This is a genomic window from Nonomuraea sp. NPDC003201 (assembly GCF_053590415.1).
The window spans coordinates 1-56219 of record NZ_JBSFTC010000033.1 but is presented as its reverse complement, the minus strand read 5'-3'; the positions used below and the strand labels follow the sequence as shown (position 1 = coordinate 56219).

The window sequence follows — 56219 nt, the reverse complement described above, 5'->3', positions numbered from 1 at the left end:
GGTTGGCCAGGTCCACCTCAGCGAACGGCTCGTCCAGCAGCTTGGAGGAGACCTCGGCCCCCGACGCGTCGGCGGCGAGGCCGTCGGCCAGCTCGTACGCCGACACCTTGAGGGTGGCGGGGCACGTGGCGGCACATGTGGGGGTTCCGAGATCGAGGGTTGCCGAGGCGATCTCCGCACCCGCCGGGATCGCGGTGAGGTCCGCCTTGAACGTGGAGATCAGGCCGCCTCCCACGTGGAACACGGCGGCCTTCTCGAGCGGGCAGGCGTGCCCGTCACAGGCGTCGGAAGCCGTCTTGGCACCCCGTATGGCGAGTACGCCGGCGCCGAGGGTGGTGGATCGAGTGGGTTTGTCCGCCGTCGGTCGCGGAGCTGTGAAGGTGACGGGGGCGGTACGGGCGCTGCAGGCGGAGCCGACACACGCTTCCATCTGCCACTTGTAGACGGCGCCGGGCGTGATGAGGTCGGAGGAGACCTTCAGGGCGGCGCGCTGCCCGCCCTGAACGGTGCTGGACCCCGCCGGGCTCGGCCCCACGACGGCGCCGGCACTGTCGTAGAGGTAGAACCTGGCGGTGAGCGGCTCTCCCGAGGGCCGCAGGAGCACGCCCGACAGCACGACGGCTGACGGGTCGCTCACGCCGGTGGCAAGGCCGGTGGGCACCTTGGGCACGTCCGTCGCGAACGGTGTCCACGACGACCAGCCGCTCGCTCCGGTCGGGCTCGTCACCCTGACGCGGAACCGGTACGACCCGGGGTTCAGCAGGGCGCCCGCAGGCGGCGTCCAGGTCGCGGTGGCACCGGAGGCCACCGCCTTGGGGCCTCCCGTGGCGACCACGTCACTGCTGCCGGCCTTGGTGACTTCGAACGTGTAGTTCAGCGGCGCTCCGGCGGGATCGGTCGCCTTGGCCGACAGCGTGGGCGTGAGGCTCGCGACGGTGTTGACCGCCGGGTCGGAGGAGGCTCTGGGCGCGATGTCGAGCCCTGAAGGGGTGCCGATCTTGTAGGTGAAGGTGACGCTGAGCGCGGGTTCCTTCTCCCCCTGGGCGCCGGAGACGTAGTTCGAGGAGTAGTACCGGCGCCAGGTCGAGGCGTCCTTCTCGTCCGCGCCGCGCAACTGGATGCCGTAGTCCGGCTGGCCGTCGGCCCATGCCTGCACGATGGCGTCGGTGTCCCAATGCATGAAGTCCTGGGGGCAGCTCGCCGCCCCGTGCGCGGTCTTCGTGATCACCGCGCCGCTGGTCGTCGTGGCCGGCTCCGAGCCGTACTTGATGGTGTCCGGATCCCAGGCCGCCGTGATCCGGCGTGCCTGCACCCCCGCGCTGGGGTCCACGCACACCGATGACCAGAACGTCCACAGCCGCAGGTCCGTGTCCACGATCTGGGTGCCGCGCAGGTCCTCGATGTGCCGGAACTTCAGGTACGAGCGGGCGATGTGGGAGCCGTCGTACGTGCCCGCCTTCAGCTCGGTCGAGCCGCGCTGCGAATCGGGGATGTCGCTCTGCACCCAGGTGTCGGTCTCCACGGTGAGCGTGCTCGTGGGGTCCACGGTGACGGGGTACTTCACCGCCGGGTCCGAAAGAAACCTCGGGTCCGGCTTCAGCACCAGCACCGCACCGTCGCCGCTCTGCCGCACCGTCGTCTCGATGGCGGCCTGATGAACGGGCTCGCCGGAGCGCTCGTCGGTCGTGGAGTCCCACATCCGCGGGGCCGGCGCCGACGCCAGCACCTTGCCGGCACCATCCCGCAGGTTCAGGCCGTGATCGGCGGCCTTGGCAAGCCTCAGGCCCTTCGTGACCACCGGCAGCGTGAACTCCAGCGGTCCCGTCGGACGCCGGTGCAAGACGATCGAATGGCTGAACCCGTTCGGCAACGCCCTCACGGTGAGGTCACCGCCGGGCACCACGTTCTCGTAGGTCGCCGTGTCCCCCTTGATCTGCGGCGACGGCAGAGCCTTGCCCCACGAGACCGCGAACGAGCGATCCGCGCCCCGCACCTCGGCAAAGGGCTCCAGGCCGCCGTCGGACAGGCGGACGTCCGATGCCACGGCCTTCGGCCGCAGTCCCGCCTGGCCGTCATGCACCAGGGACGTGTCGATGGGGCGCCACTCGCCGCCGTCCTTCACCCGTACCGGGCCGGGGAAGGTTTCCAGCGTGAACGTGCCGTCAGGGTTGGCCCAGAGCGAGGAGCTGTCGCTCTTCTCGCTCTCCACCTCCACCCGCGTGCCCTGTGTCTTCGCCGATCGCGCGGCGGCCACCCGGTCGGCCGGAGGGCTCCCGTCGTCGGCCACCGCGGCCGAGCCCCCGGAAACCGGTCCGGCCAAGGACGCGGCGACCATCAGGGCCACCAGGCCGCCGAGCGCGCCCCCGCGCCGCTCACCCACCGCGCGGCGACCGGCTAAGAGACCGCCTGTCCCCCGTGATCGTTTCACCGTGTTACCTCCTCGTCGCAGCCGTCACAGGCTGTCGTCGCCGGCCGCCGCCCCGTCCGTCACCGGCACGCCTCTGGGCCGGAAAGCCGGACACTCGCGCCCCGGAGAAGGGCGGCGGTCACAGACCAGCCATCATTTTCAGCGCGGCTCCGGCCGAGGCGAAGATCGTTCCATCACAGCGCAAATGTCCTGGAAGAGACCCCTGCGAGAGGGACCGGACACCGCGCGGCCCGGGCGCCGGCGAACTTGACCGCGCTGATCGCCGTCGAAGTAGGTGCTTCCGTCGGAGTGCACATGCCGAACGGGGCACGTCGATCGGAGGATCCATGGCGCTGAGAATCCATTTCACGGGCGAGGATCTCGCGCGAACGCGCATCGCCCCCGGGTGCGACGCCATGTGGGAGGTGATGCTCAGCCTCTACAGGTTGCGCCGCCGGGAGCGGACGATCGTCTTCAGTCAGTGGAAGAGGGAGGCGCTGGCGAGGGTGCCCGCGGCGACCCGGATACTGACGACCCTCGCGCCCGCGCGAGGCTATACCGTCGACTTCCTCACCCCGCGCACCGAGCCGGGCTCGATGGTGGCGGGAACCGAGGCCCTGCGCCGAACCACACGTGAGCGGCTACATCTCGACCTGACCGAGTTGTCCTGGCGCCATCCCGGCACGCGCTTGCCCGGGTGGGTCGGCCACCTCGCCGAGGGCGGCTCGCAGACGCTGGGCGCCGTCGCCGACGCGGCCGAGGCCTACTTCGAAGCATGCTTGTCGCCGTACTGGCCACGGATCCGCGCGCAGGTCGCCCAGGAACGCGCCCGCCGCGCACGAGTGCTCTTCGAAGGCGGCTGGGAGGCGGTGTTCGCCACGCTCCACCCGTCGGCACGGTGGAGCTTCCCGACGCTGGAGCTCGCCTATCCGGCCGACCACGACATCCATCTCAACGGCCGGGGCCTGGTGCTGCAGCCCTCGTTCTTCTGCAGGCAGACACCGATCACCCTGCGCGATCCCGAGCTGCCCCCGGTGCTGGTCTATCCGATCGAACACGACCCCACCTGGGCGCACGGCGACGCCCCCGACCGGCGTCCGACGCTGACGAGCCTGCTCGGCCCCACCCGGGCCCAGGTGCTCGAAACCATAGCCCACGGTGACTGCACCACCGGCGAGCTCGCGCGTCAGCTGGACATTCCCGGCTCGACCGCCAGCCGCCAGGCCACCACACTTCGCCAGGCCGGCCTGGTGACCAGCCACCGCCTGGGCCAAGCAGTCATCCACACCGTCACCGACCTGGGCACCGCCCTCCTCAACAATCACCACCCCGGCCTGATCGCCTGAGGGGTGTGCCATGTGGGCAGCGCCGGGCTCACACGGCGATGGGCAGGTCCGCGCGCTGGTGCAGGGATTCGGCGGCGTTGATGAGCATGCTCGTCGCGTGACCGAGCAGGGGGTTGGGGTCGGTGGCGCGGCACACGGTGAAGACCCTGCGGACCTGCGAGGGGTCGCCGAGCCGGAACACGCACACCTCGCCCGACTCGATCATCGCCAGCTCCGGCACGATCGCCACCCCCAGCCCCTTGCGTACGAGCTCGAAGGGCAGGTTGTAGTCGTTGGTGCGGAACAGCACGTCGGGGTCGAAGCCGCTGGCCGCGCAGATGTGCGACAGGTTGAGCGAGGCGTCCATCCCCTCGGTGTAGGAGATCCACCGTTCGGCTGACAGCTCGCCGAACTGGATGCGCTTGCGGGCGGCCAGCCGGTGACCGGTCGGCACGAGCACGTAGAGCGGCTCCTCCATGATCAACGTCATGGTCAGGTCCTTCGGCCAGTTGTGCGGCACCATGCCGTACTCGAAGACCACGGCCAGGTCGAGCCGCCCCTCGTTGACGGCGGGAATGGTCCGGTGCGGATCGCCTTCCTCGTAGCGGATGTCCACGTTGGGCCGGTCGCGCAGGAACTCGGCCAGCACGGCGGGCACCAGCCGGAACCCGGCGGACCAGAAGCTGCCGAGCCGCAGTCTGCCCCGGTGGGTGGTGGCGAAGGAACGCATCTCCTCCTCCGCCGCCTCGAGGTCGGCCAGCAGCCGGGCGGCCTTGCGGGCCAGCTCGGCCCCCGCCGCGGTGGGCCGGATGCTGCGCGGCAGGCGCTCGAACAGCTGGACGCCCAGGGTCCGCTCCAGCGAGGAGACCTGCTGCGAGATGGCCGACGGGGTGAACCCGAGGCGCTTGGCGGCGGTCCGGAGCGAACCGGTGGCGACCACCTCACGGATCGCCTGAAGCTGGGCGGGAGTAAGCATCGGCTCAACTTAACAGTCGAGCGATAAGCATCACCAGACCGCGAACCAACTTGAGGCGAGGCGATCGATCACCTGGGCGACTACCTGGGGCGGGTGAGAAAGAGGATAAGGAGGAGTGAACAGGATGTGCATCAATGCGCATGCTCGCTTACCTTGTCGTATCCAAACGGACCCCCAATATTGGTGTTTACGGAACGTAGTAGTACCAAGCGCGAGAGGTGGTGTCCTGCGCGATGCGGTTCACCCAAGCAGCCGCCGCATTCGGCCTGGCGGGACTCCTGTCCCTGACAGCTTGTTCCGGAGGCGGCGCCTCCCAGGCGGCCGCCCCGGCACAGCAGAAGAATCAGGAACTGCACGACCTGCTGCCCGACAAGATCAAGAAGAGCGGCACGCTCAACGTGGCCGCGGGTCACAACTACCCGCCGCTGGTCTTCCTCGACACCGACAACAAGTCGGTCATCGGCCTCGAACCCGAGCTGATGAAGGCCATCGGCCAGGTGCTCGGCGTCGAGGTGACGTTCAGCCAGGCCAGCTTCGACAGTCTCATCGCCGGTGTGCAGGCACGCCGCTACGACCTGGCCATCCAGGCGATGCTCGACAAGCCGGAACGCCGCGAGAAGGTCACCTTCGTCGACTACTTCAAGACCAGCAGCTCGCTCCTGGTCCAGGAGAAGGACGCCCAGACGATCAAGTCGCTCGACGATCTCTGCGGGAAGACGGCGGCCGTCGAGCAGGGCACCGCCCAGGCCGACGACGCCGAGCAGCAGAAGAAGAAGTGCACGGACGCGGGCAAGCCGGCGGTCCAGGTGCTGGTGTTCCCCGACACGGTCGGCTGTCTGCAGGCCGTCTCCACCGGCCGGGCCAACGCCTTCATCGGCGGCACGCCCACCATCACCTACCAGGCCGAGCAGTCCGGTGGCCGGATGAAGCAGGTGGGCGAGCCCTACCGCTTCCTGCCGTACGGGATCCTCGTCAACAAGGAGGACCAGAACCTCTCCAAGGCCGTGCAGCAGGCGCTGCAGAAGCTGATGGAGAACGGCTCCTACGCCAAGATCCTCGACAAGTGGAAGATGTCGTCGGGCGCCCTCGACAAGGCCGTGCTCAACGGCGGCGAGTCGTGACCACGACCGGGCAGACCGCTCCCCCGGCTCCACGGGAGCGGATCCAGGCAGTCCCGCTCCGCCATCCGGGGCGCTGGGTGAGCGCGGCCGTCCTCGGCTTCCTGGTGATCTTCCTGCTGCAGGGCTGGGTGGCCAACCCGCGCATGGAGTGGAAGGTGGTCGGCGAGTACCTCTTCTCCCCCGCGGTCCTGAGCGGGCTCGGCACCACGCTGCTGCTCACGCTCCTCGCCATGCTCGTCGGCGTCGCGGGCGGCATCGTGCTGGCCGTGCTGCGCATGTCGCCCAACCCGTTGCTGGCGGCGCTGAGCGCGTTCTACATCTGGGTCTTCCGCGGCGTGCCGCTGCTGGTGCAGCTGCTGTTCTGGTACTTCCTGTCCGCGGTGGTGCCGAAGATCGGGCTCGGCGTGCCCTGGGGGCCGACGTTCTTCGAGGTCGACACCAACCTGATCATCACCCAGCTCACCGCGGCGGTGCTGGGCCTCGGCCTGCACGAGGCGGCCTACATGGCCGAGATCGTGCGGGCCGGCATGACCTCCGTCGACCACGGTCAGACGGAGGCGGCCCACGCCCTGGGCCTGACCCGCTTCCAGACCCTGCGCAAGATCATTCTTCCGCAGGCCATGCGGGTCATCATCCCGCCGACGGGCAACCAGGTGGTCTCCATGCTCAAGACCACCTCTCTTGTCTTCGCCATCGCCGTACCGGAGCTCCTGACCTCGATCCAGGGCATCTACTCCAGGAACTTCCAGCAGGTCGCCCTGCTCACGGTCGCGTGCTTCTGGTATCTGGTGGCCACGACCGTCCTGAACGCCGGGCAGCACTACATCGAACGCAGGTTCAGCCGATGACGACCCTCATCCGCGCGGAAGGCGTGCACAAGCGGTTTGGAGCGCTCGACGTACTCAGAGGCATCGATCTGGAGGTCGCGGAGGGAGAGGTGCTGGCCGTGATCGGCCCGTCGGGCTCCGGCAAGTCCACCTTCCTGCGCTGCATCAACCACCTCGAACGCATCGACGCCGGCCGCCTCTACTTCCGCGACCACCTGATCGGCTACGAGGAGCGCGACGGGAAGGTCTACGAGCTGCCGGACAAGGCGATCGCCGCCCAGCGGGTGGACATCGGGATGGTCTTCCAGCGCTTCAACCTCTTCCCGCACATGACCGCGCTCGAGAACATCATGATGGCGCCGATCATGGTCAAGAAGGAGCCGAAGGCCGAGGTACGCGAGCGCGCCCACGCCCTGCTGACCAGGGTCGGGCTGGCCGACAAGGCGAACAGCCGCCCCGACCAGCTGTCCGGCGGCCAGCAGCAGCGCGTCGCCATCGCCCGCGCCCTGGCGATGCGCCCCGACCTCATGCTGTTCGACGAGCCGACCTCGGCTCTCGACCCGGAGCTCGTGGGCGAGGTCCTGGACGTCATGCGCGACCTCGTCCGCGAGGACGGCATGACGATGATCATCGTCACCCACGAGATGGGATTCGCCCGCGAGGTGTGCGACACCATCGTCTTCATGGACGACGGGGTCGTCGTGGAGTCCGGGCCGCCCGGCGCCGTGCTCGGCGAGCCCCGGCACGAGCGCACCCGGGCATTCCTCAGCAAGGTCCTCTGACTCCCGAAGGAAAGATATCCACGTGTCCCGCGTCATCGTTCTCGGCGCCGGAGTGCTCGGTGCCTCCGTCGCCTACCACCTGGCCGTCGCAGGGGCTCAGGTCGTCGTCATCGAGGCCGGCGGCCCCGCCGCGGGCACCTCCAGCGCGACCTTTTCCATGGACGTCACCCACCTGAAGACCCCGCGCGCCTACTACGAGCTCAACCGCGCCAGCGCAGCCCTGCACGCCACTCTGGCCGAGGAGCTCGAAGGCCCGTCGTGGCGGCACCCCATGCCCGCCATCCAGTGGGGCGACAGCGAGGAGAGCCGGCGGGGGCTCAGGGAGCGGGCCGTCCGCCTCAAGTCGTGGGGGCATCCCTGCCGCATCGCCGACCCGTCCGAGCTGCGCGAACTCGCCCCCGCCGTCGACCCGGCGGCGTGCACGGCGAGCGAGCTCGTGGTCCACGACCAGAGCGCGTGGTACGACGCCCCGCTCTTCGTGCAGCGCCTGCTCGATCGCGCCGCCACGCTCGGCGCCGACATCAGGTACGGCCTGCGGGCGCAGGCGCTGATCCGCGACGGCGACGCCGTCACCGGTGTCGAGACCGGCACGCGACGCTGGGAGGCCGACTGGGTGGTCAACTGCACCGGCCCGGACGCCGACCGCATCGCGGCCCTGGCCGGCACCGACCTGCCCATGACCCGGATCCCCGGGCTGGTGGGAGAGAGCACCCCGGTCCCCGGCCTGCGGCTCGACGCCATCCTGGCCACGCCCGAGGTCGACCTGCGCCCCGCCCCCGGAGACCGGATCTGCTCCATCTCCTGGCCCGTGGACGCGCTGCTGCCCGGCCAGAGCGACGACGCCCTGGCCGAGCGGTTGCACGCCGGCGGTCAGCGGGTCCTTCCCGCGCTGCGCGCCGCCCGGCTGGCCGGCGTACGCCTCGGCGTCCGGCCCGTGCCGGCGGACGGCCTGCCGCTGGCCGGCACGCACCCCGAGGTCCCCGGCCTCTACCACCTCGTCACCCACAGCGGCGTCAACCTGGCGCCCGAGCTCGGCCGGCTCGCGGCTCAGGAGATCATCGACGGTGACGGTCCCGGCCTCGCCGGATACCGCATCACCCGCGGCGTCACGGCCTCCGTACAGGACGAGAGCCTGACTCTCATGACCACCCGCTGACCCCGCCCGAGGCCGCATGCGCAGTGTGCGGCCTCGGGCGGGTCCGTCACCGGGATTATCCCAGCACGGCCTCGTCGTCGCAGCGGACCGTGACCAACGCGAAGAACACGTGCGTCCGCGCATCCTGGGAGACCACCGACTCGAACACGTCGCACGCCGTGAACCCGTGGTCGAGCGCGTTCTGCCTGGCGGCGCTCTCCGCGTCGGCGAGCGCCGTGTCCTCCACGACTCCTTTGCCGAAGCCGTCGAACAGCGCGCCGCTCTGGGCGGTGGCCGCGGTGGTGGTCGCAGTGACGGTCGCGGTGACCAGCGCCGCCGCGATCAGCAGCTTTTTCATCAGGTACGACATGGGAGCTCCTCACGGCTCGTCGGTGGGTCTACACCCGATGGGCGTTCCATCCCGTTCCACGCGCCGATGAGGACCGCGTTCACCCTCCTTCGGCGCGCCCCCGGTCGTACGATCACTGGGCATGAAGATCCCCGACTCGCCCGAGACCGGACCTGAGGCTTTCGAGGCGGAGCTGCGGGCCGCGGACTGGACCGCGTTCGTCCCGGAACGGGACCTCGTCCCGCTGCGCGCCGCACTCGTCGAGCTGGAGCGACACCACGGTGTCGTCGACGCGCACCGGTACGCGACCGAGCGGATCCGGGAGCACGGCGCGCTGCTGCGCCATCCGGACGTCCACCAGGTCGAGATCACCGCGCAGGCGCTCAGCCCGTCCGGCCGGTATCTGGCGGTGGGCGACTTCGGCGGCGACGACTACGACCGCGGAGCCACCCTGCAGATCTGGGAGGTGACCACCGGGCGGTGCGTCAACGTCATCGACTGGATCGAGGGCGGGATCGGCTGGCCCGGCTACGGCGAGGTCATCCAGTGGTCGGCGGACGATTCGCGCCTCGCCATGGCCTACCGGTCGAACAACGTGGGCGTCTGGGACCCGTTCGGCGAGAAGAACGAACCCGTCGGGACCGCTCGCCTCACCTACTCAGGACGCCCGGATCCGTTCGCGCTGGCGCCCGACGGCGTGCGCGCCTACGTGCTTCAGGAGGCCGACGCGCGCGCTCACGGCGCCGTCGTCCCGCTGGACGGCGGGGAGGTCTGGCCGGACGACCCCAGGATCGAGCCGCTGTCGGACCGCGCCCGGTTCGTCCTGGACCGGGTCGTCTGGTCGCGGGACGGCCGGCGGCTCTACGGGAACCTGCACGACGGGCGGATCTGCTCGATCGACGCCGCGTCGGGCCGCGTCACGTGGATGACCGAGGGCGACCGCAACTACAGGTGGCCGTCCGGCGAATGGAGCCCCGACGAAAGCCTCCTCGCCTTTCACCACGACGGCCGCCTGGTGATCGCCAACGCGCTCACCGGCCGGCGGGTGTCCGAGGGGCCCGGGTACGCCGAGGTGACGTTCATGTCGTGGGGGACGCGCCTGGCGATCGTCGAATGCGGTTCGCGCGTCGGCATCGTGGACAGAACCGGGCAGCACCGCTACAACCTCGACCTCGCGCTGCGGTCGCCGAGTTACGACCTGGACGTACGCCCCTGGGCCTGGGAGCCGGACGGCGAGCGGGCCGCGTGCCTGACCGCCGAGGGCGGCGTCGAGATCTGGTCGCTCGGTGACGAGGGAGGCGAACTGCTGCGCTCCTTCGACGCGCCCGCCGAGGCCACGGGGGTGCACTGGGGCGCCGACGACGTGCTCGTGGTGCTGGGCACGACGGTGCTGCGGTTCCTGCGCGCGGACTCCGGCGAGGTGATCGGCGACTTCAGGTTGCTGCGGCAGCCGTCCGCGCCACGTCCGCTGATGCTCGACGACGAGGACTTCGGGGAGGACATGTACCCCGAGCCGAACCCCACGTTCGCGCTGGACGACGAGACCTGGGCCGTCGCCCTGCTGCCCGGAGTCGTGATCGCCCCTCCCGGACGTGACGACGACCTGGCCGCGGCCCTCGCGTGGGCGCCCTCCCGGCGGTTCGCCTGGCCCGTGCACTGGGGTGAGCTGGAGGTCGTCCCCGACGCGCCCGCCGCGGCCGAACGCGTGCCCGAACCGCTGTACGAGTACCTCGAACCCTTCCGGGGCCGGACGACGGCGGACCCGGGTCCCCAGGAGTGGCCGCCGCCCGACACCGCCACCGTCGACGACCTTTTCCGCGCCTTCCGGGAGGCGGTCGTGGAGTACGGGGTCAACCGCCGCAACACCTGGGCCGGCGAGGCGCTCCACTCCGCGGCCGTGCTCAGGGCGCTGCGCGGGGAGACGGCCGGGGCGCTGGAGCTGATCGGGACGTGCTCCGAACCTCACCGGTCACGCGCCGCCGCCGAGGTGGCGATGCTCCTCGCGGCCTCGGGGCTGGAGGACGACGCGCGTTCCGTCTTCAGTCCGTACGACGGCAGGTGGGACGAGTCCGCCTCGATGGCGGGCTCCGTGGGCGCCGTCCATGCGCTGCTGGGCGACGGCGTACAGGCCGGCACGTGGTTCGACCGGGCACGGGAGAAGGTCCGCGAGAACGGCGGCGGCTGGGATCACCGCCTCCCGGTCGTCCGGGCGCTGATGGAATGCGGCCGCGAGGACGAGGCGCGCGCCCTGCTCGCCGGGGGCACCGGCGCGGCCGGCGACGACGTCGGCATCCCCTTCCTGGGTTACCTGCTGCGCAAGGGCAAGGTGGAGCTCGCCGAGGAGTTGCTCCGGTCCGGTGACGGCTGGTTCCGGGGCTGGGGCGCGCAGCGGCTCTTCGTCGAGCACGGGCTGCCGCGCATGCTCGTGGACTGGGGTGAGCGCTACCGCTGCTGGGTGGAGGAGACCGTACCGATCGCGGAACGCAACGCCGCGCACGGCCGCCAGTCCGCGCACGGCCGCCCGTCCGGGCCCGGCGGCGAGTCCGGACCCGGCAGCGCGTCCGGACCCGGCGGCGCGGAGGTCGAGGCCCTCGCGCGGGCGCGTGCCGAGCTGCTCCGCATGCCTCCGGCACGCCGCCAGGTCCCGACCGTCAAGCTCGCCGTCGATGCCGCCGAATGTCGTCACCTGAGCGCGGTGCTGGCCCTGCTCCCCGAGCTGCCGATGCCGTCCCACGGCGGCATCAGCTCCCACGACCGGCCATGGGTCGCCTCCACGGCCCTGCGCATCGTCACCACGGGCGTCGACGTCGACCCCTGGTGACACCCGGGCGGACGCCGGTTTAGCCCTTGCCCGCTGATGGGGCATGCCCTGGACTCTCGCGTCTACTGCTCGCCCTGGGACAGGTGGGCCTTGGCGTCGTCGTAGGAGGCGTCACCGCTCGCCCCGGCGGGCCGGTAGACCAGGTACAGCACGCCCGTCGCGAACGTCTCCGACTTGATCAGTTCCAGCGGGATGGAGCTCTCCCCCTCGTCGAACAGGCGCTCGCCCTTGCGGACGGCGATCGGGTGCACCAGCAGGTGCAGTTCGTCCAGCAGTCCCGCGGTCAGGAGCTGGCGGACCACCGAGACCGAGCCGCTGATGGCGATGCGGCCGCCCTGCTCGTTCTTCAACGCGGTCACGGCCTTGACCAGGTCGCCCTGGAGCAGCTCGGAGTTCCGCCAGCTGAACTCCAGGGGCTGGCGCGACACGACGATCTTCCGCGCGTCACCGAGCGTCTTCGCGAAGCCCGCGTCCTCGCCGCCCTCGGCCTCCCGCTCCGGCCACGCTCCGGCGAAGCTGTCATAGGTCTTGCGGCCCAGGAGCAGGGTGTCGGCCATCTGCGCCGTCACGGCGGCGCCCATCTCGTCGTTGAAGTACGGGAAGTGCCACTGTGCCGGCTCCTCGACGACCCCGTCGAGCGAGATGAACAGGCTTGCAGCGATCGTCCTCATGATGTTCCTCCAAGGAAGGGGCGGAGCCGTCCGGCTCAGCCGCTCTGATGTTCTGTAGCCTCGCGGAATCACCTTACGGATCTCTTAAGGTCTCCCTTCGGAACGGGACTTTTGCGTATGAACTGGCAGCACGACTCGGTGACCGCGGTGAACGCGTTAACCGCCCGGTGGGTGAAGACCTGTTCGGGTGGATCGGTCGTGATGGCCGGCGCGGGAGCCTGGCCGCTGCTGGCTCACCTGGCATCGGCTGCCGAGGGACGAGGTCGCGGGGAACTGCAGGAGGCCGTCGGGATGGACGCCGCCACCGCGTCCCAGGCGGCCCGAGCCGTACTGTCGATCATGGACGGATCCACGGCGATCCGGTCGGCGCTGGGCCTGTGGTCCCGGCCGGACCTGCCACTGCATCCGGCCTGGATCGCCACGCTTCCCGAAGGCATGTACGGCGAGCTGACCTCGGACTCCGCCGCGGACCAGCTCAGACTCGACGCCTGGGCCAAGGAGCAGACCGGCGGGCTCATCCCCGCCATGCCCCTCCAGCTGACCGACCGCGTGCTCCTCGTCCTGGCCATGGCGCTGACCGTCCGCACCACCTGGCTACGCCCGTTCACCGACGGCATCGACCTGTTCGAGTACGGCCCGTGGGCCGGACGTGAGATCCACGTCCTATGCCGCAGGACCCGCATTCTCGACCGGGCCAGAGTCGCCGACACCCCCGCCGGCCCGCTGACCATGCTCCGCGTCATGGGCACAGGTGGAATCGACGTCCACCTCGTTCTCGGTGACGAATCGATGAAACCCGGCCACGTCCTCACCGCCGGCATCGACGTACTGGCCGGGCGCCACCCCACCACCCCGGCCGGCCTCCTGCGTACGGGCAGCCCGGGTCCCGGAATGACCGTCCGTCACGTCCGCGACCACACCCCGGACGACGCCTTGAACGTCACGGTCCCGCGCTTCACCATCGCCTCCACGCACGACCTCCTGGACCTGCCCGAAGTCTTCGGCCTGGCAACGGTGACCGACGTGACCCGCGGGCACTTCCCCGGCATCAGCGCCCAGCCGCTCGCCGTCACCCAGGCCCGGCAGGACGCCGTCGCCACCTTCCAAGCCACCGGCTTCGAGGCCGCCGCCGTAACCGCCCTCGGCGCCGTCGCAGGCGCAATAGCCCCGCCGCCTCCCTACCGCGTCAGGCACATCGACCTCGGCTTCAGCCATCCCTTCGGATTCCTCACGGTCGACCGCCGAAGCCGCCTCATCCTGACCGCCGGCTGGGTCGCCGAACCCCAGAACCTGAGCAGCCTTGGAGACTGAAGGAGCCGAGCAGCCGGGCTGCCGTCAACCGAGGCGTGCGAACAGGACCAGTCCGGCGACGGTGGCGGCCACCCCGATCCTTGACCCCGGCCCGGCCTTGCTTGTCGTCGAGCCACACTCCGGCCACCGCCGCCGAACACGAGCCACGGGCTCCAGGCCAGAAGCAGGGTGAACCCGACCTGGGTCGCGATCCAAGTGCTCGGGCGTCCCTGGTCAGGGGGACGGTGGGGCTGAGGATGACGGCCGGCGCGCCCAGGGCGTTCCAGGCTCCGGAATGCTGTCCTCGGTCGCCACCCGGCCCCCGGGAACACCGGCCCTACGGACGTTGACGCGGCAGCAATCCGGGTGGCGGACTATCCGGACGCCACAACCTCACCGGCCGTGACCTGAGGAGGGTTGGGAAGCAGGGAGACCATGCGCTCCCGCACGAAGTCCGCGGCCGTCTTGGTTGATGCTTCGGCTCCAGCCTGATCTTCGAAGACGCTGGTGGAAAGCATCACCCCATCCCCGGCGTCAACCCAGAAGTAGGCCACGAACCCGGGGATCGGGCGGATGAGTGGCACGAACTCCTCATTCACCAGGCGTCCGGCCTCGGCGGGATCGGTTACCCCCTCGTACCGCCGTACCATTGCGTACATCGTCGACCTCCTCCTGGAGCCCGAGATCGCCCCATGAGGGAGGGACTACCCCCGCCACGGGCCCTGTGAAGCCAAGGGCCGGTAATGAATGCCACATTCAGGACCTGGAAAAGCAGAGAAGATGACCGCGCAGCCCCACCACGTCGACCACGAACTCATCCAGGCCGCGGCGCACGTCGCCCGCACTCGCTGCCGGGGTGACAACCACACCATGGCAGCCGCGGCCCGTGCCCGGGACGGGCGGATCATCACCGCCGTGAACGCCTACCACTTCACGGGAGGACCCTGCGCCGAGCTGGTCCTCATCGGCGCGGCAGCCGCCCAGGGCGCCTACGAGCTGGACACCATCGTCGCCGTGGGCGACCGCGACCGGGGCGTCGTCCCCCCATGCGGCCGCTGCCGTCAGGTCCTCCTCGACTACTTCCCCGCCCTCAAGGTCATCGTCGGCAAGGACGACCGCATCCGAACGGTCCTCATCACCGATTTGCTCCCCGAAACCTACGTCTGGGCCGACCACCAGCTCGACGCCGGGTAAACCGCGCCTCGTACGGTGTCAGCGGCGGGCAGAATGGGCGCGTCGCGCACGCCCGGCGCATCCACCGTCGAGGTGCTGGTCGAGTTGGCGGACCTCATCCGTACAGGACGGCTGGAGGTCCCGATCGCCGCCACCTATCCATCGGAACGGGTCCAGGACACCTTCCGCGAGGTGGAGAAGCGCCACCCGCGCGGCAAGATCGTCCTCAAGCCGTGACCGGCGCCGTCCGAGCGAACGCACCGGCCACCGCCGCGCGACGGTGTGGGCCGTCCCGGCGAGGGGATCTGACCGCGATACAACCCGCGTCAGTCGCAGGCCTGAGTACTGACGGGCTGGGTGGCGCCGGCGGCGCGGCGGGCGTCGGAGGCGACCTCGGAGGCGGTGAGCACGTACCCGGTGTCGTCCTTGCTGACGACGGCGGCGAAGACCACACCCAGCACCCGGCCGTCGGGGCTCAACAGGGGGCCGCCCGAATTGCCTTGCTGGACCTTGCCCCGGATGAGGTAGACCTCCCGCGTCACCTCGGTGACCCGGTAGATGTCGGGGACACGAGCCCGCTGCCGCGCCGCGACCCGGGCCGGCTGGGTGGTGAACCCCTGGTTCTTGGGATACCCGGCGATGATGGCGTCGTCGCCCTTGTCCGCCTCGGCGTCGAAGGTCAGGTACGGCAACCCGAGGTTGAGCGCGTACAGCACCGCCACGTCCCGCTGCGGGTCGTAGTGGACCACCACAGCGGGGAGCGATCGGCCTGTGTGATCGATGACGACCAGCTCGCTGTCGACCCCGGCGACCACATGCGCGTTGGTCATGATGTGATCGGGCGCGTACACGAATCCGGTGCCGGTGATCTGCTTGTTGCAGGAGCGGGCCACTCCCTGCACCTGAACGATGCCTGTCCGCGCCGCTCGCAGGCCGGCGCTGTCGAGCACCTCCGTGTCCGGCGGCGGAACGTTCACGGTCGGCTGGCCGGCGATCGCGTCCAGCACCGGCGGGAAATCGGATCGGTCGATGAACCGCTTGAACGGTTTCTGCCAGTCACGTGCCGCCTGGGGTATCGCCTGGTCCACCGTCCCCAGGATCAGTGAGCCGCGGATCTGCTCCACGATGGTGGTCAATGAGCTGGACACCAGCACGCTGCCGACGAGCCAGGCGATGACCAGCACCGATAAACCGGAGACGAGTGTGCCGCCCAGCGCGTCCAGCATTCTGCCCGGCTCGTGCCGCAGGTAGGAGCGGATCACCGCGCCGACAGTGGACGTACCGAACTGGAAGATCATCGCGGTCAGGAACACGATGATGATCGCCAGCATGGACTCCGGGACATCCCCGTCCACGATCAGGCCCGCGACAGGTGGCGCGATGTAGATCCCGAGCACGCATCCGCCCACGAAGCCGACGAAGCTCGCGGCCCCGACGATGAATCCCTGGCGATAACCGGAGACGCCGGAGAGGATGAGCAGGGTCAGCAAAATGAGGTCGAGGAGATCACCGGGCACAGACAAAGGTAAGCACAACATGAGCTCTGGCGCTTCACACGGATCGATCTCGCCAGAATGTGGAATTTCAGATTTCCTGAAGATGATTCCGGCCTACCCGCAGGAAGGGCGGGCGGGGCTCACATCGATCGCGGGTATCGCTCCGTATTTCCGCAGCGCAGCCACCGTCGCCTTCGCTCCGACCCGGCTGGAAGACCTCATCCTTCTCTTCACTCGCCGACAGGACAGCATTCTGCCTGGCGGATATCGGCCCGATTCACGCCTTTGTGCGCCATGCGAGATCGGCGCCGACCATAAACGCAATGAGTTGATCCATCACCCATTGTTGACGTTGCGAGTTCATGGCCACCACGCCGCTTCTCAATATCCTGCAAGGGTGCGCTCGGCCGGAGCCGGGATCGTTGGGGACTCACTCGTCCTTGCGCCAGCGGGCGCGCGCGTCGACCCGGTCGAAGACCCGGTGGTACACGTCCAGCAGGTCGGCCTGGTACTCCTCGGTCCACAGGGGGTCGACCAGGCACTCGGCGGGGCCCCTACGCCAAGAGCGCGCGCCGCCGAGCCGAGATCGTCGCCTCCGCGACCTCCGTCTTCTCGGCACGCGGTTACCGGAGCGGGTCGCTGCGGGAGATCGCCAAGCAGCTCGACCTCAGTCTGACCAGCGTCGGCCATCACTTCCCCAGCAAGAGCGCGCTCCTCGTGGCCGTCCTCGAGAACGCCGACTCCTTCGGATCGGACAGCCGGAAGCAGTGGCTCATCGACCCGCGACGTGACCTCGTCGCGGCGATGACGGCCGCGTTGCAGGACCTGCTGGGGCCGCGCACGTAGACACCTCGTCGGGCTTGGACCTCACACTCGCTGCGTGCGATCATCCTGGTCATGTCATCGATCAGAAAGGGCCATGCCGCGTAGGCGCCCTTCCCAGGTCCGTACGCGAGGATCGGCGTGCGGGACCCACAGAGCTGTGATCCATCATGTTCCTGGGCTCGGCCGTCGTCCCATGGCCGCGGTGATCACCCTCGAACACACTCGCATGTGGCCGGGCGCGGTGGCGGCGGCCCTGGTGGCTTGGCACGAGGCGGCCCTGGTGGGAACCGCTGATCGCCTCTTCCGTAGGTGCGAGTGCGATGAGTGCACGGGCGAGGCGCCCCGCCGGCGACTTCAACGCGCTCTCGTCGGCTTACCTCCGTGGGCCAGACCGCATCTGTATGCCTTGGTCCTGCCCGTCGACCTGTATTACCTCCGTCGAACCTCACCAACGCCCGGCTCCGCTTGGGCATGGTGGCAACGGCGTGAGGATCGGAGCGGGTAGAGGCGGGTACGGAGAGCGTGCTACGGGTGCGGCACGCGCGGTGGGGCCTCGTCATGATCGCGGCACTGCGTTGACGGGAATCCGAATGCTCGCGGTGTGTCACGAGATGGACCGGAGCCGACCGTGGGACCGGCGCCGGAGTCGGTCGACGGCCTCGGCCGTCTGGTCGTCGGCCGGGAGGAAGACGACGAGTTGCTGGGCCTCCGCAGGCAGTTCGAGCGTCTCGCGAAGCAGTCGAAGCCGGTGACCGGCCGGGTGGTTGAGCCGGAGAACGCCACGTCGCGGCACCACATGACGCTTCAGGCGGCGGGTGAAGTCGGGTCCGGCGATGGGGGTGAGCTCCGCGGTGAGCCACTCGAGGTTCTCGAGGGATGGCGCCTGCCACAGGTCGAAGGCCTGCTCGTCCGCGATGTCGGCCCAGTCGGCGAAGAACGTCCGGGCGCGGGGGTCGGTGAACAGGTAGCGGTTGAGGTTCGGGTGGGCGGCGTCGAGCAGTCCGGTGCCGCTGGTGACCAGCTCGTAGCCGCCGGTGTGGGCGAGGACGTCGCCCAGCCGGTTGGTCACGATGGCGACGCCGGGTTCGAGGAGGCGGAGTGTCCGCAGGACGGACGGTCGTACCTGCCGGGAAGGTGGCACGGGCCGGATGTGGACGGCGCATTCGTCGCCGGTGATCTTCGCGAGGTAGCGCAGGTGGTTGCGCTCCGGAGGGCTGAGGCGCAGCGCGTCGGCGAGGGCGTTGATGACCGCCGGCGACGGATTGCGGTCGTGGCCCTGCTCGATGCGGGTCAGGTATTCGACGCTGATGCCGGCCCACGTGGCGAGGTCCAACCGGCGCAGACCCGGTGACCGGCGGCGGCCTCGGTCCGGCAGTCCACGGGATTCCGGCTGGATGCTGTCGCGCTTGGCCCGGACGAATTCCCCAGTGGCGTCCCCACGTCGACACGCTACCGGCCCGCCCGGTGATCGCACAGTGCGGAGGGTATCCCTTCTGGGGCTAGCCTGAGCTCGGTCTGGCTGCCGGCCACGGTGCGGCTCGATCGTGGTGCGCATGGAGAGTACGTCGACGCGGCGTTCCGGTCAGGCGTTGCTGGTGTGGGGGCTGCTCGTGGTGGCCGCGAACCTGCGGGCGAGCTTGACCGGCGTCGGGCCGTTGCTGGATCAGGTGCAGGCCGATCTGGGTCTGGCCCCGGCCGTGGCGGGCCTGCTGAACACGCTGCCGCTGCTGACGTTCGTGGTGCTGTCCCCGCTGGTGCCCCGGCTGGCCGCGCGGTGGGGAGCCGAGCGGCTCCTCGGTGCCGCGCTCGTGGTGCTGACGTTGGGAATCGCGCTCCGGTGGGTGCCGGCGGCGGTCGGTCTGTTCGGCGGAACCGTGCTGATCGGGGCGGGCATCGCCGTGGGCAACGTGCTGCTGCCGAGCCTCATAAAGCGCGATTTCCCCACCAAGGTGGGACTGCTGACCAGCGCCTATGCCACCGTGATGGGCGGTGTCGCCGCGGTGGCGTCCGGGGTGGCGGTGCCGATCAGCGAGGTCGCCCCCGGCGGTTGGTACACCGCGCTGGGTTGCTGGGTCCTGTTCGCGCTGGTGGCCGTCCTGCTGTGGCTTCCCCAGATGCGGGCTCCGGGGCGTGCCGCACAGGCGATTCGCGGACAGCGGCTGCCGTGGGGTTCCGGGCTGGCGTGGGCGGTCACGGCGTTCATGGGACTGCAGTCGCTGGGCTTCTATGTCGTCGTGACGTGGTTGCCCCAGGTTTTCCAGGACAACGGCATGAGCGCCGCCAGCGCGGGATGGCTGCTGTTCCTGTTCCAGGCGGTCGCGGTGCTGACCAGCCTGGCGGTGCCCGGCGCGATGCGGTGGGCGCGCAACCAGCGCGCGCTGGCGACGATCTGCTCGGCGGTCATGCTCCTCGGCTACCTCGGACTCTTCGTGGCGCCGGGACTGGCGTTGCTGTGGAGTGTCGTCCTCGGGTTGGGCGGCGGCGCCTGCCTCGTGCTCGCGCTGGCCTTCATCAGCCTGCGCGCGCAGGACGCGAGCGTGGCGGGCGCGTTGTCGGCGATGGCGCAGTCGATCGGTTACCTGCCGGCCGCCGCTGGGCCGGTGGTTTTCGGGCTGCTGCATACGGTGAGCTCCGGCTGGCGAGCACCGATCATGTTGATGTGCGTGGCCGCGGCCGGCCAGACGGTCGTCGCGCTGGTGGCCGGCGGGGGCACGGTACGCTCAGCCGCCGGCGATTCGACAAGCCCGTAAAACTGTTTTGTCCACAACGGCGTCACCTGCGTTCTTCTTCCTGTGACCTCACCTGCGCGATCGCGGGCTATTTTTTCCGGGTTATTGACGAAATATGAACGACTAGGCACACTCTCCGCAAGCTGCCCACCGGAAGGGGCGCTGACGTGGAGGACGTGAGTGATGACTGATGCCGACAACGGGTTGAACGTCGACCGACGGTCCCTGCTGGCGGGCGCCGCCGGCCTGCTGGGAGCGGCGGCGCTGCCCGCGACCGCCGCGCAGGCGACGCCGACGAACGCCGCCATGAAGCGATACCCGTCGAACTGGCCCGACCTCGAGCCCTACGGCCTCGCCGACACCCGGCTCGACCTGTGGCCGCGCGAGGACAACTCCTTCATCCTCCCGCTGGCACTGCGCCCCCGTGACCAGGAGCTCGGCCGGGTCTGGATGCGCGACACCTACGTCAACTGCTTCGTGGTGAAGGGCCGTCCGATCTACGTCGCCACCGGCACCACCCGGGCGCCCGGGATCGCCGGGGCCGCCCCGTGGAACGACGGCATCTTCGTGTGGGTGTCCCCGTCCCTGCGCGGGCCGTGGACGCTGGCCGACACCACGGGCATCCGCCCAGGCGCCGAGAAGGGCAAGGTCTGGTCGCCCGAGTTCGCCGACGAGAACCGGCCCGGACGCATGGTCGTCGCTCCGTGGCAGGAGTACTGGAACGACGACCAGTTCGGCAAGCGCGGCGACGTCTGGGCCCCGGAGGTGCACTACTTCCGCGGCAAGTGGTACATCGTCGCCTGCATGGGCGACCACTCGAAGAAGGTCGGCTCGTTCATGCTCGTGAGCGAGGGCGGGGTTGAGGGCCCGTACCGGCTGGTCCAGGGCAACCACGACAAACCCTTCGGCGACTCCTTCGTCGGCGGGCCCAGCTTCATCCTGCCCGGCGCCTACCACCACATCGACGGCAGCCTCTACACCGAGGGCGACGACGCCTGGCTGGTGCTGCACAACCACCTGTACGCGAAGTTCCGGGACGACATGGAGGACATCGTCCCGACCACCGACCTCCCGAGCTTCCAGCAGGTGCCCTACGCGCCCGAGCCGTATCTCGAAGGCGCGTACGTGTTCAAGCACGGCGGCAAGTACTTCCTGCTCCAGGCCGCCTGGAACCGATCCTCGACCAATGCCGACGGCAGCACCCGGTACGCCTACGACCCGCCCGGCGCCGGTCGCACGCAGTACCACTACGACGCGGTCGTCGCCGTCTCGGACACGTTCGAGGGACCGTACTCGAAGCGGTGGACCGTGGGTGTCGGCGCCGGCCACAACAACTTCTTCGTGGATCACAGCGGCAAGCTGTGGGCGACGTTCTTCCGCAACCCCAGATTCGGCTACTGGTCCGACCCGTCGCGCGTCGGCGACACGGCGGTGCCCGGGGTCGTACGGGTGGAATGGACGGGGCCGAAGGGCAACCGCCTGTACGTCCAGCGCCGGAACCGCACGATCGACGACTGACCCGCACGGTCGAGGGGGCTCAGGTCACCAAGCCCCTGCGGTAGGCGTAGACCACCGCCTGCACGCGGTCTCGCAGGTCGAGCTTGGTGAGGATGCGCGACACGTACGTCTTGACGGTCTCCTGGCTGATCACCAGCGTCGCGGCCACCTCGCTGTTGGACAGGCCGTCGGCGATGAGGCGCAGCACCTCCAGTTCGCGTGGGGTCAGCGCGGCGTCGTCCGGCGTGTCCTCGGTGGGGCGGATCCGCGACGCGTACCTGCCGACGAGCTGCCGCGTCACCTCGGGTGCCAGCAGCGCGGCGCCGGTCGCGACGGTGCGGATGCCGTGCAGCAGCTGCGCCGGCGGGGCGTCCTTGAGCAGGAACCCGCTGGCCCCCGCGCGCAGCGCCTCGTACACGTACTCGTCCAGGTTGAACGTCGTCACCACGAGCACCTTGACGGGATCGGCCACCCCGGCGCCGGCCAGCAGGCGGGTCGCCCCGATGCCGTCGAGCACCGGCATCCGCACGTCCATCACCACGATGTCCGGGTCCAGCCGGCGGGCGAGGTCGACCGCGGCGCGGCCGTCCCCGCACTCTCCCACCACCTCCAGGTCGGGCTGCGCATCGATGATCGTCGCGAACCCGGTGCGGATCAGCGCCTGGTCGTCGCAGACCAGGACCCGGATCGGCGCGGTCACGACGCGCTCCCGGCGGGGATGCGGGCCCGTACGTCGAAGCCGCCGCCCGCCCGCTGCTCGGCGCTGAACTCGCCGCCCAGGGCGTCGACCCGGTCGCGGAGCCCGGCCAGGCCCCGCCCGCTCCCGCCGGGAGAGCGGGTGCGGGAGCCGGGTCCGTCGGTGCCGACCTCCACGGTGATCTCCTTCTCGCCGTAGCCCACGCGAACCTCGGTGTGACTGCCGTGGGCGTACTTGAGGGCATTCGTCAGAGCTTCCTGCACGACCCTATAGGCCACGAACTCGGCGCTGCCTGCCGACTCCGCGGGCTCCCCCTCCTCGGTGAACGTCACCGGCTGCCCGGCCTGACGCGTCTGCTCCACGAGCGTGTGCAGATCGCCGGCGGACGGCGTACCGGCGTCGGTGTCGTGGTCGGCCTTGAGCAGGTCGAGCAGGTGCCGCAGATCGCTGATGGCCCGCCGGCCGGTGTCGGTGACGGCGGTCAGCGTCGCGTCGAGGCGGTCGGGTGCGGCGGTCAGGTAGCGTGCCGCCTCGGCCTGTACGACCATCGCCGTCACGTGGTGGGTCACGACGTCGTGGAGTTCGCGGGCGATGCGGGTGCGTTCGGCGGCGCGGGTGGCCTCGGCGACATGGCGGCGGCGTTCGGCCTCGGCGGCCCGGGTGGAGCGCAGCCAGGCCCCGATGCCCCATGCGAGGACCAGCGCCAGGTAGAACAGCGCGATGTCGGCAAGCGTCTCGTTCGAGCCGAGCCGGTCGAGCGCGATCATCAGCGGCGGGTACGCGGCGGAGAGCAGGATCACGGTGACGCGCCGGCCACGTTCCAGATGGGCGCCCGCGCTGATGAGCGCGATGGGCAGCGCGGTGCCGGCCAACGCGTGATAGGCGAAGAGCTGGTCGAGGGCGAAACCGAGCGACACCAGGACGAGACCGGCGGCCGGCCACCGCCGGCGCACGGCGAGCGGGAGACACTCGAGAGCGATCACGACGACGGCCAGCGCGTCGTAGGGGCGGGGCGGCAGGTCGCCGATCTGCGTCCCGCGACCCTGGAACGCCGGCAGGAGTGACGCGACGGTCAGCAGCAGCGCGAACGGTAAATCCCGTACCGTGACGTCACACCGCCGCCACAGGCCCTGGACCCGGCGGAGATCGATCATCGGACGAGCCTAGCGGTCACACCGCCGCCCACGTGTCCCCCTTGCGAGCTACCGGCGAATGTCCCCCGTACGGTGACGATTCCGGAAGCATCGACTCCATAGCGTTACGACGTGGCACGGCGCCTCAGCCGCCGTGTGAAGACGTCTCTCGCTGGAGGACATCATGCTCCGCACATACAAGTCCGCCGTTGTGGCCGCGCTGTGCAGCACCGTGGTCGGGGCGGCGGTCGCCGGCTGCGACAGCGACTCGCTGGACAACTGGGACCCGCTCGCCCCCACGACGCAGAAAGCCGATGCCGGCCCGATCTCCGGAACCAGGAAGATCGATGTCGCGGGCCGGTCGGTGAACGTCTCCTGTTCGGGCGACCCGGCGAAAGGCAGGCCGGTCATCATGCTGATGCACGGAGGAGGCGACGGGCTGGACAAGATGGCAGCCCTCCAGAAGACGCTGAGCAAGAAGAACCGGGTCTGTTCCTACGACCGGCTCGGCGCGGGCGCGAGCGACCAGCCGGACGGCCCTCAGGACTTCGCCGGCACCGGGAAGGTCCTCACCGGGGTGCTCGACCGGGTCGCCGGTGACGGCCCGGTCGTCCTGGCGGGGCACTCGCTGGGCGGGCTGATCGCCGCCAGGTACGTCCCCGACCATCAGGACAGGGTCAAAGGGCTGGTCCTGCTGGACACCACGTCACCCACGATGGTGGACGACATCACGAAGGCGATCCCCGAGTCCGCCAAGGGCCCGGCGGCCGACGTACGCGCGCAGAACCTCGCGATATTCCAGGGCCAGAACCCGGAGAAGCTCGTCATCACCGACGGGAAGGTCCGTTCCGCCGGGAACATCCCCATGGAGGTGATCCAGCACGGGAAGCAGTACCTCGCGGCCATCCCCACGTACGGGCCGCGCCTGGAGCGGGCGTGGTCCGCGGGCCAGCGCAAGTGGCTCGCGGTGTCCAGCGGCAGCAAACTGAGCACGGCCACCGACAGCGGGCACTACATCTACGTCGACCAGCCCGATGTCGCCGTCCAGGCCATCGAGCGCGTCACCTCACAGGTGGCTGGTGAGTAACCGGCCGGCCGAGGGCCGCGACGGTCAGTGCCTGGACGGCGCCAGATGGGCGCGCTCTCCTTGCGCGCCGAACAGGGTGAGCAGCTCCGCGGGCCGCTCGTCGGCACTGCCGATCCAGTGCGGGATGCGGGTGTCGAACTCCACGGCCTCGCCCACACCGACCAGGAACTCCTGCTCCCCGAGCACGAACCTGACCTGTCCGTTGAGGACGTAGAACCACTCATATCCCTCATGGGTCTGCAGCTTCATCGTGGCCGATCGTCCGGCGGGCGGATAGATCACCTTGTAGGCCTGGACACCGCCGGCGCGCCTGGTCAACGGCACCATCACCAGCCCGGATCGCCGCACCGGCCGCAGGTGGATGCGCGGGTCACCGGTGGGCGGCGCCGCGACGAGATCGTCGAGCGGTACGTCGTGCGCCCGGGCCAGCGGCAGCAGCTGCTCCAGCGTGGGACGGAGCTTGCCGTTCTCGAGACGGGACAGCGTGCTCGCGGTGAGGCCGGTCTCGTTCGCCAGCGCCGCCAGCGTGGTGCCCCGCGCCCGGCGCAGGGCACGCAGCCGCGGCCCGACTCCGGCCAGAACGTCTTCGGAGGTGTCCATGCCGTCGATGATGCGGATCCGCAACTTTTCTTGCAAGTCCGCGATGACGGCGGCGATGCTGCCGGTACACCACCGGCGTTTCCGGATCACGCCGGCCGACGAAGGGCACCTCACGTGGACACCACCCGGCACCGCCACCCCACCGCCGACGTCGCGGGCGACCAGGACGCCGAGCTGTTCTGGGAGCGGCACTACCGCGCCCGCCGTACCTGGGACGCACGCGTCAACCCACTGCTCGCCGAGACCGCCGCGCCGCTGCGCCCCGGCGCCGCCCTGGATCTGGGCTGCGGCGCCGGCGGCGACGCCATCTGGCTCGCCCGGCGGAGCTGGCACGTCACCGCCGTGGACATCTCCGCCACCGCCGTCGAACGGGTCCGGGAACGCGCCCGCGAACTCGGCATCGCCGACCGGGTCGCCACCGAACAGCACGATCTGGCCCGAAGCTTCCCGGCCGGTCGGTTCGATCTCGTCTCCGCCCAGTACTTCCACACCCCGTTCCCGCTGCTCCGCGGCCAGGTCCTGCGCACCGCCGCGCAAGCCCTGCGCCCCGGCGGGCTGCTGCTGATCGTCGACCACGGCTCCACCGCGCCCTGGTCGTGGAACCAGGACCCCGACCTCCACCACCCCACACCCACCGAGATCGCCGCCGAACTCGATCTCGACCCCGCGCACTGGACCGTCCTGCGCGCCGACAGGCCCCACCGCCGGGCGACCGGACCCGCCGGCCAGACGGCCACCATCGACCACGTCCTGCTCATCCAGCGAACCGCCGGATGAGCGCCCGAACCACACCACACGACGTCACGCCGAAACGGAGCGACTCGATGCCGGCAAGCCGCACGCAGCGATCCAAGGACACCAAGCCTCCGCGGACCGGCGCCGACGAGAAGGCCACCCTGCGGGGCTTCCTCGACTATCTGCGCGACGCGGTCGCGGACAAGGTCGCGGGCGTGCCGGAACCGCAGGTCCGAACCGGCGGAGTGCCGTCGGGCACCAACCTTCTCGGGCTGCTCAAGCACCTGGCGTTCGTCGAACGGTTCTACTTCCTCGGCGAGGACGTCGGCGACTGGCCCGCCACCATGCGACCGTCCACGCAAGACACCGTCGACGGTGTACTCGCCGACTACCGCAAGACCGTCGAGCGAGCGAACCAGGTCATCGACGCCTGCCCAGACCTGGCCCTTCCCGCCCCGCGAGCCCCACGTCCAGAACCGGCGCCATCGATGCGATGGGTCCTGGTGCACATGATCGAAGAAACCGGCCGGCACGCCGGCCACGCCGACATCCTCCGCGAGCAGATCGACGGATCCACCGGCCGCTGACGGATGCGTGGGACGAACGGCGGTGCCGCCGGCGCGATGGCGGTGGTCAGCGTGAGTGCGCCCATGGCCGCTAAGATCCCGCGGTTCTTCAGCATGGAACGTTCCCTTCGGTGGAGAGCCAAGGTGGGGTCAGCGCGGCTCCGCGCGAACCGGAGTCGCGGGCAGATCACGGGGTGGTGTCCGGTGGTGGACCGATGATCTGGTAGCCGTGACGGGCGGCCACCTCGGCCAGCAGGCCGGGGTCGGTGTCACGGGCGGCGATGTCGGCGGCGAAGTGTTCGAAGCCGGCCGGCCAGGTCAGTTGGAGCAGGCGTAGCGGCGAGTCCTGGCGGTTGGCGAAGGCGTGGGGCAGGTGGCGTGGCAGCAGGACGAAGGCGCCGGCTCCGGCCTGCCAGGTCCGGTCGCCGCAGTACAGCTGGACGGTCCCCGACAGCACATAGAACGCCTCGTCGTCGTGCTGGTGCACATGCCAGGGAGTGGCGAAGTACGGCGGGCACTCCTGCTCGATCAGGGTCAGGGCCTTGCCGGTCTCCGACTCCCCCGCCTTCACGGTCATCGTGGTGCCGAGGAACCGATGGGTGGCACCGGCGCCGGCCGGCAGGTGGAGCGCGCTCATGGCCGCCTCTGCCGGGTGTAGAGCCGGATCTCGATGCCGTCGGGGTCGGTGATGCCGCCGATCAGCCATCCCACGCTGCCTTCGGCGACGCCGGAGTGCTCCACACCGAGCGCGTCCAGGTGATCGGACCAGGCGTGGAGCGCCTGCAAGGTCGGCACGGCCAACGCGACCGGATCGAACCCGCTCAACCCGGCGGCCCGCTCGGGCTCCTCACGCAGCGCGATCATGAGCGTCTGTTCCGCATCGGCCAGCGCCACGCCGCGCAGCACGCCGTCCTCGACGAACTCGATCGCCACCTCGAGGCCGAGCACCCGCCGGTACCACTCCAGGCTCTTGTGCACGCTGGAGACGGGCAGCTTGACGTGGTGGAACCCGCCTAAGAGCACCATGCCCCACCTCTTTTGTAGTGCCACTCTAGGGTCATACTCTAAAGTGGTACTCTAAATCGGTGGAAGACGTCAAGAGTCCGAAGCGGCGCTCGGCACAGACCAGAAGCCGTATCGTGAACGCCGCCCAAGGGCTGTTCGTCGTGCGGGGCTACGCCGGAACGACCTTCCAGCTGGTCGCCGACGCGGCCGAGGTGTCGGTACAAACGGTGTACTTCCATTACGGAACCAAGAGCCAGCTGCTCAAGCACGTGGTCGACGTCGCCTCCGCCGGAGACGACGAGCCCGTGCCGCTCCTCCAACGGCCCTGGTTCGCCGCGTTGCAAGCGGCGCAGGACCCGATGGAGGTCGTACAAGGATGGGTGCACCAGAGCGGGGTCATCCTCGACCGGGTCGCCCCCGTCCTGGCGGTGGTCCGCGACGCGGCGGCCGGCGACCCTGACATGGCCACTCAATGGGCTGCCAACAGCGAGCAGCGGCACACCGCCCACGGGGAGGTCGTCGCCATCCTGAGCCGCCTGCAGGCCCTGCGGCCCGACCTGACCGAGCACCGAGCGACCGACGTCACCGTCGGGATCCTGTCGCCGGATCTGTTCCTGGTGATGAGGCGGGAATGCGGGTGGACCACGGCGCAGTGGGAGGACTGGGCCGCCGACCAGCTCTCCCACGGCCTGCTGTCCGCCTGACGACCCGGCGCGCCGTACGCCGGTCCGACGTCAGCCGGATGCCCGCTCGATGATCTCCTGCTCGGTGAGTGGATCCGAGGGATGATGGCTCAGGCACTGGCGTCCTCGGATGAGCACCTCGGATATGCCGTCGCTCGCGGCGTAGAACTGCCCGGTATCCAGCCGTCCGACCCGGTCGGCGTGGCCTCCGCGGGCCCGCGCCAACCCCTTGACCACTTCGATCTGCGTGGGGCTGTTGATTCTCCCGATGAACTGAGTCGTGGCGTTTCCCGCGATGTGGTTGTGCAGACCGCGGGGTGTCTGGGTGGCGAAGACGAGGCCGAGGCCGTACTTGCGGGCCTGTGAGGCCAAGGTCAGCGTGCTGGCCAGCGCTTCGGTCTTCGGTGTCGCCGGTACGAGGGCCTGCGCCTCGTCCATCACGTACAGGCCGTTGAGGGGACGGCCGCGCGCCGGATTCCGTTTGATCCAGGAGAACAGGGCCATCTGGAGCTGATTGACGAATCCTGGTCTCGCCTGGTCACTGAGACCGATGAAGCTGATGACGGAGACGCGGGCCCGCTTGCCCCCGGACGGGCTGAGCAACTGCTCAGGGTCGGCCGGCTCACCGCTGCCCGCGAAGAGTGGATCGTTGATCGTCGCGGCGGTGAGGAGCTGTCCCAGTTCGGCGGCGATCTGGTCCGCGCGGTCGATCTGGCTGACCTCCAGCGGCAGGGCGGCGAGAAGGCCGAGGAACGCGGTGAAGTCGCCGCCGCCCGAGCGGGCGAAGTGACCCAACGCCTGGCGGAGGATGGCCTTCCCCTTGCGGGCCTTGGCGCTTGCCCCGTCCACGTTCGCCCGGGAGGCGAGCGCTTCGACAGCCAGGCCGAGGGCTGAGTCCAGCTCATCACGATCATCGAGCACTGGCGCGAAGTCGGGGAGCGGCTGGAAAGTCAGCGGGCGTCCACGAGAACGGCCCGGGGTCCAGATCACGACCTCGGTCTCGGCGAAGTAGCGCGCTGCTTTGTCCGCGTCCTCGTCGCTCCAACCAGGAGGCGGGCTGGGCCAGGGATCGCCCAGCCGGGCGAGGTCGTTGTTGGAGTCGAGCACTATCGACGACACACCGTGCAGCGCGCACTCCTCGATGAGCCGCCGCAGAAACACGGTCTTGCCGGAGCCGGATCCGGCGAACACGGCCGTGTGGCGGGTGAGGAGGCTCAGCTTCAGTTCCAGATCGGCGCCGGTGTCCAGACGCCTGCCGACCGGGATGACCGCGGTGCGGTCGCCCGTGACCTCCGGAACGGTCCTCGCCGGGCGTTCGGATCCCGCCGTCGACGGCTGAGGCGGTGCCGGATCGGGGAATGTCAGCGCGCCGAACAGGCCGCTGAGCAACTCGGTGCCGCCGGCCGGACGGCGCGCACGCAGCCAGGTCTCGAACTCCGGGTCCTCATCGGCCGCCATCTGCCGCAACGCCTCGAAGACGCGCAGGTCGTCGCCCCGTACGGCAAGTGACAGCCCGCCCCATTCCTTGAGCTGTGTCAGGCAGGCTTGCGTGGCCGGCCCGTCCGACCATGCGAGATTCCGCAGCACGACGAAACACCGGTCGGGCACCTCCGGCCCCAGGCCGGACGCCGCGATGCCGTCGTTCAGCCGCTTGAGTGCTGCTATGTGGTGCGATGCGCCGATCATCCGGAACGTCCAGTGCCGCTGCTCCTCGGAATTGGGGTCCAGTGCCTGCCGCAACCTCGCGTGCAGGCTGGGCCGGCGGCCCGGCGGTGGATCGACGGAGAACGCCTCGCCCGCTTTGTCCTGCTCCGTGATCCAGGCGTTGAGACCCGCGGCGAGCAAGGGTGGGGCGAGTTCGTCCTCGTGTTCCGGATCGAACGTGTTGGATACGTCGGCCCGTCCGTACAAGTCGGCGAACCGCGCGTCGAGCCGGGCCAGGTTCGTCTCCGGCACGGCGGGAACGGTCTCGGCAACAGGAGTCACCCCGGGAACCGGCTCTTCTCGATCGAAACGTTCCAGCGGACGTAGTTCGCCTTCCGCCCGACATGTCGCGACATGTGCGCTGATGAGGCGGAGCAGCGTCCTCGGCGTATGGCCCGGCGCTGTCGCGAACGCGGCAGGGGCGATGGGCCAGGCGGGAGTGGGAGGGGTGAAACCCGCATGCGTGAAGGCCACGGCGAACCTTCGCTCAACCAGGTTCCGGGCAATGTCAGCGCTCGCGATCGTGGTGAGGATCAAGGAAGGCCGGAACCTGTCCTGCGCCGTGCCGATGGCCCGGTTCCTGATCAGGTTCCACGACGAGGGCAGGCAGGCCACCAGGCACAACGTTCTCTGGGTGGCGTGCACCAGGGCCATGAGCCCGCTCGCGACCTCGTCGATCACGTCCTTGCGTGGCTTGGCATCAGGCGGCGGCGCGACGGAGTCCGGGGCGCCGGCCGCGCGGGAGTGTTCGAGGAGCGCGTCGATCTGATCCACCGCGATGACGCTGGGGCCGGTCAGCGCGAGGATCATCGACAGCTCGACCGCGATGTCATGCGGCTTCTTGACTGCTTTGCTCATTCCCCAGGCTGCGCGGTCGCCTTCCTCCGCCTCCTCGGTCGACATCAAGTGGTCGAAGGCGACGTCAAGGGCCGGGCCCGAGGCGACGGCGTAGAGGGCGAGCGCTCGGATGGTGTCGCGACACCGTAGCAACTGCCTGTTCCGGGCCACCAGACCGCTCACCAGAGCATCGAGGTCTTCGCGGGTGATGCCCGTCCCGCGCTCGACGGCTGCCCCGATCCGGTCCTCGGCTCCCGCGAGTGCGGCCAGGGCACGCAGGGCCACCATCGCCTGGCTCGGGGCGTCCGGGCCCGCGGCCGAACGGCCGAGGTCCTCGACCATCGCGCTCATGGTCCGATGCCAGAAGTCGTCTCCGGCGCTGAAGTCCACGAGAAAGAAGTAGCCGCCGGCCTGCGCGATCTTGCCCCTGACCCAGCCGAGAAGGTGAGTCTTGCCAGCGCCTCCCTCCCCCTGGATCACGACGCCGAGCGGGCTGGTCCGGGAGGCTGCGGACGCCTCGTCGATACCGTCCAGGATCAGCTGTTCCGCCCGCGGATGCATCCCGTCGATGTGGAAGGGCGGCGGGTTCCAGGCATGCTCGGCCGTGGTCGCCCAGTTGAGGACCCTGGAGATCGCGCGTAGTGCCCGTTCCTCGGTCTCGTTCATCGCGCCTCGATCGCCAGCAGATGCTTGCTCACACCGCCTACGACGACGGCCGATTCCCTGTCCTCGTCGGTCAGGGTCTTCTGGTCCGCCTCCGGTACGAGATGGACGTCCGGAAGCCGTTCCAGTTGCCGCAGCGCCTCGTCGACCTCCTCCCGGGGGACATCTCCCAACTGTGCGCGCAGATGTGTCAGGAGCACCCAGTCCTGCGGTTCGCGAGCCAGGTGCCAGTAGGCGTCGCGGATCGCCTTGGTCGGATCGTCCGGAGCCGGGGCCCCGCCTTCGCGGGCCTTGACGACGAGCTCGGCCAGGCTCAGATCCGCGGCGTCGAGGTAGCCCTTGATCATGCGGAGGACGCCGTAAAGGGTGCGGCCGAGCGATCCTCCGCGTTCCGGAGCCGAGCCTTCCAGCTCTGTCACGCACCAGGCCCAACCGTCCTCGGTGAGCGTGTGGTGGTAGGACCTGCCCGGCTTCTCGCTTGTGACGAGACCGAGCTTGTTCACCCGGCGCCGGGGCTCTCCGTCGAGCGTGTCCCCGACATGGGCTCGCAGCTCCGGATTGGACGCCGTCCCGCCGAGCGTCATCAGCCCCAGGAGCAAGGCCCGCTCCCGGGTTCCGAAGGCGGTGTTCTTCATGATCAGCTCTCCTCGGATCGATCGTCCACAACGGTGTGGAAGCTGGTCGCTATGAGTTCCCGGCGGCCGTTGACGTCCTTGAGCGTGCCGGCCGCACGCACGAGGGTCCGGTTGCGGTGCGCTTCGACGGCCACGTCGTAGGCCGCCTCGTCGGGCAGGCGCACCCATATGGAGCCGCGTGGCTCGCCGTCCCCGATGGCCACCTCGCCGCGTACGTGGACACGGAACCGGTCCGCACCGCCGTTGTCGAAGAGCGTGCCGATGAGGCCTGTGGCAGAGGCGCTCTCGCGGTGGAGGCGCCGCAGCCTGTGCGCGACGCGGCGCAACAGGGTGCCGGTCTCGGCCTCGAAGACCACCGTCCGCGCGGGGACCTCGGAGGGCAGCGCGCGGGCCCAGCGGAAGCCGACCTCGAACCGGGTCCCGGGATCGGTGCCGGCGAATCGCGCGAGCGCGACGCACAGGTCGGCCGACACGCCGTCCCGGACCGTGTCGTCGAAGACGCTGATGTCGCCGGTTCTGCGTACCTCGGCGCTGGCTTCGCGCAGGAGCAGCGTGGCGCGCTGCAGCAGGGTCAAGGTGCGGCGCGCCAGCGGAGGATCGCCGGAATTCTCCCCGTCCAAGGGGATGCGTACCGTGAGGAGGTCCGCTGACGGCACGATCGGTCCGATCCAGACGCGGGCGAGCAGATCACGCACTGCTTTGGGGGCTGTGCCGTCGAACACCGGCCGAGGTCCGTCCAGAGCGGCACGCGCCGCCGCGCTCAGGGCGGCGTGCGCGCTGTTGAGGGCTGTAACCGCGTCCACCAGCCCGAACTCCCCATCCATGGGGACGATCGGTGCGCGATACCACTGGACATCGGCCATGGGCGAGCTGATGTCGGATGCGATGTCCTCAGGAGAGCGGCCCTCCACCCTCGCCAGCAGCGAAAGGGTCTCTCTGAGACGCCGCGGTCCGTCGGCCAGATGGTCCGCTCCGGGCACCAGGATCTCGTGATCGCCCTCATGCACCCAGACAGCCGCGCCCCTCCAGCCCTCCGGCTGACGAACCCAGCCGGTAGCGGCCAGGTAACTGCTGACATCGGCGACTGACACGTTCCTCATCAGGCGAGCGGTCCCGTGGGCGCTCCGACGAGCTCGCGTAACGCGCGGACCGTGAGAACGTTCCCCAACGGCACCTGGATGGGGACCTGCCGTTTGGCGCTGGGAGAGGCGATGGGCCGCTCCCCCTCGAACCCGCGGTAGTAGCAGAGCCGGCTCAACGTCAGCCCCTCGGTCTCCACGCGTGCGTATCGCTCGATCTCCGGTGGGACCACGACGAGGAAAAGGTAACGGGGAACGAGAAACGGACCGGCGACGAGCTTGTTGTACTGCACCTCGTTCAGCCCGCGAAACTGCAGATCCGGGCCCTTGCTCAGCGGCTTCGACCACGACTTGACCTGCACCTCGATAGCGGGCGAGGAGATGTACCCCGCTCGTCCGGCATATCGAAATCCCAGGTCGATGCCGTCATGGTCGAGATCGTCCTTGTAGACGAGAAGGCCCGCGGCCGAAGCGAGCACCCTCACATAGTCCTCGGCGAACTTCCCTTGATGATTCCGCTGGTCCAGCACGCAGTCTCCCTCACCCGCCGACCGCTCGATCCGCACGCTAGAGAGTATCCACAAGGCGGCCGAGAGGAGAGGGAGTTTCGCTTTGGCGACGCATGATGCGCATTTTCCCGATTTATTATCGGCCGCCCTGAATATGGCAATTACCTGCAGCCATTTCAGGCCGGCGGTGCGCATCTCGTATGGCGACTCTACCGTTAGCGCGATGCCCCACTTCGAGAGAGGCGGTCACCCATGGACTCCCCGGACCAGGTGCCGCCGGATGCGCCCGCGCATCACGAGGACATTCAACTGCGAGCACACGCCAGCGGACAGGGCAAGGTCTACCAAGCGGGTCGAGACCAGCACTTCCACTACGGAGACGGGGCACGCACCCGTACGGAGCCAGGATCCGTGGTCGGCGAATGTCCCTATCCGGGCCTGGCTCCGTTCGCCCGAGAACACGCTCGATGGTTCTTCGGCCGCGACCGCCTCACCGCCGACCTGATCGATCGCCTCGATCGACGTCAGCGAACGGGCGGGCCACAGGTGATCGTGGCTTCCTCAGGAGCGGGGAAATCGTCGCTCCTGAGAGCGGGTCTGCTGCCCAGGCTGGAGAACGGGGCATTGCCGGGCTCGGCCGAATGGGCGAAGATCCTGTTCACCCCCACCGCCAGACCTGTACACGCGCTCGCCACGCACCTCGCGCCGCTCCTCGCGCAACCTCCTTCGGTCGACGAGCTGGTCGGCAACCCTCAATCGTGCGTCACCCTGCTGGACGACCGGCTCGCCGGCGACAACGGCCTGGTCCTGGTGGTGGACCAGTTCGAAGAGCTGTTCACACTCTGCGGCGACGTCGAACAGCGACGCACCTTCGTCGAACTGCTGAGCCGGATCGCCGCTCCGCGCGCCGACGGACCGGCGCTGGTCGTGCTCGGCGTACGGGCGGACTTCTACGCCGCGTGTGCCGACTTCCCTGCCATCAAGACGGCCTTGCAGGACGCTCCCTTGGTGGTCGGCGCGATGACGGTTGAGGAAGTCAGTGAGGCCATCGTCTTTCCCGCCCAGGACGTCGGAATGGACGTCGAACCTGGCCTGCTGCAGCTGCTGCTGCGTGACCTGGGGGCGGACGGCGACGGGCTCGGCGGGTATCAGGCGGGCAGGCTGCCCCTCCTGGCTCACGCTCTGAGAGCCTGCTGGCAGCAGCGCAACGGCGCCACTCTCACGGTGCGGGGCTACGAGGTCGCGGGCGGGATCCAGCACGCCATCGCCACCACGGCCGATCGTGCCTACAACAGTCTGGACGCGGCCGGGAAGCGTATGGCGCGCTCGCTGTTCCTGCGGCTGACCAGGATCGGGAACGGAACGGATGACTCCAGGCGGCGGCTGTCCCGTACGGACCTGATCGGCGCCGGCGCCGACCCCGGATTGGCCGCGACCGTGGTGGACGTGTTCACCGAGGCTCGGCTGCTCACGCAGCACCACGACGCCGTGGAGATCACGCACGAGGCGTTGCTGCGGAGCTGGCCGCAGTTGCGGCGTTGGATCGACCGTGATCGCGCCGGGCAGCTCGTCCAGCAAGAGCTGGAGGAGGCCGCGACCGCGTGGCAGCGAGAGTTCCGCGACTCGTCGAGGCTCTATCGGGGCAGCCGCCTGGCCGTCGCCAACAGATGGGCGGCAAGAGCAGCTCCAGACGATCTGGCCCCCGTCGTCAAGGCGTTCCTGACGGCCTCCGTGGCCCAGGAACGCAGGACCGCCAGGCGGCGTACCACCATGGTCGTCTTCCTCGCGGTGCTCTCGCTCCTGGCCAGCACCGCCGCCGTCGTGGCCGTCGACCAGCGGAACAACGTCGCGGCACGTGATCGGGTCAATCTGGCCCGGCAGCTGGCCGCCAAAGCGGAGGCGCTGCTGACGACGCGCCTGGACACGGCCCAACTCCTGGCGGTGGCCGCCTACGAACTGGATCAGAACCCTCAGACGAAGGACGCGCTCTTCCAGGCGACCACCTCCAGCCCGCATCTCGGCAAGTACCTCTACGCCTCATCGCGCGTGACGGCATTGGGTTCTTCGGCCGACGGCCGCTTCCTGGTGACCGGCGCGCAGGACGGCAACGTACAGCTCTGGGACCTCAGCACGGCCGCCGGCCAGGCCATCGGCCGGCTCAGCGGACCGATCACAGACGTCGGCGTGGACGCCATCGGCGACACGGTCGTCTTCACGGACGGAGCGGCGGTGCGACTGTGGCGGAAGGAGGCCGGCGCTCGGAACGTTCCGGGGCCGGACGGGTTCCGGCCCGCCGCAGTCGGCGTCAGTCCCACGCACCGGTACGTCGTCATCGGCTACTCCGGGAGCGACACCTCCGCCCATCCGTCACGGGTGGTCGTGTACGACGAGAGCGGCAACCGATCACATACGGCCGGGTCCGAACTGGACCTGTCCATCAGGTCCGGCGAGATCGTCTTCGCCGGGGACGATGAAGCAGTCATCTATAACGGCCTGACCGCGTGGGAGCGGTGGTCGCTGCCGGCAGTGACCATCCGTTCTGCCGCTCACGGTTGGGTACACGTCGACACGCCGTCGGTGACGGCCATCTCCCCGAAAGGCCGGCACTTCGCAGCGGCGTGGGGCGAGACCAGGGTGCCGATCTGGAGAACCGATTCGGCGATATCGAGCCGGTCCGACGGCGACCTGGCCGGAGTCACATCAGGAGCCAGCCCCAACGCACTCGCGATCAGCGCCGATGGCAGGCGACTGGCCGTGGCCGACACCGGAAGAATTCATGTCTCGACCACGTCCAAGAACGAGCCGTCCAACCCGGAGGTCCTGACGGGAAGCAGTTCCATCAACGACACGGGACTCGCCTTCCTCGGTGGCGGCTCGGACCGCCTGGTGTCCGCCTCAGGGCGAACCCTGGCGATATGGGACCTCAATCAGGTGACCCGCCTGAGTCAACGCATGCCCATCCCGCTGAAGTGGTCCTGCATGGCGTGCAACGGACCTGCCCTCGCGGTGCGAGAGGGCGAGGACGACGTTCTGGTGACGAGCGAATCGGGCCAGACGATTCTCGCCGGCGTCGGCAGCGCTCCATTCTGGAACAGGCGGATCAAGGGGAAGTATGCCCACGCGGTATGGAGTCCCGATGGAAAGAGACTCCTCCTGATCAAGTACGGCGGCGAAATCGAGATTCGTACCCCTGCCCCCGATTGGCCGATCGCCAGTGCTTGGGACACGCATCAGGAATCCATTCTCGGAGCGGCCTGGACATCGGACGGGCGCGGCATCGTCATCGTGCCTGACTCAGGCGACATCGTCCTCATCGATCCCGGCACGGGCCGCGTCGTCCGAACAGTCCCGCACTCTGCTGACCGCCAGAAGAACCTCAGCCAGGAGCGTGGCTACAGCGGGCCCGCTCACATAGACCCACAGACGATGACGGTGGCCATTGAAGATTCCACGGCGGGAGCATTCCGGGATGTTCTGCGCGTCATCGACATGGCTACCGGCCGGGAACTGCTTGTTCGGGGCGGCACCATGGTCGGTGTCGCCATCGCTCAGGGGCATCTCCTCATCCAACGGGTGAGCGGCGATCTGGAGATCAGGGACGCCCGCACGGCCAAGCTGATCCGCGTGCTCCCCGAAAACGGGCACTACGTGAACGGGGTCTGGGCCAGCCGGACGGGAACAGTCGCCCGGCTGCGCTCGGACGGAGCGGTTGTCCTGACCGACCTCAATACCGGGTCGGATATCGGAAAGATAGAGGCGCCTCTGGAACGACGTGAGGTCAGGACGGGGATTGCCTTCTTGAGCCGGGGAAGAAGGCTGGTCGCGGTGACGGAGCCCAGTCCGGAGAGAAGCGCGAGGCTGGTGGTTTGGGAGTATGGCGAGGACAAAATGCTGCAAGCCGCCTGCGCCACGGTCGGACGTACACTGCTCCCCGAGGAAAGAGAGCTGTATATCGGCGCCAACTCGCTGGGACGGCTGCCTTGCACGAGCCCTTCTTAAAGGGACGCGGGCGGCCGGACGAGATTGAGGCATTTGCCGGATCTGTCATCACCCGCGACCGAAAAGTGCCTTGGGACATGGGCTTTTGAAGCGAATTCCTTGGCCAACCAATGGATGAACGGCCGCCCGTTACGGAATCCTTGAGCAGGCGAGAACGCCGCAGCCCGCCATGCCGGCTGCTCCCCCGAAGCGATCAACGAGTGCGATGGCGGATCCGTGGAACAGCAGGCATACCGAAGGCTCATCAAGGTGCTCGAGCACGTGGCCGGGGCTCGGGAGGGGGAGCTCTATCCGGTGCTGGCCGAGGCGGTGGCCGTACATCTCGGGTGGGTCGACGCGTTCGTGGCCGAGAACCCCGCGTATCTGGCGCTGGGACGCGATGGCGAGGAGCAGTACCTCACCATGTTCCGGCCGGACTTCGTGGAGGAATACGTCGAGCGCTGGCGCTGGAACAATCCGTTCGCCTCGCGCGACGGGATCGCCTGCCTGAGCCGCCACGGTGTGGCGACCCTCGGACGGCTCCGCCTGCGGGCGACCGAGCCGGAGCGGGACTTCGCCGACACCTTCCTGCGCCGCAACGGCATCGACGACATGCTGAAGATCGTCGTCAGGTCCCCGGCCACGGGCGCGGTCAGCACGCTGGGGGTGCCGTTCGACGGTGATCGGCGCGCCATCGAGCCGAGCGACCTGCTGATGGCGGCCACGCTGGGCCCGTTGCTGATCCCGTACTTCGACGCGAACCTCGCACCGGCCTCCCTGCGGGACCTCACCTCGGGTGAGCGTGACGTGGCCGAGTGGAATCGCCGTCCGATGAGCTGATCGAACGCGAATGAGCCTCCCGTTTGGCGAACATCCGGGATCGGGGTTTCGTCAAACGGGAGGATGTCCAGGACGGAAGGCACACGGAAGGAGAAGCCGCGTCGCGCATGCTACGTTGTGCCCTTCCCACCACGGGCTTCGCCGCAGGCCTGGCTCCGGGACACAGCGGTCGGCTCGTACGACCGACCCATGCGACAGCCTCATCTCTGGAGGAGCAGCCAGTGAAGAAACTCGCGCCCGCCGGGTCCAGACCGCGGAAGGCCCACTTATGCGACGATGACGCGTCCTGCCGCATGGCGACGGCATGACGGTGATGCTGGCAGGCCGCTATTCGCTGATGTCGCAGCTCGGCCAGGGCGGCATGGGCACGGTGTGGCTGGCCGTCGACGAACTGCTGCGGCAGCAGGTCGCCGTCAAGGAGGTGCGGCTGCCCGCCGATCTGGACGAGGCGTCCCGGGCCGAGCTGACCGAGCGGACCCTGCGTGAGGCGCGGGCCGCGGCGCGGCTGCGTTCGCATCCGTCGATCGTCACGGTGCACGACGTCGTCATGGACAGCGGCCGGCCGTGGATCGTGATGGAGCTGGTCAACGGCCGTTCCCTCGACCGGATCGTACGCGAGGACGGGCCGCTGCCGCCCACCAAGGCCGCCTGGGTCGGGCGGCACGTGCTCGACGCGCTGGCCGCCGCGCACGCGATGGGAGTCCTGCACCGCGACGTCAAGCCGGGCAATGTCCTGCTCACCCAGGACGGGTGGGTGCTGCTGACCGACTTCGGCATCGCCACCGTGGCGGGGGACGCCGCGCTGACCCAGACCGGCCTGCTGAACGGCTCGCCCGGCTACATCGCGCCGGAGCGGTTGCGTGGCGAGGCCGACGGCCCGGAGGCCGACCTGTGGTCGCTGGGAGCCACCCTGTACACGGCAGTGGAGGGCAGAACCGCCTACACCGGCCCCAATTCGGCGGCCGTGATGGCGGCCGTGCTGCTGCACGAGCCCGCTCCCCCGCAACGGGCCGGCTCGCTCACGCCCGTCCTCGCCGCGCTGCTGGCGAAGGACCCCCGGCAACGCTGCGGCCCCGCGCAGGCGGCGGCGTGGTTGCAGGCGGTGGCCCAGGGCGACGTTCCCGCGGACACCCGCCCCACCTCTCGGCGGCGGCCCGCACCCACGTGGCGCCGGTTCGCCGTCGTGGGCGGCGCGCTGGCTCTCGCGCTCTCCCTGACGGCGGGCGCGGTGATCTGGGGGATGACCCGCCCCGGAGAGAGTACGGGCGCCGAGCCGACGTCGGCCGGCGGCACCACAACGCAGTCCAAACCCGTGTCGTCCTCACCGGCCGGGAAACCGCTCTTCGGCACCGGCCTGCACTCCTGCAAGGTGCTGACCGCCGCGCAGGTCCGCACGCTGCTCGGCGCCACGCTTCAGAGAGACAATCGCGACCGGAAGATCTGCCAGTACTTCGGCGCCAACGGCTCCTACGCGACCGTCTCCCTCTACCGGGTCGACACCCTCAAAGGGGCCAAGGCCAACTTCGTCGGCATCAAGCAGACCTTCCAGGATCTGCGGGACGAGCATCCGGACATCGCGTTCACCCGGACTCCGGTGGTCGGCGAGGAGTCGTTCGCGTCCGTCTACCGGGCGAACGGCACGTACGTGGCCAACATGGTGTTCCGCATGTCCAACGTCACCGCCACGTTCAGCTACAGCGGCCCGCGGCCCGGGACGAAGGCCATCGGGCGTGCGGCCGCGGCCGTGGCCGCGGCGATGGAGGCGGCCCGCCCGGCACGCTGAACCGGCCGGTGGTTGAGATTACTCACAGGGCGAAATGTCCGTATTGTCATGACAAGTCGGTAATGGATCCGGCAGAATGCGGGACCACCAGCGTCTCCCTCCACCGGAGGAAATCCTCATGCGTCGACCCCTTGGGGTACTCGCCGTCGTCGCCGGCCTCGCCTCTTGCGCCCCGTCCACCGGCGGGGCGGCCGGAGTGGCACCTGAGATGACCGCGCCGACCACCCCACCGACGCAGACCGAGGAGGCGACTCCCGAGCCCACCTCCGAATCGGACAAGTGCCGCGTGAGCGTGGCCAGGCCGGGCATCTCCGCGCTCAGGATCCAGACCTCGGCCGTCCGCCGCGGCTGTGTGCGTCCGGCGCTGCTGCGCATCCGCGTCATGCGCGCCGTCCCCGGCGACGACCGGGTCGTCAAAAGCGGCGCCACCAGGAAGGACCGCATCACCCTGAAGCTGCCCTGCAAGCCGGGCACGTACTACGCGGTCGCCACCGACTACCGGGGCGGCACCGCCAAGTCCAAGGCCGTACAGCTGACCTGCGCCACCCCCACCCCCACCCCCACGCCCACGCCCACGGCGCGGGATACGGCGCCGCCGGTTTCCGAGACGAAGAAGACCGCCACCTCCGTCGGCACGGCACTGGAGAAGGAGGTCGTCCGGCTGACCAACGCCGAGCGGGTCAAGGGCGGCTGCGACCCGCTCAAGCACGACGCGCGGCTGCGCAGGGCGGCGTTCGGGCACTCGGCCGACATGGCGAAGAACGACTACTTCGACCACGACTCCCAGGACGGCCGCGACATGGTCGACCGCATTCGTGCGACCGGCTTCACCGGCTCGACCCTGGCCGAGAACATCGCCATGGGGCAGCGGTCGGCGGCCGAGGTGGTCAAGGGCTGGATGAACAGCGACGGCCACCGGAAGAACATCATGAACTGCTCGTACACCCTCATCGGGGTGGGCGCGGCCAAGGACGCGCAGGGGCAGATCTACTGGACGCAGGACTTCGCCGCCGGCTGATTCCCAGCCTGTCACGAGAGATCTCTGTCCTCACCGTGCAGGTGATCCTCGAAGGTGGGTTGTCGATCTGCCGTACGCGACCACACGATCAAGGCAACCAGCCGGAAGGGCGCCAGTACGAGCCCGAGCACCCGACGCCCCAGCCGACGGATCAACCTGAAGAGTTCCTTGAGCGTCTCCCAGGGGTGTCCCAAGGCCACGACGGCCAGGAGGAAGGCCATGCGGCCGAAACCGATCCCGCCGAAGTCGTCGGGGTCGTCTCGCTCCTTCCTGCTCACCACGGATCCTCCCGAGCTGGCCTGGTGAACAAAGATCCATCCAATCAGCCTTCCTGAGCGAGGTCCAGGAAGAGAGCGGCGGACCAGCCGAAGGCGGTCGTCGCGCGGCCCGCACGACGGCCGGTCAGCGGGTTCCAGTACTCGTGGAGACCGCCACCGTCGCGGACCATGGCCAGCGTGCGCTCGCGCAGCTCGGCGGCCGTCTCCTGATGGCCCGAGCGGCGCAGGCCGTCGATGAGCAGGTAGTTGACGTTCAGCCAGACCGGTCCGCGCCACATGGCCTCGGAGTCGAATCTCGGGTCGTCGAAGGCGACGGTCGGCACCGGGCGCTCGGCCCAGAAGCTCGGCGAGCGCAGGCCGGCGACGAGCCGGTCCGCGATCCCCGCGGGGAGCCTCCCGGTGAAGAGCGGCATCAGCTCCAGCGGGGTGCGTACGTCCGCCTCGCGACCGCCGACCAGGGTGGCGAACCTCGTGCCGTTCCACCGGCGTGCGATCATGCGGTCCACCAGGGCCTGCGCCCTGGCTCGCCACGGCGCGGCGTCCTTGCCGAGCGCCTGTGCGATGTCGCCCAGGCGGTCGTACTGGAGGGCGAGGTAGGCGTTCAGGTCGGGCGGCTCGGCGCGGGGGCCGCCGTCCCAGATGGGGCTGTCGTCCAGGCCGGACGAGTACGGGTGCAGGTACTCGGCCAACCCGTCGCCGTCGGGATCGGAGCGGGTGAACCACCACTCCTGGGAGCGGGCCAGCGGCTCGTACACCTCGGCGAGGAAGGCGGGGTCGGGGTCCACCTCGTGGATCTTCCACACCGCCCAGGCCGTGAGCGGCGGTTTGGTGACGGGGACGGCGTCCCCGATCGGCCCGCCCCCGACGTGCTCGGCCAGCCTGGCCAGATCGGAGCGGGGCAGGTCCGTGGTCTCGGCCAGCGCGCCGTGGTCGTGTACGACGTCGGGGATCAGGCCGTCGGGGCGCTGGTGGTCGAGCAGGATGCGGATCTGCTCCCTGGCCAGGGCGGGGTCGGCGTGCCTGAGCGCGATGGCGTGGAAGTAGGAGTCCCAGTTCCACAGGCCGACGTAGCCGTACTTGGAGGGGACGAGTGACTCTCGGCCCTGGATCCGTACCAGGTTCACCGCCAGCGTCCACCACGCGTCCTGCGCTCGTTCGCGCAGGTCCGCACGCACGGCGGGCATGCGGGCGAACCAGTCGCGCCACCGTGCGGCGGCCGCGTCGAGCACCGCCGCCGCGTCGTGTCTCGCGCGCTCCGGGCCGACGAGGGTGAGGCAGCCGTCGATGACGGCCTCGCCGCCGTCCCACGCGGCCCGCGCGCCCGCACCGGTCAGGACGAGGGTGTCCGGGTCCGCGAAGGCCATGGCCACGCCGCCCGCGAACTGCACGCGGTCCGGCAGCACCCGCAACACGGGCAGTTCGCCGCTCCCCGAAAGGATCCGCAGGCCGGTGAGCACCGTCGCGTCGGCGAGCCTGGTCTCGTACAGGGCTCTGGCGATCCAGAGCGAGCCGTCGTCCGCCGCCATCACCAGCAGCCGCGAGCCGCGGTCGGTGAACGGGCGTTCGCGTAGGTCCGGCATCAGCGACCTCCCAGGCCGGAAGCGGCCATCGAGTTGATGATCTTCCGCTGGCCGATGAGGAACGCGATGAGCGTCGGCACGACGGCGATCGCGGAGGCGGCCAGGATGAGCCCGTAGTCCACGGCCGTGCGCTGGCCGGAGAACTGGCTGAGCAGCAGCGGCACCGTGGCCAGCTCGGGCGAGTTCAGGAAGATCAGGGGGAAGAAGAAGGAGTTCCAGGAGGCGAGGAAGGCGATGATGCCGAGCGCGCCGAGGCCGGGGCGGATGTTCGGCAGCACGACGTTCCAGAAGCAGCGCCAGCGGCCCGCCCCGTCGATCCTGGCGGCCTCCTCCAGCTCCACGGGCACGGCCCTGATGAACTGGCGCAGCAGGAACACCGCGAACGGGTTCGCGATGCTCGGCACGATGAGCGACAGGTGCGAGTCGATCCAGCCGAACCTGGCCAGCATCAGGTAGAGCGGCACGACCGTCACCTGCGCGGGCACCATCTGGGTGGCCAGGAACACCACGAACAGCACGCCGGAGCCGCGGAACCTGATCCGGGCGAAGGCGTAGGCGGCCATGGCCGAGGTCAGCAGCGTGAGCGTGACGTTCAGCGCGGCGATGTAGAAGCTGTTCCAGTACGCGGTGATGAACGGCACCGCGCCGAGCGCGTCGGGGTAGTTCTCCCAGCGCCACGGGTCGGGCAGCCAGTCGAGCGGGTTGTTCAGCATCTGCCGCACGCCCTTGAACGACGTCAGCAGCATCCAGACGAACGGGAACAACATCGCCAGCCCGCCGAGGGTGAGCCCGGCGTGCAGGGCTACCTGCCTGGGTCGCATCCCGGCCCCCTCACGAGTCGTAGTGGACGAGGCGCTTCTGCGCCGCGAACTGGACGAGCGTCACGAGCAGCGTCAGGACCAGGAGGATCAGCGCGGCGGCGCTGCTCATGCCGAACTGGAAGTCCTTGAAGCCCAGCTCGTAGACCTGGTAGACGATCGTTCTCGCCCCCTCGTTGTCCTCCGGGTCCACCAGCACGTAGATCTGGTCGAAGGCCTGGAACGAGCTGATCACCGCGACGACGGTGGAGAAGAAGATCGTCGGCGAGAGCAGCGGCAGCGTGACCGAGCGGAAGATCCGCAGGCTGCCCGCGCCGTCCATGCGGGCGGCCTCGACGATCTGCGGCGGGATCGTCTGGAGCCCGGCCAGGAAGATCACCACGTTCAGGCCGAGCGACGACCAGATCGTCACGACGGCGATGGCCACGATCACCCAGCCGGGGTCGCCGAGCCAGTCGGGAGCGCTGATGCCGAACCAGCGCTCGAGCGACGAGTTCAGCACGCCGTAGTCGTTGCCGGCCAGGATGATCTGCCACATCAGCGCGACGGCCACCGAGCTGGTGACCACCGGGAGGAAGTACAGCACCCGGTAGAAGCCGGCGCCTTTGACATTGTTCAGCGCGACCGCGATGAGCAGCGCGAAGACGAGCCCGAACGGCACGGTCAGCAGCGCCAGCTTGACCGTGTTCCACACCGCCAGCCCGAACTCGGGATCGGAGAGCTGGGCGGCGAAGTTGTCGAAGCCGACCCATTCCTTCTGCCCGAGCCCGTCCCAGCGCATGAACGCCAGCACGACCGCGAAGCCGAGCGGGAAGACGAGGAACACCAGCAGCGCGGCGACCTGCGGCGCGAGGAAGAACGCGGCCCACCAGCCGTCGCGGTTGCGGACGGGCCGCGCCCGGTGGAGCGTGCGGGGGCGGGCCCGTGCGAGGACGGTCACGGCTAGCCCAGCTTGCCGTCGACGAGCTTCTGGAGCTGGGTCATGCCCTCGTCGAAGCCGACCTTGCCGGTCCACACCTTCATCAGGTGCTCGTTGATGTCGGCGGTGAGGCCGGGCACGGCGACCTCCTCGGGATAGTTCGCGAAGCCCGTGTCGCGCACGTCGAGGAAGGTCTGGGCGTGGGCGGGGTAGCCGTCGGCGAGGACGATCTGCTCGGCGCCCTTCACGGACGGCACGGCGCCGCCGCCCTTGAGCCTGATGAGCTGGCCCTCCTTGCCGACGAACTCGGTGAGGAAGGTGAACGCCTGCTCGGGCAGCTTGGTGTCCTTGTTGAGCGCCAGGTAGGAGGCGGCCACCGCGCCGGGCATCGGCCGGCCGGTCTGCGAGGGGAACGGCACGATGTCGTAGTCGTCCAGCTCGCCGCCCTTCTTCAGGGAGTCGATCATCCACCGGCCGCCGGCGTAGAAGCCGGCCTTGTGCTTGAGGAACTGCGTGCTCGGGCCGTTGCTGTCGGGCAGCAGGTCGGCGCTGAGGAAGGTCTTGTCCTGGTAGCCCTTGGCCAGGGCCTGCAGGGCCTCGCGTGCCTTGGGGTCGGTGGTGGCGACGAACTTCCCGCCGTCCCAGACCTTCCCGCCGAAGCCGTTGATCATGGAGTACGTGGAGCCGTACCAGTTCCAGAAGATCGACCCGGCCTTGCCCGCCGCCTTGAGCTTGGCGTTCATGTCGAGGTACGTGGCCATGGTCCACCGCCCGGCCTCGTTGAGCGCGGCGGGGTCCTCGGTGATCCCGGCGTCCTTGAGCGCCTTCTTGTCGAACCAGAGCACCTCGGGGTTGGTGTCGTTGGGGACGCCGTAGATCTGGCCGTCCTTCCTGGCGCCGCCGTAGATGCCCTCGAAGAACTCCTCGGGCCTGCTCTTGGAGGAAGGGCCGGCCAGCTTGTCGTTGAGCGGGGTCAGCACCCCGGCGGAGACGAACTTGCCGATGTTGTCGTCGCCCACGAAGAACACGTCCGGGGCGGTCCTGCTGGTGAGCTGGGCCAGCAGCTTGGGGTGGTAGTCCTCGTACTTGGCGACCGGCTCCAGTTTGAGCTTGATGTCGGGGTGGCGCTTCTCGAAGTCCTCGGTGAACTTCTCGTAGAGCTTGATGTCCTCGGCCGATCCCCAGGTGGACCAGCGGACGCTGACCGGGCCGGATCCGGTGCTCATGCCTGGGACGTTCCCGCCGCCGCTGCCGCTGCACGCGGTCGTCGCGACGGCGAGGATGCCCAGGACTGCCAGGGCACGGTTCATGGTCGGCTCCTTACGGGGGTTGCGTGGGGGGTGTGGGTCAGGCGAGCCCGCCGCCGTCGACGACGAGGGCGGAGCCGGTGATGTAGCTGGCCGCGTCGCCGGCCAGGAAGAGGACGGCCTGGGCGATCTCGTCCGGGGTGCCCGCGCGGCCCATCGGCCGGTCCGCCGCGTCGGACCGGAAGGCGGCCCAGTCCTCGCCGAGCTGGCGGGCCTCGTCGCGCAGCATGGGCGTGTCGGTGTCGCCGGGGTTGACGGAGTTGACCCGGATGCCGGCCTTGGCGTGGTCGATGGCGAGCGCGCGGGTCATGTTCACCACGGCGGCCTTGGAGGCGCAGTACGAGATGGCGTTGCCGCCGCCCTTGAGGCCCCATCCGGAGCCCGTGTTGACGATCGAGCCGCCGTCGGTCATCGCCGGGATGGCGTGCTTGCACATGAGGAAGACCGAGCGGACGTTGACCGCCATGACGCGGTCCCACTCCTCGACATCGAGGTCGAGCGCGGTGGTGCGGCGGATGATGCCCGCGTTGTTGAACAGGACGTGCAGGCCGCCGAAGGTCTCGACGGCGGTGCCGACGACGCGCCGGCAGTCCTCGGGGTCGGAGACGTCGGCCTGCACCGCGATCGCGTGTCCCGCCTCCTCGGCGATCCGCGCCACGGTGGCGTCAGCGCCGGCCGCGTCGATGTCGGCGACCACCACCCGGGCGCCCTCCCTGGCGAAGAGCAGGGCGGTGGCCCGCCCGATGCCCGAGGCGCCGCCCGTGACGATCGCGACCTTTCCGTCGAGCGTCTTCATCCGTCGAACTCCTCACTTGCCGCACAAATGCGATAAATCGTGCTTTCGCGGTATCCAGTGATCACCTGGACGTGCCCGCCGAGCTTCTTGTCGAGGTCCTCGTCGCCGCTGTCGGCCAGCAGCGGCCGTCCTTTCAGCGACGCGAGCTTCTGCTGGGTGGCCAGGACGAGGAGCCGTCCGGAGTGCCCCCCACCGAGCACCGCGTCGAGCACCCGGGGCGACACCTGCTGGTTCCCGCGTCCCAGCACGAACCCCTGCCCGCCGATGACCGACAGAACCAGCGCCGACTCCCTGCCGCTGACCAGGCCGAACAGCTCGGCCTCCGCGACGTCCGCCGCCACCAGGCGGCCGCCCTCGTGGACGCGTTCGACCACGTCCACGCCGAGCAGCGTGGTGGCGAGGCCCAGCGCTCGGCCGACGGCCCGTGTGGTGGCGCCCGGCCCGAGGACGTATCGGATGCCGGGCCGCATTCTGGCCACGACCTCCCGTGCGACGCCCTCGGCGGTGGCGGGCTCCACGCCTGACGATCCGGACTTGCGCCCCGACAGCGCGGCGCGGGCGGCGGGGACACGCAGGCTGCCGTACAGCCGGGGGCTGACCAGGCCGCGACGGTAGGCGTCCTCGTCGAGATCCACCACCTCGGCCTCGGCCGTACGCGCCGGGTCGAACTCCGCCGCGACGAATCCGGCGGCGGCCGGGCTGACGGCGAAACAGCCGGAGTACACCTTCACCCCGGCCGGGACGCCCAGCACGGGCGGCGCCTGGCCGCCGAGCGCCCGGACCGCGTCGAGCACGTCGCGCGCCGTCCCGTCGCCACCCGCGAACAGCAGCAGGTCCACCCCCGCCAGGGCGGCCACGGCCCGCCGCGTGTCCTCCGCGCTCGTCCCGGCGGCCCCGCCGGACGGCGGGCGGACCAGGTCGTACGGGGCTCCGGAGGCGCGCACGCTGTCCTCGCCCATCCGGCCCGGCACGGTGAGGACGCGGGTCCCTGGACGGCGGGCCGTCAGCGTGCGGACGGCCCGCGCCGCCCGCTCGCCGGCCCGGGGTGTCGCGCCCATGGCCAGGGCCGCGCGCTGCACCTCCACGCCGTCGCTGCCCTTGAGCCCGGCCGCGCCGCCGAGCCCGGCGACCGGGTTGACGACCAGCCCGACCACCGCCGCGCCCGTCATGACAGATGCTTGCGGACGTAGGCGCGCCAGGTGGGCGCCCACTCCTTGGGGTCGTCGAGCGACGTCATGTCGATCTTGTGGACGGACTGGTTGTACGGCGCGCCCTTGACGAACTCGGGATCGCGCCGCGCCTCGTCGGCCACGTGCGCCAGGATGAGCGCGTACTCGTCGAGGTCCTCCTTCGAGTACGACTCCGTGGGCTCCAGCGTGAACGGCTCGGGCACCACGTACGGGTGGTGGCTGGTCCAGTAGTGCACCCCGAAGTCGGCCGCTCTGACGCCGATCTCCTCCGAGTGCACCCCGGTCTGCTCCGACAGCTCCTGCCACGAGTAGCGCACCTGCTCGACCCTGCGCCTGTCCCACGGCGCGGACGCGCCCGGGATCTGCAGGATCTTGTGCATCAGGTAGTTGTTGTTGAGCACGGCCGTCTCGGCGACCTGCCGCAGGCCCTCCGCCCCGAGCGCCATGATCCAGGCGTAGGCGCGCACGATGTTCGGGGTGACGCCGAGGAACGGCCGCACCTTGCCGATGGAGGCGGGCGGCGTCTCCAGGCGGTAGGTCTCGCCGTCGAAGGCGACGACCGGGCCGGGCAGGAACGGCGCCAGGTCCTCGGAGACGCCGCACGCCCCGGCCGCGGGGCCGCCACAGGCGTGCGGCGTGGAGAACGTCTTGTGCAGGTTGAAGTGGCACAGGTCGAATCCGGCGTCGCGGGCGCGGGTGATGCCGAGGATGCCGTTGGCGTTGGCCTGGTCGTAGCAGGCCAGGCCGCCCGCCTCGTGCACCAGGTCCACGAACTCCTGGATCCGGGGGTTGAAAATGCCGGTGTCCTCCGGGTTGGTGATCATCAGTGCGGCGGTACGCGGGCCGACGGCGGCGCGCAGCGCCTCGATGTCCGGCAGCCCGTCGGCGTCCGGCATCAGGGTGATGACCTCGTAGCCCGCGGTCTTGGCGCAGGCCGCGTTCGACGGGTGAGAGAACATCGTGGTGATCACCTGGTCGCGGCCCGCCTCGCCGCGGGCCGCGTGGTACGCGCGGATCATGGCGATGTTGGCGTAGATGGCCGCCGACCCGGAGCCCGGCTGGAGCGAGACCCGCGCCATGCCGGAGATCTCCGCCAGCATGCGTTCGAGCCGCCAGTAGATCTCCAGCACGCCTTGCACGGTGTCCTCGTGCTGGAGCGGGTGCAGCTCGGCGATGGCGGCGGCGAACCTGTCGTTGACCTTGGGGCTGTACTTCATCGTGCAGGTGCCCTGCCCGACGTCGATGTTGAGGTCGACGCCCAGGTTCTCCTGCGACAGCCGCAGGTAGTGCCGCAGGACGTGCAGCTGGGACATCTCGGGCAGCTTCGGCGGCTGCGCGCGGCGCACGGAGTCCGGCAGCTCGACGCGGGGCGCGCCGGGCTCGGGCACGGCGAGGCCGCGGCGGCCGGGCGCGGACAGCTCGAAGATGATCGGCTCGTCCCAGCGCGCCTGGTGGAAGCGGCGCAGCGGCGGCTTCGGCGCGACGGGGAGCTCGGCGAAGGACTCCGTGGGGTTCACAGCGTCTCCTGTACGGCTGCGGCGAGCCGGTCGATGTCGGCGATGGAGTGGCGTTCGGTCACACAGACCAGGACCGTGCGGTCGTCGAGCGGGACGCCGCCGTAGATGCCGCGCTCGCGCAGCCCGTCGAGCAGGGCCGCGCTGGAGGGGACCTCGATGGCGAACTCGCGGAAGTGGATCGCGTCGCGGTGCAGCACCGTGACCGACCCGGCCAGGGTGTCCATGGCGTAGCGGGTACGGGCCAGGATCGTCTCGCCCAGGTCGCTCATGCCCTGGGGGCCCATGAGCGCCAGGTAGACCCCGGCCGTGATGCCCCAGAGGGCGGCGGCGGTGCCGACCCACTCCTTGCCCTCCTCGCGGTGCGCGAAGGAGGTGCGGTCGTAGTAGACGTCGCCGAAGCCGTACTCGCCGGGCACCTTCGTCGGCGCGATGCCGAACAGCCGGGACGGGAACTCCGCGACCAGCGGCTCGTGGTCATGCGTGGCGATGTAGCCGGCGTGGCCGCCGCCGTAGCTCTGGTGCATGCCGAGCGACTGGATGTCACCGCAGACGATGTCCGCGCCGTAGGACGCGGGCGGGGCGAGCACGCCGAGGGAGATCGGGTCGGCGCCGACCACGAGCAGCGCGCCGTGCGCGTGGGCCAGGTCGGCCAGCTCGCGGCCGCGCGTCTCGACGACGCCGTAGACGTTCGGGGTCTCCAGGTAGATCGCGGCGTAGGAGTCGTCGAACGCCTCGACCGTGATCTCGCCACCCTCCCCCGCCGCGGCCAGGACGATCTCGACGTCCGGGGCGAGGAAGTCGCGCAGCTTGCTCAGTTTGTCGGCGGTGATGGCGGCGCTGACGCAGACCTTCGAGCGCTTGGTGTAGCGGCACGCCATGCGCAGGGCGGTGCCGGCCGCCTGGAAGCCGTCGTAGGTCGGGACGTTGACGACGTCCATCTCCAGCAGCTCGCCCATCATGCTGACGTACTCGAACAGGGCCTGGAAACGGCCGTGGTCCTCGTACGGCTCGCCCGCGTACGCGGTGAGGAACTCGCTCCTCCCGTTCACCTCGTCGCACACGGCCGGGACGTGGTGCGGGTAGCAGCCGTGGCCGAGGAAGCTCAGCGCCTGCTCCGTGTCGGTGACGCGGTCCAGCAGGCCCTTCATGTGGCGTACCAGGTCGTGCTCCGCCGTGAACGGCGCGGGCAGGTCGAGCGGCCGGGCCAGGCGCAGCTCGGAGGGGATGTCGGCGTAGAAGTCCTCGACGCTCGACGCGCCGATCGCGGCGAGCATCTCGGCCCGCACGCCGGGTTCGGCGTTCGGGATGTACGGGTGCGTCACGTGTCTCCTTCGATCCTGAGCACTACGGCGTCGCGCGGGGCGAGCTCGATGTCGCCGCGCAGGCGGGTCTGGGTGAGCAGGTCCGTGCCGGGGTACGGCAGGGTGACCTGCTGCGGGGTGGTCGTGTGGTTGAGCAGGAAGAGGTGGCGCCCGCGGCGGACCGCCTCCACGCCCGCGGGCACCTCGACGGCCGCGACGCCGCCGAGCACCTGGTCGAGCACGGGGGTCGTGTCGTCGAGCAGGCAGCTGACGTAGGTGACGTTGCCCTTGCGGGTGATCGCGGGCAGGCCGTCGAGTTCGCCGCCCTCGTACGTGGCGAGCACCGCCGCAGGGTCGTCGCCGTCGTACGTGGCGCGCACCGCCGCAGGGCCTCCGCCCTCGTTTGTGGCGAGCACCGGCGCGGAGTCGTCACCGTGTTGGTCGTCGCTGCCGAGGCGCACCCATTCCGTCCAGGTCCTGGCCACGCCGCCGGCGCCCCCCGCGTACCGCACCCGCTGGGTCGCGCCGTCCGCGAGCGGCCAGAACTCGTCGATCGCGACGCCGAGCAGGTCGCGCAGCGGGCCGGGCGCGCCGCCGTCGTGGACGCGGTCGGCGGCGTCCACGACGCCGCTGAACGGGCCGACCACCAGCTCGCCGGTGACCGACGCCAGCCTCCCGGCCTGCTCGGGTGTGCACAGGTAGAGGTTCGGAACGATCACGACGCGGTAGCCGGACAGGTCGCGGTCCGGCGGCGCGAGATCGACCGTGATGCCGCGGGCGTGCAGCGGCGCGTACCAGGCGAGCAGCAGGTCCTTGAGCTTGAGCCGGTCGGACGGCATCGACTCCGGCGCCTCCAGGCCCCACCAACTGTCCCAGCCGAGCACGAGTGCCACCTCGGCCCGCGTGTCCGTGCCTGCGACCTCCGCGAGTCGCCGCAGGTCGGAGCCGAGGCGGAGGGTGTCCTGCCAGCCGCGCGTGCGGGTGCCGCCGTGCGGGAGGAGGGCCGAGTGGAACTTCTCCGGGCCGTACCTGGCCTGACGCCACTGGAAGAACATCACGCCGTCGGCGCCGTGCGCCACCGCCTGAAGGCTGTGCAGCCGCATCATGCCGGGCGGTTTGGGGACGTTCACCTCGCGCCACGACACCGCCGACGGCGCCGACTCCAGCAGCAGCCAGGGGCGCCGTTTGAGCGAGCGCATCAGGTCGTAGCTGAGCGCGACCGCCACGTGCGACGCCGGGTCGGCCGGATCGGGATAGGCGTCGTCGCTCACCAGGTCCTCGGCCGCGGCCCATGCCCAGTAGTCGAGGCCGTGCAGGATGCTCATGAAGTTCGTGGTGACGGGAACGTCCGGGGTCATCACGCGCAGCACGTCGCGTTCGGCGCAGAACAGCTCCAGGAGCGCGTCGCTGCAGAACCGGCGCCAGTCGAGGAGCTGGGCCGGGTTGATCGGCCCTGGCGCCTTGCGCGGCGGCTCGACCTGGCCGAACGCGGTGTAGTGCTGTCCCCAGCAGGACGTGCCCCAGGCGGCGTTCAGCGACTCGATCGTGCCGTGGCGGGCCTCCAGCCAGGCGCGGAAGTGCCGGGCCGACTCCGGGCAGAAGCACTCCAGCGTATGGTCGGCGTACTCGTTGCCGACGTGCCACATGGCCAGGGCCGGGTGGCCGCCGTACCGCTCGGCCATGGCGGTGGCCAGCCGCACGGCGTGCTCGCGGAAGACCGGCGAGCTCGGGCAGTAGCCCTGGCGCGAGCCGAACTCCAACCGGACCCCCTGCGCGTCGACCGGCATGACCTCCGGGTGCTCACGGACCAGCCACGGCGGCGGGGTCGCGGTCGCGGTGGCGAGGTCGGCCGCGATGCCGTGCTCGTGCAGCAGGTCCAGAACGCGGTCGAGCCAGCCGAAGTCGTACGCGCCGGACCGCGGCTCCAGCCGCGACCACGAGAAGACCGCGACGGTGACCATGGTCACCCCCGCCTCGGCCATGAGCCGCATGTCCTCGGCCCAGACCTCCTCTGGCCACTGCTCGGGGTTGTAGTCACCACCGAACAGCAGCCCCGGCACGCGCGTCAGGCTCACTCCCGCTCCCTCCTCGTGATATTTTGTATTCAGAATTCATAGTGCAGTATTTTGTATCGCGTCAAGCGCTAAGCTTGGCCCGGCCGAAAACCGAAGGAGCCTCATGCCCATCGAGCGGCGACCGCTTCGCGAGCAGATCAGGGAAGAGCTGCTGACCAGGCTCGAGCGGGGCGACTTCGTCGCGGGCACCGACGTCAACGAGGCCGCGCTGGCCGCGGAGCTGGGCGTCAGCCGCACTCCCCTGCGCGAGGCCCTCATCACCCTCGCGGGCGAGGGCGTGCTGGAGAGCAACCAGGGCCGCGGCTTCAGGTTCGCGCCAGTGAGCCGCAAGGAGTTCCGGGAGCTCTGCGAGATCGTCGCGGCGCTGGAGTCACTCGCACTCGACTGCTCCGACCCCGACCACCTGCGCCGCATCGCACCCGAGCTGCTGACGATGGCCCAGGAGTTCCCCGACCGGATCGCGGAGCAGCAGGAGATAGAGCGTCACGACGACGAGTGGCACGACCTGCTGCTGAGCGGCTGCCGCAACGAGCGCCTGCTCGACCTCATCACCAGCGTCAAGGCGGGAATGCGCCGCTACGCCCACCTGCTGGCAGGCGACGACACTCCACTGGAACGAGAGGCGACCGAGCACCGCCTGGTGGCCGAACTCCTCATCGCCGGAGACCTCCCCAAGGCCGCACAGGCCCTGCGCGACAACTGGGTCAACGGCATGGAACGCATGATGTCCCGCATCCCCTCAGCCGATTAGCCCGCCGGCCCGCAGACCAGCACCGTCGCCGCGCACAGCCAACGCCCACCCGCACCTGCCGCTCACCCTCATCCCAGCGGCACAATCCCCACGCCCCATTCCACCAGCCGCACCACCGGGCCAGGTCCATCATGGCCCGCACCAGCCGGTCGCCGGGGCGAGGTCTTGGTGCCCGGTCAGCACCACGGCGGCGGGCCTGCCGTTCACGGCCAGCAGCGACACGGCTGCCGGCCGGTCCAGTTCGCTATGTCGGCATCTCAAACAGCCGGCGCATCGGCGCCGCGCGGGGCTTTGGCGGTGGGTGTCACGATGCGCAGGGCGGTCAGCGACGCCGTCAGCTTCTGCCAGACCAGCAGACAGCCGACCTCAAGAAACAGGCGAGGACAGAGAACGCAGGCGGCACTGCACTTAGCACGCCCACGACAGCGACAGCCTTGTGAGCAGGCGAGCGGAGGTATCCCGCCATCGCTCTGAGCGCTAACGTGATCTGATGCCCCACCTGCCCGCTCTCATCGCATCAAAGTACGCGGGCAACAACCTCCATACTGCGCTGATCTACACGCTGGCGACGCCACCGCTCCTCCCCAAAGCGAAACCCTGGGTGGCGGCCGGCACTGGCTGGATGATCGAGTTCACCCAGCTCGGCAACATCCCGGCCACGCTGCGACCACTACTGAGCAGCACGTTCAACCCGCCCGACCTCTCCTGTTACACGGTGGGCCCCGCAACAACCCGGACCGCGCACACGCTCTGGCTACGGAGGACGAGGACGGAATGACAGCGTGGCGGATCCTGCTGCTCACGGCGACCGTGGCGGGCCTGGCATGCCTGGCAACGTCAATCGGCCGCCCCTGGGCGTACTTCACGGTGCAGAGCAACGTCATGCTCGCGCTCTACTACGGCTGGCGGCTGGCCACCTACCGCAGCCGGTCGGCCTCCCCCGACGTCAAAGGCGCGGTGACCTTATACCTGCTGGTCACATGCCTGGTGAACTACATCTCACGCGACCTCGCGAACCCACTGGCGCTGCTTGACGGCGGCAGCATCCGCGGGCTGGGCAACTTCCTCCTGCACTATGTGACGCCCGTCATGGCGCTGATCGACTGGGCCGCCTTCGACCGGTCGCGCCGGGTGCACTGGGCCGCGCCGTTCGCCTGGCTGGGCTACCCGCTCCTGTACGGCGTCTTCGTGCTGCTCGCCGCCCCCAACCTGCCCCGCCGCTACGTCTACCCATTCCTGAACGTTGAACGACTGGGCTGGCCAACAGTCGCGTCGCTGGCAGCCGCCGCACTGGCCGCCTTCGTGGTGCTGGGCTACGTCCTGTTCGGCATCCACCTGCTCACGACCAAACCAACGGACGCTTGAGCCCGCGCTGAATCTGGCATCGTCCGCAGAGGCTCCGACAACCGGACACCTTCGGCGACGACGGCCAGGAGCAAGGAAGCTCACCGAGACCCGGCGGAGCAGGCTGATCACCCCCTTGGCCAGCACCGGTACGAGGATGACGCTCAGGCCACCACCCGAGGGCCACACCCACGCTGTTGACCAGGATGTCGCTCGCTCCGATCCCCTGCGGCGCTCACGAGCTTCTCGGATCCCGGCGACACAACGGGATCAACCGTGACCACCCTGGCCACCACCTCATCCAGCCCTGTGGAGAAAGGGTCCTGCCTCGACACCGCCCTGAGGGTGTCCCTTCGCAGGAGCAAGCGAACAGGCGGGACCTGGTTGCGATGGGCTTTCGCGACTCGGAGCGCACGACCAGGCAGACCGTCTCCGCAATCAAGGAGTCCTGACGGGTGGGGCAGCGGCGTGTCCACCGGCCCTGATCCCTTCTCCGAACCAAGGCCAAGCGAGTCGTACTCAGCGGCACATCGTATCGACGAGTTCCGAGAAATGCGGGAACTCTGCTCGTGCGGCAGCCACGATCTGGGCGGGGGCACGGCGGCGGCCAGGTGCGTGTCGCTCAGCGATCGCGTGGAAGGCCTCATTCGGCTCCGCAGGCAAGCCGGGATCACTGAATGCCTCCGCCGGGCCCAGACCAGCAGCGAACAGCCAGAGGAGATCACCAAGATCCCGGGTGAACCGCTCCGGGATCGGTGGAGACTCTATGGGTTGACTCCAGCCGCCGGTTGGGGCTGGTGTTGAGCGTAGTAGACGGCTTCGTGTTCGGCGGGTGGGACGTCGCCGATCGCGGTGTGGAGTCGCTGGTGGTTGAACCAGTCGACCCATTCGGCGGTGGCCAGTTCGACGTCGGCCAGGCCTTTCCAAGGCCCTCGAGGTTTGATCAGTTCGGTCTTGAACAGGCCGATCTGGGATTCCATCAGGGCGTTGTCCAGGGCGTCGCCGACGCTGCCGACCGAGGCGTCGATCCCGGCCTGGAGCAGATGGGCGGTGAAGGCGAAACAGGTGTATTGACTGCCCGCATCCGAGTGATGAACCAGGCCGGGCCCGGGCGGGGTGCCGGTCCGCTCGCGTCGCCAGAGCGCCATGTCGAGGGCATCCAGGACGAGTTTGGCCCGTTTGGTGGTGGCCGCCGACCAGCCGACGATCGCGCGGGAGTACACATCCACCACGAACGCGACGTAGACCACGCCGGCCCAGGTCATCACGTAGGTGAAGTCAGCCACCCACCGCTGGTTGGGACGCGATGCCGTGAAATCGCGGTTCAGCAGGTCACCGGCGCGTTCGTGGCCATCATCGCGCACGGT

General features: G+C 69.7%; 51 protein-coding genes and 1 pseudogene (1 of these 52 running past the window's edge). 24 read left to right on the top strand and 28 right to left on the bottom strand.

The window, feature by feature from the left end; genetic code table 11:
- A protein-coding gene (locus tag ACWDX9_RS15825; protein WP_449953978.1) for a DNRLRE domain-containing protein crosses the window boundary here: on the bottom strand, positions 1 to 2428 show its 5' portion. The gene continues 1499 nt to the left of window position 1, outside the view; only the first 2428 of its 3927 coding nucleotides appear in the window; its start codon is at positions 2426 to 2428; its stop codon lies off the left edge, out of view.
- Between the two features lie 326 nt (positions 2429 to 2754).
- On the opposite strand from ACWDX9_RS15825, the gene ACWDX9_RS15820 reads away from it, so the two are divergent.
- Positions 2755 to 3753, top strand: coding sequence for an ArsR/SmtB family transcription factor (locus tag ACWDX9_RS15820; RefSeq protein WP_449953975.1), 999 nt, complete (start codon positions 2755 to 2757; stop codon positions 3751 to 3753).
- A gap of 28 nt (positions 3754 to 3781) precedes the next feature.
- On the opposite strand, the gene ACWDX9_RS15815 is transcribed toward ACWDX9_RS15820, so the two are convergent.
- On the bottom strand, positions 3782 to 4708 hold the full coding sequence (locus ACWDX9_RS15815) for a LysR family transcriptional regulator (RefSeq protein WP_449953972.1): 927 nt from the start codon (positions 4706 to 4708) through the stop codon (positions 3782 to 3784).
- 233 nt (positions 4709 to 4941) lie between these two features.
- Here ACWDX9_RS15815 and ACWDX9_RS15810 point away from each other — a divergent pair, with 233 nt between their 5' ends.
- Genes ACWDX9_RS15810 through ACWDX9_RS15795 form a run of 4 tightly spaced genes read left to right on the top strand, consistent with a single transcriptional unit; the run spans position 4942 to position 8594 of the window.
- The gene (locus ACWDX9_RS15810; RefSeq protein ID WP_364246163.1) at positions 4942 to 5829 is read left to right on the top strand and encodes an ABC transporter substrate-binding protein; all 888 of its coding nucleotides are present in this window, start codon (positions 4942 to 4944) and stop codon (positions 5827 to 5829) included.
- Positions 5826 to 6677 (top strand): amino acid ABC transporter permease, encoded by an 852-nt coding sequence (locus tag ACWDX9_RS15805; RefSeq protein ID WP_355200056.1) that lies wholly within the window; start codon positions 5826 to 5828, stop codon positions 6675 to 6677. Before ACWDX9_RS15810 ends, ACWDX9_RS15805 begins: the two co-directional genes overlap by 4 nt.
- Positions 6674 to 7438, top strand: a complete 765-nt coding sequence (locus ACWDX9_RS15800; protein ID WP_449953968.1) for an amino acid ABC transporter ATP-binding protein — start codon at positions 6674 to 6676, stop codon at positions 7436 to 7438. Before ACWDX9_RS15805 ends, ACWDX9_RS15800 begins: the two co-directional genes overlap by 4 nt.
- Positions 7439 to 7460: 22 nt before the next feature.
- A complete protein-coding gene (locus ACWDX9_RS15795) occupies positions 7461 to 8594 on the top strand; it encodes an NAD(P)/FAD-dependent oxidoreductase (RefSeq protein WP_449953966.1) in 1134 nt (377 codons plus the stop codon).
- A 55-nt stretch (positions 8595 to 8649) separates the two neighbouring features.
- On the opposite strand, the gene ACWDX9_RS15790 is transcribed toward ACWDX9_RS15795, so the two are convergent.
- Positions 8650 to 8943, bottom strand: coding sequence for a hypothetical protein (locus ACWDX9_RS15790; RefSeq protein ID WP_449953963.1), 294 nt, complete (start codon positions 8941 to 8943; stop codon positions 8650 to 8652).
- A 121-nt stretch (positions 8944 to 9064) separates the two neighbouring features.
- On the opposite strand from ACWDX9_RS15790, the gene ACWDX9_RS15785 reads away from it, so the two are divergent.
- Positions 9065 to 11743, top strand: coding sequence for a hypothetical protein (locus tag ACWDX9_RS15785; RefSeq protein WP_449953960.1), 2679 nt, complete (start codon positions 9065 to 9067; stop codon positions 11741 to 11743).
- 62 nt (positions 11744 to 11805) lie between these two features.
- Here ACWDX9_RS15785 and ACWDX9_RS15780 read toward each other — a convergent pair whose 3' ends face one another.
- Complete coding sequence (locus ACWDX9_RS15780) at positions 11806 to 12414, bottom strand: dihydrofolate reductase family protein (RefSeq protein ID WP_449953957.1); 609 nt, start codon at positions 12412 to 12414, stop codon at positions 11806 to 11808.
- A gap of 117 nt (positions 12415 to 12531) precedes the next feature.
- Here ACWDX9_RS15780 and ACWDX9_RS15775 point away from each other — a divergent pair, with 117 nt between their 5' ends.
- Positions 12532 to 13725: a serpin family protein gene (locus ACWDX9_RS15775; protein WP_449953954.1), complete on the top strand. Its 1194-nt coding sequence runs from the start codon at positions 12532 to 12534 to the stop codon at positions 13723 to 13725.
- A 353-nt stretch (positions 13726 to 14078) separates the two neighbouring features.
- On the opposite strand, the gene ACWDX9_RS15770 is transcribed toward ACWDX9_RS15775, so the two are convergent.
- Positions 14079 to 14363: a hypothetical protein gene (locus ACWDX9_RS15770; RefSeq protein ID WP_449953951.1), complete on the bottom strand. Its 285-nt coding sequence runs from the start codon at positions 14361 to 14363 to the stop codon at positions 14079 to 14081.
- 121 nt (positions 14364 to 14484) lie between these two features.
- Between ACWDX9_RS15770 and ACWDX9_RS15765 the strand changes: the two genes are divergently transcribed.
- Positions 14485 to 14898, top strand: coding sequence for a hypothetical protein (locus ACWDX9_RS15765; protein WP_449953948.1), 414 nt, complete (start codon positions 14485 to 14487; stop codon positions 14896 to 14898).
- Positions 14899 to 14931: 33 nt separating this feature from the next.
- A complete protein-coding gene (locus ACWDX9_RS15760; protein WP_449953946.1) occupies positions 14932 to 15114 on the top strand; it encodes a zinc-binding dehydrogenase in 183 nt (60 codons plus the stop codon).
- An 89-nt stretch (positions 15115 to 15203) separates the two neighbouring features.
- Here the strand turns inward: ACWDX9_RS15760 and ACWDX9_RS15755 are convergent, their stop codons facing one another.
- Both ACWDX9_RS15755 and ACWDX9_RS15750 read right to left on the bottom strand, forming a co-directional pair.
- On the bottom strand, positions 15204 to 16394 hold the full coding sequence (locus ACWDX9_RS15755) for a MarP family serine protease (RefSeq protein WP_449953943.1): 1191 nt from the start codon (positions 16392 to 16394) through the stop codon (positions 15204 to 15206).
- Between the two features lie 409 nt (positions 16395 to 16803).
- Positions 16804 to 16992, bottom strand: a complete 189-nt coding sequence (locus ACWDX9_RS15750) for a hypothetical protein (protein WP_449953941.1) — start codon at positions 16990 to 16992, stop codon at positions 16804 to 16806.
- On the opposite strand from ACWDX9_RS15750, the pseudogene ACWDX9_RS15745 reads away from it, so the two are divergent.
- Both ACWDX9_RS15745 and ACWDX9_RS15740 read left to right on the top strand, forming a co-directional pair.
- A pseudogene (locus ACWDX9_RS15745) lies at positions 16959 to 17039 on the top strand (hypothetical protein); the annotation flags it as partial. The gene ACWDX9_RS15750 and the pseudogene ACWDX9_RS15745 sit on opposite strands and share 34 nt — an antisense overlap.
- Before the next feature lie 51 nt (positions 17040 to 17090).
- Positions 17091 to 17219, top strand: coding sequence for a hypothetical protein (locus ACWDX9_RS15740; protein WP_449953939.1), 129 nt, complete (start codon positions 17091 to 17093; stop codon positions 17217 to 17219).
- A gap of 583 nt (positions 17220 to 17802) precedes the next feature.
- Here the strand turns inward: ACWDX9_RS15740 and ACWDX9_RS15735 are convergent.
- On the bottom strand, positions 17803 to 18672 hold the full coding sequence (locus ACWDX9_RS15735; RefSeq protein WP_449953937.1) for a helix-turn-helix domain-containing protein: 870 nt from the start codon (positions 18670 to 18672) through the stop codon (positions 17803 to 17805).
- 79 nt (positions 18673 to 18751) lie between these two features.
- Here ACWDX9_RS15735 and ACWDX9_RS15730 point away from each other — a divergent pair, with 79 nt between their 5' ends.
- Both ACWDX9_RS15730 and ACWDX9_RS15725 read left to right on the top strand, forming a co-directional pair.
- On the top strand, positions 18752 to 19948 hold the full coding sequence (locus tag ACWDX9_RS15730; protein ID WP_449953935.1) for a CynX/NimT family MFS transporter: 1197 nt from the start codon (positions 18752 to 18754) through the stop codon (positions 19946 to 19948).
- Positions 19949 to 20110: 162 nt separating this feature from the next.
- Positions 20111 to 21445 (top strand): family 43 glycosylhydrolase, encoded by a 1335-nt coding sequence (locus tag ACWDX9_RS15725; protein ID WP_449953932.1) that lies wholly within the window; start codon positions 20111 to 20113, stop codon positions 21443 to 21445.
- Positions 21446 to 21464: 19 nt separating this feature from the next.
- Here the strand turns inward: ACWDX9_RS15725 and ACWDX9_RS15720 are convergent, their stop codons facing one another.
- Positions 21465 to 22124 carry a response regulator gene (locus ACWDX9_RS15720; RefSeq protein WP_449953930.1) on the bottom strand — a complete coding sequence of 220 codons (660 nt, stop codon included), beginning with the start codon at positions 22122 to 22124 and terminating at the stop codon, positions 21465 to 21467.
- Positions 22121 to 23275, bottom strand: coding sequence for a sensor histidine kinase (locus ACWDX9_RS15715; RefSeq protein WP_449953927.1), 1155 nt, complete (start codon positions 23273 to 23275; stop codon positions 22121 to 22123). The genes ACWDX9_RS15720 and ACWDX9_RS15715 overlap by 4 nt, the downstream gene beginning before the upstream one ends.
- A 163-nt stretch (positions 23276 to 23438) precedes the next feature.
- Between ACWDX9_RS15715 and ACWDX9_RS15710 the strand changes: the two genes are divergently transcribed.
- Positions 23439 to 24341, top strand: coding sequence for an alpha/beta fold hydrolase (locus tag ACWDX9_RS15710; RefSeq protein WP_449953924.1), 903 nt, complete (start codon positions 23439 to 23441; stop codon positions 24339 to 24341).
- 24 nt (positions 24342 to 24365) lie between these two features.
- Here the strand turns inward: ACWDX9_RS15710 and ACWDX9_RS15705 are convergent, their stop codons facing one another.
- Positions 24366 to 24941: a helix-turn-helix domain-containing protein gene (locus ACWDX9_RS15705; protein WP_350731851.1), complete on the bottom strand. Its 576-nt coding sequence runs from the start codon at positions 24939 to 24941 to the stop codon at positions 24366 to 24368.
- A 114-nt stretch (positions 24942 to 25055) separates the two neighbouring features.
- Between ACWDX9_RS15705 and ACWDX9_RS15700 the strand changes: the two genes are divergently transcribed.
- Together ACWDX9_RS15700 and ACWDX9_RS15695 are read left to right on the top strand one after the other, a co-directional pair.
- On the top strand, positions 25056 to 25718 hold the full coding sequence (locus tag ACWDX9_RS15700) for a class I SAM-dependent methyltransferase (protein ID WP_449953920.1): 663 nt from the start codon (positions 25056 to 25058) through the stop codon (positions 25716 to 25718).
- 47 nt (positions 25719 to 25765) lie between these two features.
- Entirely contained in the window at positions 25766 to 26263 is a 498-nt protein-coding gene (locus ACWDX9_RS15695) for a DinB family protein (RefSeq protein ID WP_449953917.1), read from the top strand.
- 166 nt (positions 26264 to 26429) lie between these two features.
- Here ACWDX9_RS15695 and ACWDX9_RS15690 read toward each other — a convergent pair whose 3' ends face one another.
- Positions 26430 to 26879, bottom strand: a complete 450-nt coding sequence (locus ACWDX9_RS15690; RefSeq protein WP_449953915.1) for a cupin domain-containing protein — start codon at positions 26877 to 26879, stop codon at positions 26430 to 26432.
- Positions 26876 to 27268, bottom strand: coding sequence for a VOC family protein (locus tag ACWDX9_RS15685; protein ID WP_449953913.1), 393 nt, complete (start codon positions 27266 to 27268; stop codon positions 26876 to 26878). The genes ACWDX9_RS15690 and ACWDX9_RS15685 overlap by 4 nt, the downstream gene beginning before the upstream one ends.
- Before the next feature lie 113 nt (positions 27269 to 27381).
- Between ACWDX9_RS15685 and ACWDX9_RS15680 the strand changes: the two genes are divergently transcribed.
- The gene (locus ACWDX9_RS15680) at positions 27382 to 27951 is read left to right on the top strand and encodes a TetR/AcrR family transcriptional regulator (protein WP_449953911.1); all 570 of its coding nucleotides are present in this window, start codon (positions 27382 to 27384) and stop codon (positions 27949 to 27951) included.
- A 30-nt stretch (positions 27952 to 27981) separates the two neighbouring features.
- On the opposite strand, the gene ACWDX9_RS15675 is transcribed toward ACWDX9_RS15680, so the two are convergent.
- The 4 genes from ACWDX9_RS15675 to ACWDX9_RS15660 are packed head-to-tail and all read right to left on the bottom strand — an operon-like array spanning position 27982 to position 33414.
- Positions 27982 to 31137 (bottom strand): ATP-binding protein, encoded by a 3156-nt coding sequence (locus tag ACWDX9_RS15675; protein WP_449953908.1) that lies wholly within the window; start codon positions 31135 to 31137, stop codon positions 27982 to 27984.
- Positions 31134 to 31769 (bottom strand): hypothetical protein, encoded by a 636-nt coding sequence (locus ACWDX9_RS15670; RefSeq protein ID WP_449953906.1) that lies wholly within the window; start codon positions 31767 to 31769, stop codon positions 31134 to 31136. Before ACWDX9_RS15670 ends, ACWDX9_RS15675 begins: the two co-directional genes overlap by 4 nt.
- A gap of 2 nt (positions 31770 to 31771) precedes the next feature.
- On the bottom strand, positions 31772 to 32869 hold the full coding sequence (locus ACWDX9_RS15665) for a hypothetical protein (RefSeq protein ID WP_449953903.1): 1098 nt from the start codon (positions 32867 to 32869) through the stop codon (positions 31772 to 31774).
- On the bottom strand, positions 32869 to 33414 hold the full coding sequence (locus tag ACWDX9_RS15660; protein ID WP_449953901.1) for a DUF4365 domain-containing protein: 546 nt from the start codon (positions 33412 to 33414) through the stop codon (positions 32869 to 32871). The genes ACWDX9_RS15665 and ACWDX9_RS15660 overlap by 1 nt, the downstream gene beginning before the upstream one ends.
- A gap of 195 nt (positions 33415 to 33609) precedes the next feature.
- Between ACWDX9_RS15660 and ACWDX9_RS15655 the strand changes: the two genes are divergently transcribed.
- The 4 genes from ACWDX9_RS15655 to ACWDX9_RS15640 all read left to right on the top strand — a co-directional run bounded on the left by ACWDX9_RS15655 (position 33610) and on the right by ACWDX9_RS15640 (position 40976).
- The gene (locus ACWDX9_RS15655) at positions 33610 to 37356 is read left to right on the top strand and encodes an nSTAND1 domain-containing NTPase (RefSeq protein ID WP_449953899.1); all 3747 of its coding nucleotides are present in this window, start codon (positions 33610 to 33612) and stop codon (positions 37354 to 37356) included.
- A gap of 216 nt (positions 37357 to 37572) precedes the next feature.
- Positions 37573 to 38175, top strand: coding sequence for a hypothetical protein (locus ACWDX9_RS15650; protein ID WP_449953896.1), 603 nt, complete (start codon positions 37573 to 37575; stop codon positions 38173 to 38175).
- Between the two features lie 304 nt (positions 38176 to 38479).
- Positions 38480 to 39958, top strand: a complete 1479-nt coding sequence (locus tag ACWDX9_RS15645) for a protein kinase domain-containing protein (RefSeq protein WP_449953893.1) — start codon at positions 38480 to 38482, stop codon at positions 39956 to 39958.
- A gap of 118 nt (positions 39959 to 40076) precedes the next feature.
- Positions 40077 to 40976: a CAP domain-containing protein gene (locus ACWDX9_RS15640; RefSeq protein ID WP_449953890.1), complete on the top strand. Its 900-nt coding sequence runs from the start codon at positions 40077 to 40079 to the stop codon at positions 40974 to 40976.
- Positions 40977 to 40987: 11 nt separating this feature from the next.
- Here the strand turns inward: ACWDX9_RS15640 and ACWDX9_RS15635 are convergent, their stop codons facing one another.
- From ACWDX9_RS15635 to ACWDX9_RS15590, 10 genes are read right to left on the bottom strand one after another with little or no spacing between them, the layout of a single operon-like run.
- Positions 40988 to 41254, bottom strand: a complete 267-nt coding sequence (locus ACWDX9_RS15635) for a hypothetical protein (protein ID WP_449953888.1) — start codon at positions 41252 to 41254, stop codon at positions 40988 to 40990.
- 44 nt (positions 41255 to 41298) lie between these two features.
- Positions 41299 to 42834: an amylo-alpha-1,6-glucosidase gene (locus ACWDX9_RS15630; protein ID WP_449953885.1), complete on the bottom strand. Its 1536-nt coding sequence runs from the start codon at positions 42832 to 42834 to the stop codon at positions 41299 to 41301.
- The gene (locus tag ACWDX9_RS15625) at positions 42834 to 43655 is read right to left on the bottom strand and encodes a carbohydrate ABC transporter permease (protein ID WP_364246068.1); all 822 of its coding nucleotides are present in this window, start codon (positions 43653 to 43655) and stop codon (positions 42834 to 42836) included. The genes ACWDX9_RS15630 and ACWDX9_RS15625 overlap by 1 nt, the downstream gene beginning before the upstream one ends.
- A gap of 10 nt (positions 43656 to 43665) precedes the next feature.
- Positions 43666 to 44592, bottom strand: a complete 927-nt coding sequence (locus tag ACWDX9_RS15620; RefSeq protein WP_449953882.1) for a carbohydrate ABC transporter permease — start codon at positions 44590 to 44592, stop codon at positions 43666 to 43668.
- Positions 44593 to 44594: 2 nt separating this feature from the next.
- A complete protein-coding gene (locus ACWDX9_RS15615; protein WP_449953879.1) occupies positions 44595 to 45881 on the bottom strand; it encodes an ABC transporter substrate-binding protein in 1287 nt (428 codons plus the stop codon).
- Positions 45882 to 45918: 37 nt separating this feature from the next.
- Positions 45919 to 46674 (bottom strand): SDR family NAD(P)-dependent oxidoreductase, encoded by a 756-nt coding sequence (locus ACWDX9_RS15610; protein ID WP_449953877.1) that lies wholly within the window; start codon positions 46672 to 46674, stop codon positions 45919 to 45921.
- A complete protein-coding gene (locus ACWDX9_RS15605; RefSeq protein ID WP_449953874.1) occupies positions 46671 to 47843 on the bottom strand; it encodes an ATP-NAD kinase family protein in 1173 nt (390 codons plus the stop codon). Before ACWDX9_RS15605 ends, ACWDX9_RS15610 begins: the two co-directional genes overlap by 4 nt.
- A complete protein-coding gene (gene gcvPB, locus ACWDX9_RS15600; RefSeq protein ID WP_449953871.1) occupies positions 47840 to 49381 on the bottom strand; it encodes an aminomethyl-transferring glycine dehydrogenase subunit GcvPB in 1542 nt (513 codons plus the stop codon). The genes ACWDX9_RS15605 and gcvPB overlap by 4 nt, the downstream gene beginning before the upstream one ends.
- Entirely contained in the window at positions 49378 to 50703 is a 1326-nt protein-coding gene (gene gcvPA / locus ACWDX9_RS15595; protein ID WP_449953869.1) for an aminomethyl-transferring glycine dehydrogenase subunit GcvPA, read from the bottom strand. Before gcvPA ends, gcvPB begins: the two co-directional genes overlap by 4 nt.
- The gene (locus ACWDX9_RS15590; RefSeq protein ID WP_449953867.1) at positions 50700 to 52757 is read right to left on the bottom strand and encodes a beta-galactosidase; all 2058 of its coding nucleotides are present in this window, start codon (positions 52755 to 52757) and stop codon (positions 50700 to 50702) included. Before ACWDX9_RS15590 ends, gcvPA begins: the two co-directional genes overlap by 4 nt.
- 103 nt (positions 52758 to 52860) lie before the next feature.
- Between ACWDX9_RS15590 and ACWDX9_RS15585 the strand changes: the two genes are divergently transcribed.
- From ACWDX9_RS15585 to ACWDX9_RS15575, 3 genes are all read left to right on the top strand, one after another.
- Positions 52861 to 53508 (top strand): GntR family transcriptional regulator, encoded by a 648-nt coding sequence (locus tag ACWDX9_RS15585; protein WP_449953865.1) that lies wholly within the window; start codon positions 52861 to 52863, stop codon positions 53506 to 53508.
- A gap of 490 nt (positions 53509 to 53998) precedes the next feature.
- Positions 53999 to 54286 carry a hypothetical protein gene (locus ACWDX9_RS15580; RefSeq protein ID WP_449953862.1) on the top strand — a complete coding sequence of 96 codons (288 nt, stop codon included), beginning with the start codon at positions 53999 to 54001 and terminating at the stop codon, positions 54284 to 54286.
- The gene (locus ACWDX9_RS15575; protein ID WP_449953860.1) at positions 54283 to 54873 is read left to right on the top strand and encodes a Pr6Pr family membrane protein; all 591 of its coding nucleotides are present in this window, start codon (positions 54283 to 54285) and stop codon (positions 54871 to 54873) included. Before ACWDX9_RS15580 ends, ACWDX9_RS15575 begins: the two co-directional genes overlap by 4 nt.
- Positions 54874 to 55616: 743 nt before the next feature.
- Here the strand turns inward: ACWDX9_RS15575 and ACWDX9_RS15570 are convergent.
- Positions 55617 to 56219, bottom strand: a 603-nt coding sequence (locus ACWDX9_RS15570; protein WP_449953859.1) for an IS3 family transposase, incomplete at its 5' end; no start/stop codon positions are given.

What these genes read in the sequence shown, in the direction of transcription:
- ACWDX9_RS15790 (WP_449953963.1), bottom strand. Translation starts at nt 8,943, where the DNA reads ATGTCGTACCTGATGAAAAAGCTGCTGATCGCGGCGGCGCTGGTCACC.
- ACWDX9_RS15580 (WP_449953862.1), top strand. Translation starts at nt 53,999, where the DNA reads ATGCCCCACCTGCCCGCTCTCATCGCATCAAAGTACGCGGGCAACAAC.
- ACWDX9_RS15815 (WP_449953972.1), bottom strand. Translation starts at nt 4,708, where the DNA reads ATGCTTACTCCCGCCCAGCTTCAGGCGATCCGTGAGGTGGTCGCCACC.
- ACWDX9_RS15630 (WP_449953885.1), bottom strand. Translation starts at nt 42,834, where the DNA reads ATGCCGGACCTACGCGAACGCCCGTTCACCGACCGCGGCTCGCGGCTG.
- ACWDX9_RS15710 (WP_449953924.1), top strand. Translation starts at nt 23,439, where the DNA reads ATGCTCCGCACATACAAGTCCGCCGTTGTGGCCGCGCTGTGCAGCACC.
- ACWDX9_RS15665 (WP_449953903.1), bottom strand. Translation starts at nt 32,869, where the DNA reads ATGAGGAACGTGTCAGTCGCCGATGTCAGCAGTTACCTGGCCGCTACC.
- ACWDX9_RS15585 (WP_449953865.1), top strand. Translation starts at nt 52,861, where the DNA reads ATGCCCATCGAGCGGCGACCGCTTCGCGAGCAGATCAGGGAAGAGCTG.
- ACWDX9_RS15800 (WP_449953968.1), top strand. Translation starts at nt 6,674, where the DNA reads ATGACGACCCTCATCCGCGCGGAAGGCGTGCACAAGCGGTTTGGAGCG.
- ACWDX9_RS15685 (WP_449953913.1), bottom strand. Translation starts at nt 27,268, where the DNA reads ATGGTGCTCTTAGGCGGGTTCCACCACGTCAAGCTGCCCGTCTCCAGC.
- ACWDX9_RS15640 (WP_449953890.1), top strand. Translation starts at nt 40,077, where the DNA reads ATGCGTCGACCCCTTGGGGTACTCGCCGTCGTCGCCGGCCTCGCCTCT.
- ACWDX9_RS15775 (WP_449953954.1), top strand. Translation starts at nt 12,532, where the DNA reads ATGAACTGGCAGCACGACTCGGTGACCGCGGTGAACGCGTTAACCGCC.
- ACWDX9_RS15705 (WP_350731851.1), bottom strand. Translation starts at nt 24,941, where the DNA reads ATGGACACCTCCGAAGACGTTCTGGCCGGAGTCGGGCCGCGGCTGCGT.
- ACWDX9_RS15675 (WP_449953908.1), bottom strand. Translation starts at nt 31,137, where the DNA reads ATGAACGAGACCGAGGAACGGGCACTACGCGCGATCTCCAGGGTCCTC.
- ACWDX9_RS15615 (WP_449953879.1), bottom strand. Translation starts at nt 45,881, where the DNA reads ATGAACCGTGCCCTGGCAGTCCTGGGCATCCTCGCCGTCGCGACGACC.
- ACWDX9_RS15605 (WP_449953874.1), bottom strand. Translation starts at nt 47,843, where the DNA reads ATGACGGGCGCGGCGGTGGTCGGGCTGGTCGTCAACCCGGTCGCCGGG.
- ACWDX9_RS15575 (WP_449953860.1), top strand. Translation starts at nt 54,283, where the DNA reads ATGACAGCGTGGCGGATCCTGCTGCTCACGGCGACCGTGGCGGGCCTG.
- ACWDX9_RS15770 (WP_449953951.1), bottom strand. Translation starts at nt 14,363, where the DNA reads ATGTACGCAATGGTACGGCGGTACGAGGGGGTAACCGATCCCGCCGAG.
- ACWDX9_RS15760 (WP_449953946.1), top strand. Translation starts at nt 14,932, where the DNA reads ATGGGCGCGTCGCGCACGCCCGGCGCATCCACCGTCGAGGTGCTGGTC.
- ACWDX9_RS15690 (WP_449953915.1), bottom strand. Translation starts at nt 26,879, where the DNA reads ATGAGCGCGCTCCACCTGCCGGCCGGCGCCGGTGCCACCCATCGGTTC.
- ACWDX9_RS15695 (WP_449953917.1), top strand. Translation starts at nt 25,766, where the DNA reads ATGCCGGCAAGCCGCACGCAGCGATCCAAGGACACCAAGCCTCCGCGG.
- ACWDX9_RS15655 (WP_449953899.1), top strand. Translation starts at nt 33,610, where the DNA reads ATGGACTCCCCGGACCAGGTGCCGCCGGATGCGCCCGCGCATCACGAG.
- ACWDX9_RS15730 (WP_449953935.1), top strand. Translation starts at nt 18,752, where the DNA reads ATGGAGAGTACGTCGACGCGGCGTTCCGGTCAGGCGTTGCTGGTGTGG.
- ACWDX9_RS15645 (WP_449953893.1), top strand. Translation starts at nt 38,480, where the DNA reads ATGACGGTGATGCTGGCAGGCCGCTATTCGCTGATGTCGCAGCTCGGC.
- ACWDX9_RS15780 (WP_449953957.1), bottom strand. Translation starts at nt 12,414, where the DNA reads ATGAGGACGATCGCTGCAAGCCTGTTCATCTCGCTCGACGGGGTCGTC.
- ACWDX9_RS15810 (WP_364246163.1), top strand. Translation starts at nt 4,942, where the DNA reads ATGCGGTTCACCCAAGCAGCCGCCGCATTCGGCCTGGCGGGACTCCTG.
- ACWDX9_RS15715 (WP_449953927.1), bottom strand. Translation starts at nt 23,275, where the DNA reads ATGATCGATCTCCGCCGGGTCCAGGGCCTGTGGCGGCGGTGTGACGTC.
- ACWDX9_RS15725 (WP_449953932.1), top strand. Translation starts at nt 20,111, where the DNA reads ATGACTGATGCCGACAACGGGTTGAACGTCGACCGACGGTCCCTGCTG.
- ACWDX9_RS15765 (WP_449953948.1), top strand. Translation starts at nt 14,485, where the DNA reads ATGACCGCGCAGCCCCACCACGTCGACCACGAACTCATCCAGGCCGCG.
- ACWDX9_RS15670 (WP_449953906.1), bottom strand. Translation starts at nt 31,769, where the DNA reads ATGAAGAACACCGCCTTCGGAACCCGGGAGCGGGCCTTGCTCCTGGGG.
- ACWDX9_RS15785 (WP_449953960.1), top strand. Translation starts at nt 9,065, where the DNA reads ATGAAGATCCCCGACTCGCCCGAGACCGGACCTGAGGCTTTCGAGGCG.
- ACWDX9_RS15820 (WP_449953975.1), top strand. Translation starts at nt 2,755, where the DNA reads ATGGCGCTGAGAATCCATTTCACGGGCGAGGATCTCGCGCGAACGCGC.
- ACWDX9_RS15610 (WP_449953877.1), bottom strand. Translation starts at nt 46,674, where the DNA reads ATGAAGACGCTCGACGGAAAGGTCGCGATCGTCACGGGCGGCGCCTCG.
- ACWDX9_RS15625 (WP_364246068.1), bottom strand. Translation starts at nt 43,655, where the DNA reads ATGCGACCCAGGCAGGTAGCCCTGCACGCCGGGCTCACCCTCGGCGGG.